This window comes from Georgenia sp. Z2081, from assembly GCF_055326445.1.
In genome coordinates, this window is record NZ_JBUZNK010000016.1 from 1 (window position 1) to 43,059 (window position 43,059).

Below are 43,059 nucleotides of genomic sequence, written 5' to 3' on the forward strand. Positions count from 1 at the left end.
TACATCCGAACCGCGCGCTCTCGGAACTCCTCGTCGTACTTCCGTGGTGCTGACACAAGAACCAGTCTCCCCTTGCTAGATCAGCACCCTCCAGGAGACCCAGGGCGGTTCAAGTGCCGGCGTCGGGCTGTGTGTCGTCGTCGAGTGTGGATCCGTCGTCGTCGGTGTCTGTGCCCGTGCCGTAGGCCGTGTACTTCGCGTTCGAGCCACGGGCGAGGTGCGCCGGGTACCTGGCCGCGTTCGTCACCATCTTCGCCTCCCACGCGGCACCGAGGTCGAGGCCCAGGCTGTCCGCGGTCTGCACGAGGTAGGACAGGACGTCGGCGAGCTCGTCACCCAGGTCCCGAGCGCCGTCGGGCGTCCGTGCCAGGTCGCGCAGCTCGTCGTCCGTGCGCCACTGGGTGAGCTCGGCCAGCTCGCCGACCTCGCCGACGAGGGCGAGCAGGAGGTTGCGCGGCTCGTGGAACTGGCCCCAGTCGCGCTCGGCGGCGAAGGTCCGCAGGTCGTCGCGCACGCGGTCGAGATCCATGGTCCCGTTCTACCGGCTCACGGGTGCACGGGCGAGGAGGGGCCGAGGATGCTCGGGCGCGGGGCGAGAAGCGGGCGAGGATGCTCGGTGTCCTGGCCGAGCGTGGCCGTGGCATCGCAGGCACGGACCACCGTGATGCCCCGCTCCGGACAGCGCCCGGACACCCGGGCGTGGTTCGATGATCGACGTGAACGAGCCCGACGAGCGTCCCCCCGCCGAGCGTGCCGTGCTCTTCGACGTCGGCGGCACCCTTGCCTCCAACGGTCCCGTCGTCTCGATCGCGGCCCGCCTCCTCGGCCTGCCAACCACGGGTCCCCAGGTCGACGCCCTCGCCGAGGCCGTCATGGCCCGCCGCGAGGAGTACGACCGCACCGGCGACGACACCGCCTACTGGCAGCAGGTCTCCGACGACGCCGACGGGCCGGAGCTCTCCGCCGAGGTCGTCGAGCAGCTCGTGGCGGCGGACGTGCAGCGCTGGGCACGCCTCACGCCCGCGGTGCTCGCGCTGCTGCGCGACCTCGACCGGGCCGGCGTCCGCCTGGGGGTGCTGTCGAACGCCCCGACGGCGCTCGCGCGGACCTTCGACAACCAGCCGTGGTCGGAGCTCATCGCGGTCCAGCGCTTCTCCTGCTTCACGCAGCTGAGCAAGCCGGACCGCCGGGCGTACGAGGACGCCGTCGAGCACATGGACGTGCCCGCCGGTCGGGTGATCTTCCTCGACGACCGGCAGGTCAACGTCGACGCCGCCGTGGCGGCCGGCCTGGACGCACACCTCTGGCAGGGCGCGGACGCCGCGCGGGAGCTGCTGGAGCGGCGCGGGCTGATCGCCCCCGACTGATCCGGCGCGTGCTGGTGGCGCCCGACTGACCGGGCGCGGCTACTCGAGCCCGACTGACCGGGCCCGGCTACTCGAGCCCCCGGGCCCGGCGGTCCATGTACTCCCGGATCCCGCGCAGATGGCGGTCGACCATGCGCTCGATGCGGTCGTGGAGGTCGGACATGCCGGGCATCGCCGCGGGATGGGCGACGAACGCCAGGTACATCGCGGTGCCCTCGACCGACGCGATGAGGTCGGTGGCGTCCTCCTCGGTCGGCGTGTGCACACCTTCTGCCTTCTCCAGGAGCGTCGCCGTGAGCTCGCGGATGCTCGCCCCGATCGTCTCCTGCCAGATCGTGTCGAAGACCTCGGGGTAGATGCGCGCCTCGATGTTGAGGCGGTACAGCGCAGGCCCGTAGGTCCCGCCGTACTGCGTGATGCGGCGGTTGGCGGCGAAGATCAGCAACTCGCGCACCCCGGGGCCGTCGTCCTGGCCGGCGTCCGGCGCCACGACCGTCACGTCCACGTGCTTGAGCGCGTCGATGAGCAGCGCCTGCTTGTCCGTCCAGCGCAGATAGATGGACGACTTGCCCAGGCCGGCCTCCGCGGCGACGGCGTCGAGGGAGAGGCCCGCCCAGCCGCGCTGGCCGAACAGCTCGAGAACCGCGGCGAACGCCTTGCGCTCCGCGTCCGCGTTCCTCGGGCGCCCGGGACCACGCCTGGTGGCCATGACGGGGGCCCGACGTGACATGCGGGTGCGGCCCGCGCGGACCTCGCTCGGGTCGAAGCGGTACCCGCCCGGCGGGGGGAGGCGGTCGCCGGCCGCGAGCCAGGGCTCGAACGGTCGGCCGGAGACCGTGGGGCGGCGTCGTGAGGGCCGGTTGTCCTCCGGGTGCGGGTCGAGGTCCGGTGCGGGATCAGGGAGGGCGCTCGCGGCGGCGGCAGCACCCGGGGCGCTGCCGGGCGTGCGCCCCTGCTCGCTGCCCGGCGTGCGGATCCGGTCGCTGCCCGACCCCGTGGGCTCCGAGTCGATCGGTGCCCGTGGCGGGTCGACCGGTGTGGTCGTGCGGACCCAGGGCAGCGGTCGGCGCCCGGGCTGCGAGCTCTCGTCGTCCATCGGGTTCCTCGTTCTGGGAGGTCGGGCCCTCGTCGGCCCGGTCGTGGGGTCGGTCAGGAGTGTGCCGCCGCCAGGGCGAGCGTGAGTGCGAGGGTGAAACGTGTCTCGCGGTCCTCGGGCGACATGTCGCCCGAGTGGTCGAGGAGGTGGTCGGAGATCGTGAGGACGGCGAGGGCCTCCCGGCCGTACTCCGCCGCGACGCCGTACAGGCCGGCGGCCTCCATCTCGACGGCGAGCGTGCCGTAGGAGGCCAGAGCCTCGTTGAGATCGGCCGCGTTGCCGTAGAAGTGGTCCCGCGACACGATCGGTGCGACGTGCACAGGCGTGTCTCCCGCGTGCTCCTTCGCCGCCGCGACCGCCGCCGCCACGAGCCCATAGCTGGCGATCGCCGAGAAGTGCAGGCCGGGGAGCCGGGGCACGTTGATCGCGGAGTCGGTGTGTGCGCCCAGCGCGACGACGACGTCGCCGACCCGCACGTGCCGCGCCAGGCCGCCGGCGGTGCCGACCCGGACGATGCGCTGCACGCCGAAGTGCTCGAACAGCTCGTTGGCGTACAGGACCGTCGAGGCCATGCCCATGCCCGAGGCCATGACGGACAGCGGCTTGCCGTCGACCTCGCCCGTGAAGACCTTGTTCGCGCGGACGTCGGAGACCACGCGGGCGTCGGGCATGAGGAGCTCGGCGATGCGTGCTGCGCGCCGGGGGTCACCGGGCAGGAGGACGGCCGGGGCGATGTCGCCGGGCTCGGCGGCGATGTGAGGGGTAGCCATGACAATGATCCTGACGTCGACAAAGGCGCCGCAGGTGACGGCGTCGTGTGAATGATTCCACGGATGGGACGTGGCGTGGGTCCGTCCGTTGCGATGCCGGTCCGGACGAACCGCCCGGCCGGCCACTCTCTCGACGAGTGAGCGCGGTTCGGTCCGTTCCGTGTGGCGAGTGAGCGGACTTCTGCCGGCTCCGTGTCGCGAGTGAGCGGGGTTCGGTCCGTTGGAGAGCGAGTTGCGGTGTCGCGTCGTTGCGTCGTCACCGAGTCAATCAGGTATCCATCGAGACATGCCCCCCGGTCGACTGACTCGGCGATTACCCCACTGCCTCACCGAACTGACCGAGCCGATGCCGGGCGGGACCATGTCGAGCTGGTGCAGGGAATGACGACGAGGGGCGGGCACCGCACCCCATCAGGGTGCGGGGCCCGCCCGACAGTTGAGCGCCGCCCGGACCGAGATCCGGGCGGCGCCTATCCGTGGAGCAGAACTCCGCTCACTCGTGGAGCAGAGCAGAGGTCCGCTCACTCGCCGATGATCGGCATCAGGTTCTGGTCAGCGGCGGACTCCGAGGGTGTCGGAGCCGTCGCCGTCCCAGTCACCGACGTACACCTCGTCGCCGGCCCGGCCGTACCGGACCTCGGTGTCGGCCACCGTGGAGGTCAGCGAGTTCGACACCAGGTAGAGGTTCCCGCGGCGCACGGCGAAGGTGTCGACCGCGTCGCCGTCCCAGTCACCGACCAGGACGTCGTCCGACGCCCGGCCGTAGTCCAGCTCGACGTCCGCCCAGCCCGTGCTGAGCGAGTTCGAGACGAAGTAGGTGTTGCCGCGGCGGACGGTGAAGGTGTCGACGGCGTCGCCGTCGTAGTCCCCGACCAGCACGGTGTCGTCGGCGCGGCCGTAGTCCAGCACCGCATCCGCGTTCCCACCGGTCAGGGAGTTCGACAGGAAGTAGCTGTTCCCACGACGCACCGCGAAGCTGTCCGCACCGTTGCCGTCCCAGTCACCTACCAGCACCGCGTCGTCCGCGCGGCCGTAGGTCAGCTCGACCTCGGCCGCCCCGCCATACAGCGAGTTGGACAGGTAGTAGGCGTTACCCCGACGCACAGCCAGCGTGTCGGAACCGTCGCCGTCCCAGTCACCCACGAGCACCTCGTCACCCGGACGACCGAAGCTGAACTCGTGATCGGCCCAGATCCCCCACCCGTCGTTCAGGTAGAACCCACGCCCCGGTGACGGCGGCACCGGCTCGGGGTCCGGCTCACCCGGGTCGTCCTGCTCGGCCCACAGCTCGTCGAGCATGACCTGTCCGATGTCGGCGTTGTCGAGGTAGCTCCCGCGGACCGGGTCCTCCGCGGTGGCGCGGGCGTGGAAGGCTTCGGAGCCGGCGCCGATGGCGAAGAAGGGCACGAGGTGGTTGGAGTGGGCCAGTCGGTGCCACTCGTGGTCCGGCAGCTCGCCCACGCCGTTGGACACCATGGGCGTCCACGCGGGATCGGAGTCCGGGCCGGTGATGTAGCCGGCCTCGTGGTCGGCGGTGACGACGACCATCGTCTCGTCCCAGCTGCTGTGGGTCTCGACCCAGTCGGAGATCGCCTCGACCGTCTCGTTGAGCGTGATGGTCTCCTCGATGGCCCGGGCCGGGGCATTGAGCTCGGAGGACCAGTCGATCGCGCCGCTCTCGACCGCGAGGAAGAAGCCCTCGTCGGAGGCGTTGTCCAGGACGTTGAGGGCGCCGAGCGTCATCTCGGACAGCTCGGGCACCGTCTCGATGAACGGGTCCTCGAACGGGACGTCGCTCTCGCCGTCGCCCCGGGCTTCCTGGGTGGTGGTCCACGCCTGCGCGAAGCCCATCACGTGCGTCGGCGGTGCCTCGGCTCCCGCGAGCGCCTGGAAGTCGGCCCGTTCCTCGATGAACTCGAACGGCGTGTCGCCGTTCTCCAGCCGCGTCCAGGTCTCCTCGCTCACGTAGTTGAAGTCCGGCTCGTCGTACCGGTCGCCGTTGTCGTCGTACCAGGGGTGGCCGGAGCCCATGACCACGTTGAGGCCGCTCTCGTCGACCAGCAGGTCGGAGACCGCGAGGTAGTCGAGGCGGCTCTCGTTGTGGATGGCGAAGGCGGCCGTCGTGGGGTGGGGGACCACGACGTTCGTGACGACGCCGGTGGCGCGGCCCTGCGCCTGCGCCCGCTCGACGACGTTCTCGATCGGCGCACCCTCGCGGTCGACGCCGACGGCCTGGTTGATCGTCTTCACCCCGGTGGCCATGGCGGTGGCCGCCGCGGCCGAGTCGGTCGGGGCGGCCAGCGTGGAGGCGGCGAAGTCGCCCCACATCACCTCGGGGTCGTAGGAGCCGCCGACCGAGAAAGTGCTCATGGCGTACTGGACGGGCCAGTGCTCGTAGACCTGGGTCGGGGTGTCCCCGTCGACGTCCTCGATCGTGCCGGCCTCCGGGTCGACGGCCACCTGGTAGCGGCTCTGGTCGGACTCGAACATGCTCGCCATGTCGATGTGGTTGTAGCCCATGCCGTCGCCGACGACGACGATGATGTTGTCCGGCCCGTCCTCGGAGCCGTTATCGGAGGTATTGGAAGCACCCGCGGAGGCGTTCGCGGCGTCGGTCGCGTCCCGTGCAGCGGGCTCGCCCTCGCTCGGCTCGTCGGCGGTCGCTGGAGCGGCAAGGGCCGAGAGGACGACCGCGCCGGCGGCCGCCAGCCCGAGTCCGATCGACCGGCGTCGGCCGGTCCTGTGCGTGCGCATGGGAGATCTCCTCTGCTCAGGGGGACGTGCGGTGTGAGGCCGTCCACATCACGGGGTCTGGCGAGGGGGTCGGACGGCGCGGCGACCGTACGGAGGGCAGTCGACCGCACGGCGATGTGCGTACCAACGGACGGTGGCCACTCCGTGAACGGGCAGGTCCCACATATGAGCGGACCGACCGCGCGCGCAGGAGTTTGCCGTGCCGTCGCGCGCCGGTCGCGCGCCGGACACGGGGCCTGCCTAGCGTCCGCCGCGTCCGAAACCGAGCCAGACGAAGGGGACGTCCCATGGCAGCCATCACCCACCGCACGCACCGGTCACGACTACATCCGCGCACTCTCGCCCTTTCGGCTCTCGCGCTCGCGACGACGGCGATGGGTGCCGCCGCCGTGCCGGCCGCGGCCGACGTGTCCGCCACCGCACCTCTCGCCGCGCCCGCCGGCCCCTCGCCGTCCGCCCCCGCACCCGCCCCGACCGCCGAGTCGGAGGACATCGAGATCGAGCGGACCGGCGTCGGCGAGCTCGCGGACGGCGTCCAGCACACGACCTACCGTGTGACCACGCCCGAGGGCGCCTCGACCGCCAACCTCCTCGCGGTCGACCTGCGCACGGCCGGCACCGACCTCATCACCGGGCCGACGATCACCACGCCGCAGCGCCTGGACGACATGGGCGAGGACGCCGGCGCCATCGCCGCCGTCAACGGCGACTTCTTCCAGAACACGGTCGACCCGACCCACGGGGAGATCGCCGCCACCTTCGCGGCCGCGGGCGTGGAGATCCGCGACGGCGAGATCCGCCAGTCCGCGGTGCCCTACGCCCAGCGGCACGGCGAGTCGCTCGACGCGGCCTGGAACGACGGCGACGAGGTCGTCGGCGTCACACGCTCGGGCCGCGGCGTGGTCACGGACGTCGAGCTCGACGCCTTCGCCGCCCCGCGCGGCCAGCGACCGATCGACATCGACGGCCTCAACCAGTACGGCATGGCGACCGACCAGATCACGCTCTTCGACGCCCGGTGGGGCGACACGTGGGGCGACGACACGCGGGCGCGAGCGGCCTGCGGCGACGAGACCGCCCGCGGCGCGGCGTGCACGGATGACGTGCTCGAGGTGCTGCTGGAGGACGGTCGCGTCGTCGACGTCGCCGAGACGGCCGGCGGCACCGGTGCGCTGGAGGAGGGGCAGCAGGTCCTCCTCGGCCGCGAGGACGGCGCGGACGAGCTGCGCGGGCTCGAGGTCGGCGACAGCGTGCGGACGCACGTGCGGTCGCGGTCGGACGGCGCCGGACGGCTCGACTGGGCCGTCGGCGGCGGGGTCGTCGTCCGCGACGGCGAGGTCGGCACCATCCCGGAGCGACCGCTCAACCCGCGCACGCTCGCCGGCGTGTCCGAGGACGGGCGCACGCTGTTCCTCCTCGTCGTCGACGGCCGGAACCCCGACAGCGTCGGCGCCTCCACCCGGGACGCGGCGGTCGTCATGGCCGAGCTCGGGTCCGACGACGCCGTCCTCCTCGACGGCGGCGGCTCGAGCACGATGCTCGGCCGGCCCGGCGTCGATGACGAGTTCTCGCTGCTGAGCCGCAGCCGCGAGGACGGCATCGAGGTCCTGCGCGAGGTCCCCAACGGCATCGGGGTCTTCGCCGGCTGATCCTGGCCGGCGGCAGGGGCGCCCGACCCGACCACATGCACGACGGCGGGGCTCACCGTGCAGGTGAGCTCCGCCGTCGTGCAGGGGGGCTGCGACGGGCCGGCCGGCCTGCGCTCAGGCCGCCGCCCCTCGCTCGGCCCGCGCTTCGCACTCGGGCCGGCCGGCCTGCGCTCAGGCCGCCGCGCCGCCCGCGAGGCGCCGGTCCGCGATCCGCGCGCCCTCGACCAGCGAGTCCAGCTTCGCCCACGCGATCTGCTCGTGGACACGTCCCCCGAGCCCGCAGTCGGTCGACGCCCACACGCGCTCCGGCCCGACGAGGCGCGCGAATCGCTCGATGCGGTCGGCGACGAGCTCGGGGTGCTCGAGGACGTTGGTGGCGTGCGAGACCACGCCGGGCACGAGCACCTTGTCGGCCGGCAGCGCGAGGTTCTCCCAGACCCGCCACTCGTGCTCGTGGCGCACGTTGGCGGCCTCGAAGGAGTAGGCGGCGGCGTTCACCGTGAGCATCGTCGGGGCGATGTCCGCCAGCGGCAGGTCGGTCGAGTGCGGGCCGTGCCACGAGCCCCAGCACAGGTGGAACCGCACGCGTTCCGTCGGCAGCCCGTCGAGCGCGCGGTTGAGGGCCGCGACGCGCTTCTCGGTGAACGCGACGTAGTCCGCCACCGCCGGCTCGGGCGTGATCTGGTCGAAGTTCTCCGCGACCGACGGGTCGTCGATCTGCAGCCACAGCCCGGCGTCGAGGATCGCCTTGTACTCCTCGCGCAGGACGCGCGCCCAGGCGTCGAGGTAGGCGTCCTCGTCGCCGTAGAACCGGTCGGTGATGCGGGTCGCCGAGCCGGGGGACAGGGCGGTGACGAAGCCGGCGGCCGGCTCCTTGCCGGCGGCCGCGAGGGCGGCGACGAGGTGGTCGACGTCGGACCGCACGGCGTCGGCGCCGGTGTAGGTGAGCTCGCCGGTGACGATCGGGAACGGGCGTGGCTTGTCGCCGCCGCTCCAGATGCCCGACGTCGGGTCGGCGTAGGCGTCCGCGAACAGCGCCCGGTCGCGGCGGTGGAGGAAGCCGGTCAGGCGCACGTCGCCGGGGGAGGAGACGTAGCTGTCCACGGCCCACGACTGGTCGTCCGGGTCGATGGTCAGGCCGCCCGTGCGCCCGAACGAGTAGGACCACCAGGCGCCGTAGTCGACGGACTCGCTCATGAGCTTGCCGTACTCGCCGTCGTTGACGTGGTCGAGGCCCGCCTCGGTCTGCCGCGCGACCACGCCCGCGACCTCGGACTCCAGCAGCGCGGTGAGCTCGGCCTGACCGATGCGGTCCTCGGCGCGCGCGGCGTTGGCGTCGATCAGCGCGGCGGTGCGGGGCAGCGAGCCGGCGTGCGTGGTGCGGACCTTCGACATGGTGACCTCTCGGATCGGGGACGGGCTGGCGTCGGGGCGCGGGAACGGCGTACGACGACGACGCGCGCCACGCCCGGGCGCCCACTGTGGCACCGCGCGGCCGGCCGCGCCGCGCCCACCGGGCCGGGTCCAGATGACGGGACGCGGTGTCCCGCGCCCGACGACCGCGCCGACGGTCGTGCCGGCCGTCGCTCCAGCCCGGCCACGGAGGGCGCGAGCCGTCATTACGCTGGCCGGGTGATCGACAAGCACCCCGACGGGCAGGCGGCGACGGCCGGGTACCGGCCCCTGTGGCACCAGCTGCGCGAGCGCCGCGGGTCGGACGCCGCCGCGCTCGTGCTGGACGACCCCGGCCTGCGCCGCCGCGTCACCTGGCGCGAGCTCGCCGACGACGTCGAGATGCTCGCCCTGGGCCTGAAGGACGCCGGGGTTCGGCCCGGCCAGCGGGTCGGCGTCTCGATCCCGCCCGGCGTGGAGCTCACGCTCAGCCTGTTCGCGGTCCTGCGCCTCGGCGGCGTCGCCGTGCTCGCCGACCCGCGCCTCGGGGCCCGGGGTCTCGACCGTGCGCTGCGGGGCGCCGAGCTCGACCACCTGCTGGGCACGCCGGTGGCCGCGCGGGCCGCACGCGTGCGCGGCTGGACGGCGAACCGATACCTCGTGCGGACCCCGTTCGACCGGGTGATCACCGCCAACGAACGCCGGCTGCTCGGGCTGCGCGGCGTGTTCCTCGAGATCCTCGACCACGGCCGGGAGCTCGTCGCCGGCGGGGTCGCTCTCCCGGAGGAGCCGCACCCCGACGACGACGCCCTCGTCGTCTTCCAGGCCGCCGGCTCGCTGCGACCCAACGGCGTGATCTACACGCACCGCACGCTCGCGGCGATGTGCGAGGCGACGACCCAGGTCGTCCCCATCGACGCCGACCACGGCCTGGTCGCCGGCTTCGCCCCGGCCGCCCTGCTCGCCCTCGCCGTCGGTGCGCCGGCGGTCATCCCGGGCACCGGGCGCCCGGGTGCGCTCACCGCCGCCCAGCTCGCCCGGGCGGCCCGCCGCGTCCCCTCACCGGCGCTCGCCGTGAGCCCGGCCGGGCTGGCCTCGGTCGTCGCGACGGCCGGCCGGCTCGCCCCCGACGAACGGGACGCGCTCGCCCGGCTGCGCCGCGTCGTCGTCAGCGGAGCGCCCGTCACCGCGGGCGAGCTCGCCCGCGCCGCGAGGCTGCTCGGCGACCCCGAGATGCACGCCCCCTACGGCATGGCCGGGCTGCTCCCGCTCACCGACCTCGCGCTGCCCGAGCTGCGGGCGGCGACCACGTCGAGGGTGTCCGGGGCGGGTGGCGGCACGTGCGTGGGCCGGCCCGTCCCGGGCGCTCGCGTCGGCATCGTCCCGCTCGACCACCTCGGCGCGCCGGTCGGGGACCCGGTGAGCTCGCCCGGCGTGACCGGCGAGGTCGTCGGCACCGCGCCCCACCTGCGCGACCGTTACCTCCTGCCGGCCGCCGAGCAGGCGCGCGCCCAGACGCTGGTCGGGTGGCACCGGACCGGGGACCTCGGCCACCTCGACGCCGAGGGCCGGCTCTGGCTCGAGGGCCGGGTCGGGCACGAGATCACCACCGAGAACGGCGTCGTCACCCCGATCGCGCTCGAGATCGCGCTCCGGGCGATCCCGGGCGTGACGGCGGCGTGCGTCGTCGGGGTAGGGCCGCGTGGGGCGCAGGACGTGGTGGCGGTCCTCGAGACCGACCCGCGGCGCCACCGGGGTGCCCGGGCGAAGGCGTCGATGGCCCCACGCGGCCTGGCCGCTGCGGCGCGCGCCGCGGTGGCGGCGGCCGGGGTGTCGCAGGCCGTGGTGGCGGAGGCCGGGGTGGCCGGCCCCGGTCCGGCTCCGGTCCGGCTCGGCGCCGTGCTGCGGATGCCGCGGATCCCCGTCGACGTCCGGTACGGCGCACAGGTCCAGCGGGCCGCCGTCGCGCACCGCGCCAGGGTCGTCCTCGGCCGAACTACCCTGGGCGAGTGACGAGCGAGCAGGCGGGCGGGATCGGGCGGGCGGACGACGCCGGGCAGAGGTCGGACGGCCCCGCTCCCGCCGAGCAGGTGGGCGGCACCGAGCGCCCGGGCCCCTCCGGCGCGACGCCCGACGACGCGGCCCCCGCCGGGCGGGTCGACGCGGTCCCCGCCGCGCCGCGCCCGCCGAGGTCCGCCCGGGTCCTGTTCCTCACGGCGATCCTCGCGCTCGAGGCGTTCGTCATGCTCTTCGCCACCCTGGTCGCGCACGGTCTGCGCGTGGCGCCGCTGCCGTGGGTGTGGGCGGTCGGGATGACGGCGCTCGTGGTGTGCGTCGTCGGGGCGGGACTCGTGCGGAAGTACCCGCGCGAGGTGGGCGTGCTCGGTTGGTTCGTCCAGATCGGGCTGGCCGCCGTCGCGCTCGTCGTGCCGATGGTGCTCAGCCTCGCGATCGTCTTCGCGCTGCTGTGGCTCATCGCGCTGCGCACCGGGGCAGACATCGACGCCGACCGCCGCGTCCGCTACGCCGCCGAGCTCGAGCACCACCGGCTGGCGACGGCCGAGGGGGCCTGACTGCCGCCGGCCGCGTACGGCCCTGCATGCGGCGGGCGCGCAGTTCCGGTGCTGCGCGCCACTAGGCTGCGGTCATGACTTCCCCGCTCGAGCGCACCCTCGTCCTCGTCAAGCCCGACGGCGTCGCCCGCCACCTCACCGGTGAGATCTTGCGCCGCATCGAGACCAAGGGCTACACGGTCACCGCGCTGCAGATGCTGCACCCGGACCGCGCGCTGCTCGAGCAGCACTACGCCGAGCACGCGGACCGCCCCTTCTTCGGCGGGCTCGTGGAGTTCATGGGCTCCGGCCCCGTGGTGGCGGCAGTCGTCGAGGGCCACCGCGTCATCGAGGGGATCCGCACCATCGTGGGCGTGACCGACCCGACCGTCGCGGCACCCGGCTCCGTGCGAGGCGACCTCGGGCACGAGGGCGGCGGCGCGGTCATCGAGAACCTCGTCCACGCCTCCGACGCCGTCGAGAGCGCCGAGCGCGAGATCGCCCTCTGGTTCGCCGCCTCCTGACGCACCGCCCTCCTGACGCAGAACCCCGCTCACTCGTCACAGGTGCTCGGGCGGGTTCCGCGGGATCACGGCCCTCCTGACCTAGGCTCGCGGGCGTGTATCTCAAGACGCTGACCATGCGGGGCTTCAAGTCCTTCGCGTCGGCGACGACCCTGCACCTCGAGCCCGGCATCACGTGCGTGGTCGGGCCGAACGGGTCGGGCAAGTCCAACGTCGTCGACGCCCTGAGCTGGGTGATGGGCGAGCAGGGCGCGAAGTCCCTGCGCGGCGGCTCGATGCAGGACGTGATCTTCGCCGGCACCACGGGCCGCGCCCCGCTCGGCCGCGCCGAGGTCTCCCTGACGATCGACAACACCGACGGCGTGCTCCCCATCGAGTACACCGAGGTGACGATCACCCGCACGCTGTTCCGCTCCGGCGGCTCCGAGTACCAGATCAACGGCGAGTCGTGCCGCCTGCTCGACATCCAGGAGCTCCTGTCCGACACGGGCATGGGCAAGGAGATGCACGTCATCGTCGGGCAGGGGCGCCTCGACTCCGTCCTCCAGGCCACCGCCGAGGACCGCCGCGGCTTCATCGAGGAGGCCGCCGGCGTCCTCAAGCACCGCCGCCGCAAGGAGAAGGCGCTGCGCAAGCTCGAGGCCACGGCCGCGAACCTCGCCCGCCTGAGCGACCTCACGGCCGAGATCCGCCGCCAGCTCGGCCCGCTCGCCCGCCAGGCCGACGTCGCGCGGCGCGCCCAGGTGGTCCAGACCGACCTGCGCGATGCCCGCGCCCGCCTCTTGGCCGACGACCTCGCTCAGCTCCGCGCAGCCGCCGACTCCGCGACCACCGACACCGCCGCGATCGCCGCCCGCCTCGAGCAGGCCGAGGGCGAGCAGGACGTCGCCCGACGCTCGCTGGCCGCCCTCGAGCAGGCCGCCGCCGACGCCGCGCCGCGACTCGGCGCCGCCACCGACACCTGGTACCGGCTCTCCGGCGTGCGCGAGAGGCTGCGCGCCCTCACCGACGTCGCCACCGAACGCGTCCGCCTCCTCGGCGGGACGGGCGAGGACCCCGGCGACGAACGGGCCGACCAGGACGGCGACCGCGAGGGTGCCGCCCGCCAGGAGGACGCCCGCGACCCCGACGTGCTCCAGGCCCGCGCCGAGCAGGCCCGCGCCGCGGAGGCCGAGCTCGGCGTCGAGCTCGACGCGGCCCGCGGCACGCTGACCGACGCCGAGGCCCGCCGCACGGAGGCGGAGACCGCCGAGCGCGCGGCCGAGCACGCGCTCGCCGCCGTCCACCGCGCCGTCGCCGACCGCCGCGAGGGGCTCGCCCGGCTCACGGGCCAGGTCGCCGAGCGCCGCTCCCGCCTCGAGGCAGCCCAGGCCGAGCTCGACCGCCTGCACGACGCCGAGGCCGCCGCCCGCACCCGCGCCGAGGAGGCCCAGCGCGAGTTCGACCGCCTGGAGCGGGACGTCGCGGGCGCCGAGTCCGGCGAGGAGGACCTCGACGACGCCTACGAGCGGGCCGCCGACCGGCTCGCCGCCGCCGAGGCCGAGACCGAGCGGCTCGACGAGGAGCTGCGCGCCGCCGAGGAGGCGCGCACCTCCGCCCAGTCCCGCGCCGAGGCCCTGGATCTCGGCCTGGCCGCCTCCGACGCCGCGCCGGCCGGGGACGTGGAGGGCCTGCTCGGCCCGCTGCCGGAACACCTCGAGGTCGAGGCCGAGTGGGCCGACGCCGTCGCCGCCGCCCTCGGGCCCCTCGCGGCCGCGCACGTGGTCGCCTCGCTCGACGCCGCCGTCACCGCCCTGCGCACCAGCCGCGAGGAGGGCAGCGGAAAGCTGCGCCTCGTCGTCGCGGCCGACCCCGGCGCCGACGCCCCGCCCACGGCCGGCGACCTGGCCGCCGGCGACCTCCCGGGCGGCGTCGTCGCGGCACCGTCGGTCGTCACGGCGCGCACCGACGTCGCCGTCACCCTCGCCCGGCTCCTCGACCGGGTGGTCCTCGCCGAGGACCTCACGGCCGCCCGGGCGGCTGTCGCGGCCCGCCCCGACCTCACGGCGGTGACGAAGGACGGCGACGTCGTCGGGGCCGCGGCCGTGTCCGGCGGCGGGGGCGAGGAGTCCTCGGTGCTCAGCCTGCACGCCGCCCACGAGCAGGCCCTCGCCGACGTCGACGACGCCGCGCGTCGCGCCGAGGCCACCCGGTTCGCTCTCGGCCCGGCCCGCGAGGAGGTCGAGGCCGCCCGCACGCAGGCTGCAGCCTCGCTGGACGCCCTGCACGCCTCGGACGCCGAGATGTCCGCCGTCACCGAGCGGCTCGGCCGCCTGCGCCAGACAATCCGGGACTCGGGCACGGAGGTCGAGCGGTCCGGCCCCGCCCGCGAGCAGGCGGAGACCGCGCTGGCCGAGCACCGCGAGGTCCTCGCCGAGCTGGGGGAGCGCCTCGAGCTCGCCGGCCGCGAGCCCGAGGAGGCCGAGGCCGATCTCGAGCGCGCCACCACCGAGCGGGACCAGGCGACCGCCGCTGCGCGGGAGGCCCGCTCCGCGGAGACCGACACCCGCCTCGCGCTGCGCACCGTCGAGGAGCGGGTGAGCGCGCTCGCCGGCCGCGCCGCCTCCCTCGAGGCCGCCGCCCGCACCGAGCGCGCGGCCCGCGCCGCCGCCGCTGACCGGGCCGCGCGACGCCGCCGACAGGCAGCGGTCGCCGCCGAGGTCCACGAGCGTGCCCAGGAGGGCGTGGCCGCCGCGGACCGCGCCGTGGGGGAGGCCGCCGCGCGCCGCGCCGAGGCCGAGGCCGAGCGGGAGGACCGGGAGAAGGCCACGACCTCGGTGCGCTCCCAGCTCGCCGAGATCGACAAGACCCTGCTCGGCCTGCGCGACGCCGCGCACCGCGAGGAGCTCGCCCGCACCGAGCACACGATGCGGGTGCGCCAGGCGGAGGAGCGGTCCGTCGAGGAGCTCGGCACCGACCCCGACGTCCTGCTCGAGGAGTACGGGCCCCACGTGCTCGTCCCCTCCACCGCGCCGGTCGCGGACGGCGAGGAGCCGCCCGAGCCCCGGCCCTTCGTCCGCGAGGAGCAGGTCAAGCGGCTCGCCCGGGCGGAGAAGGACCTCGCTCGCCTGGGCAAGGTCAACCCGCTCGCGCTCGAGGAGCACGCCGCCCTGGAGGAGCGCCACCAGTTCCTCACCGAGCAGCTGGCCGACCTCACGCGCTCGCGCGAGGACCTGCTCCAGATCGTCAAGGACATCGACGCCCGGGTCGAGGAGGTGTTCACCTCCGCGTTCCACGACACCGCGGCCCAGTTCGAGCGCGTGTTCCCCCGGCTGTTCCCCGGCGGCGAGGGCCGTCTCGTGCTCACCGACCCGGACGACATGCTCACCACCGGCATCGAGATCGAGGCGCGGCCCGCGGGCAAGAAGGTCAAGCGCCTCTCGCTGCTCTCGGGCGGGGAACGCTCGCTCACGGCCGTCGCCCTGCTCGTGGCGATCTTCACCGCCCGCCCGAGCCCGTTCTACGTGATGGACGAGGTCGAGGCCGCCCTCGACGACGTCAACCTCGGCCGCCTCATCGAGATCTTCGCCGAGCTGCGCGAGTCCTCCCAGCTCATCGTCATCACGCACCAGAAGCGCACGATGGAGGTCGCCGACGCGCTCTACGGCGTCACCATGCGCGGGGGGCTGTCGACCGTGATCTCCCAGCGCATCGAACGCGCCGACGCCTCGGCCTGACGGAGTCCCCGTTCCCGGGCTGCGCGCCGCCCCGCGCCCCGCCCGCCGCCTCTCGACCACCGGGGAGCGCGACGCCGGCCGTCCGCGTTCCTGAGAGACTGTGGCCGTGGATACCCCGTACATCATCCTGACCGTCGTCGGAGCCCTGCTCGTCGTCGGGCTGATCGCCGGACTCTGGCTCGTCCCCTCGCGCCGCAGGCGCGACGACACGCTTCCCCCGGGGGAGTCGAGCCCGTACCCCTCCGGTGAGGAGCCGGCGTCGGGCGCCTCCGCCGCGCCGACCGCCGTCATCGACGAGGACCGCGCGGGGACCGACGTCGCCGAACCGGGCGCCGCCGAGCCGGCGGCCCCGCCGACACCGACCCTCGAGCAGCCCGAGACCGTCACCTCGCGGCTCCAGCGCCTGCGTGCCCGCCTCGCCCGGTCCGGCTCGTTCGGCCAGGCCCTGCTCTCGATCCTCTCCCGCGACACGCTCACCGAGGAGGACTGGGAGGAGCTGGAGGACACGCTCCTGGTCGCCGACGTCGGCATCGGTCCCACCACCGAGCTCATCGACACCCTGCGCACCGAGGCCAGGGTCACCGGCGCGAGCGACCCCGGCGCCGTCAAGGACATCCTGCGTCGCGAGCTCCTCGAGTTCGTCGGCCCCGACGCGGACCGCACCCTCGACCTGACCCCCGTCGTCGCCGACGACGGCGCACCCCACCCCGCGACCGTGCTCGTCGTCGGCGTCAACGGCACGGGCAAGACGACGACGATCGGCAAGCTCGCGCGCGTGCTCGTCGCCGAGGGGCACTCGGTCGTCCTCGGCGCCGCCGACACCTTCCGCGCGGCCGCCGCCGAGCAGCTGACCACCTGGGGCGAGCGCGTCGGCGTGCCCGTCGTGCGGTCCGAGACCGAGGGCGCCGACCCGGCGTCGGTGGCGTTCGAGGCCGTGCGCAGCGGCCGGGAGCAGGATGCGGACGTCGTCGTCGTCGACACCGCCGGCCGACTCCAGAACAAGGCCGGCCTCATGGAGGAGCTGGGCAAGATCAAGCGCGTGATGTCGCGCCAGGCGCCCGTCCGGGAGGTCCTGCTCGTCCTCGACGCGACCACGGGTCAGAACGGCATGCAGCAGGCGAAGATCTTCTCCGAGGCCGTGTCCGTCACCGGCATCGTGCTCACCAAGCTCGACGGCACCGCGAAGGGCGGCATCGTCGTCACCGTGCAGCGCGAGCTCGGCGTGCCGGTGAAGTACGTCGGGCTCGGCGAGGGCCCCGACGACCTCGCGCCGTTCGTCCCCGAGGACTTCGTGGACTCGTTGCTCGGCTGACGCCTACCGCACCGTCTCCCGGCGCCGTCACGTGATCGTCACGTGGCGGCGCTGCCGGTTACACGGGTGAAACCTGGGCCGCGCCGCGGCGAAACACGCTCGAAGGAGAGTGCCTCCCAGACCGGCCGACGGTGCCGGCGAGGAGGAGACATGACCCCACTCATCACGACGTCGGCAGCGCCGACCCTCGACACCGGCGCCACGGCCTGGATGCTGATGTCCGCCACGCTCGTGCTCATGATGACCGTGCCGGCCCTGGCCCTGTTCTACGGCGGCATGACCCGCAGCCGCGGGGTGCTCAACATGATGATGATGAGCTTCGGCGTCATCGCCGTCGTCGGCGTCATCTACCCGCTGTGGGGGTGGTCGATGAGCTACGGCGACTCGCTCGGAGGCATCCTCGGCAACCCGTTCGACGGCTTCGCCCTCGACGGCCAGGTGATCGACGCGGACGGCGCCCACATCATCGACGACCTCGGTGTGCCCGCCTACGTGGGAGTGGCCTTCCAGTCGACCTTCGCCATCATCACCACCGCACTGGTCTCCGGGGCGATCGCCGAACGCGTGAAGTACGCGTCCTGGCTCGTTTTCGCCGCCCTGTGGGTGACGCTGTCCTACTTCCCGATGGCCCACATGGTCTGGGGTGGCGGCATCCTCTCCGGCGACGGGTGGTTCGGCTCGATCGCCGAGCCGATCGACTTCGCCGGCGGCACGGTCGTCCACATCAACGCGGGCATCGCCGGCCTCGTCCTCGCCCTGGTCATCGGTCGGCGCAAGGGCTTCGGCAAGGTGCCGATGCGGCCGCACAACCTGCCGCTCGTGATGATCGGCGCCGCCCTGCTGTGGGTCGGCTGGTTCGGCTTCAACGCCGGCTCCGCCTTCACGGCCGACGGCACCGCCGGTCTCGCGTGGGTCAACACGACGTCGGCCACGGCGGCCGCCATCCTCGGCTGGCTCGTCGTCGAGCGCCTGCGTGACGGGCACATGACGTCGCTCGGCGCCGCCTCGGGCACCGTCGCCGGTCTCGTCGCCATCACCCCGGCGGCCGGGGCGCTCAACCCCGTCACCTCGATCGTCCTCGGCGCGGTCGCGGGCGTGCTCTGCGCGCTCGCGGTGAGTCTGAAGTACCGGTGGCGGTTCGACGACTCGCTCGACGTCGTCGGCGTCCACCTGGTCGGCGGACTGGTCGGCACGATCGTCGTCGGCCTGCTCGCTGACGAGGGCGGTCTTTTCATGGGCGACGGCGCGGACCAGCTGATCGTCCAGGCCCTCATCGCGGTCGTGGCCGTGGTCTACTCGGGGCTCGTCACCCTCGTGATCGCGCTCGTCCTCAAGGCCACCATGGGCTGGCGCGTGAGCGATGATGACGAGGCCAGCGGGATCGACACCGCACAGCACGCGGAGAGTGCCTACGAGGGCATCGGCTCCGGGCGACTGCTCACCGGATCGGAGAAGTGAGGACCGACATGAAGCTCATCACCGCCATCATCCAGCCGTTCCGGCTCGAGGACGTTAAGGCGGCCCTCGAGGCCGCGGGTGTCACCGGTATGACCGTCTCGGAGGCCAACGGCTTCGGCCGCCAGCACGGCCACACCGAGGTCTACCGCGGTGCCGAGTACGAGGTCCGCCTCGTGCCCAAGGTCCGCATCGAGGTCCTCGTCGACGACGCGGAGGCCGATCAGGTGCTCGACGCCGTGGTCGGCGCCGCCCACACGGGCCGCATCGGTGACGGCAAGGTCTGGGTCTCCGACGTGGGGCAGGTCGTCCGCGTCCGGACCGGCGAACGGGGCTCCGAGGCCCTGTGAGCACCGGCGCGGCGGGCGGTCACCGGCTCCTCACCGAGCTGCGGGCCGCCCGCCGCGCCGTTCGCCCCCCGGCGCCCGCCGAGCTCGCCACCGGTGCCCTGGAGCACGGGCGGGCCTACCGCCGCGCGCTCGCCGACCTGACCGACGCCGCACTCGTCGAGCTCTGGGCGGACGCCGGGCGCCGGCTGGGCACCGATGTTCGACGAGGCGTGGCGCTCGCGTGCGTCGGCTCGCTCGGACGACGCGACGGCGGGCCGTGCGCCGACCTCGACCTCGTGCTCCTGCACGACGGCTCCCGCGACGACGTGACGCTCGCCGCTCTCTCGGACGCCGTGTGGTACCCGATCTGGGACGCGGGCCTCACGCTGGACCACTCCGTGCGGACGCTCGCGGACTGCCGGTCCGTGGCCTCCACCGATGTGCCCGCCGCCGTCGGCCTGCTGGGCATGCGGAACCTGGCGGGCGACGCCGACCTCGGCGCGGAGGCCGCCTCGGCGGTCCTGGCCGACTGGCGCGGGGCGGCCCGGGTCCGCCTCGAGGACCTCGCCGGCGCGGTCGCTGCGCGCGGGCGGCGGACCGGGGACCTCGCCCACCTCAGCGAGCCCGACCTCAAGGAGTGTCGTGGCGGGCTGCGGGACGCCCGCATCGTCTCCGCCCTCGCAGCGTCCTGGCTCACGGACCGGCCGCACGGGGAGATCGACGACGCCGTCTCGCACCTGTGCGACGTGCGCGACGCGCTGCACGTGGTCACCGGCCGGGCGGCCTCCCGGCTCACCATGCACGACCAGGACGCCGTGGCGTCCGCCATGGGGCTCGGCGACCGTGCCCCGCGCACGCGGGCGGAGCTCGACGAGCTGCGCGGGGCGGTGCCGTCCCCCGGGGCCTCGCCCGGCCGCACCGAGGCCGGTGCGGACCCCGCCGACGAGCTCCTTGCAGGGGTGAGCGCGGCCGGCCGCACGATCCGGCATGCGCTCGACACGACGCTGCGCTCGGCCCGCCGGGCCGCCACCCGTCCGCGGGGCCGACTCATCACCGCCGCCCTGCGGGCCGGGCGTCCGCCGCGGCTCACCACGCTCGCGCCCGGCCTGGTCGCCCACGACGGCGAGGTCGTCCTCGCCGCGGGTGCGGACCCCGCCGGCGACCCTCGCCTCTCGCTACGGGCCGCCCGCGCCGCCATCGAGCACGGCCTCCCACTCTCGCCGGTGACGACGACAGCTCTGGCCCGTTGCCCGGACCCGGCGGGCGACCACGGGCGATGGCCCCCCGAGGCGCTCGCCGACCTCCTCGCAGTCCTCGCCGCGGGGACGCGGGCGCTGGACGTCCTCGACGCGCTCGACCTCGTCGGCGTGCTCGCCGTCTGGCTCCCCGACTGGGCCCCGATCCGCAACCGGCCCCAGCGCACCGCCGTCCACACCCGCACGGTCGACCGTCACCTCCTGCTGACGGTGGCCGGACTCGCGGAGCTCCCCGGGACGCCGGGTCTCACGGCGGCGGGCGGGGCGAGCGACCCGCGGCTGCTGCTCGCCGCGCTCCTCCACGACCTCGGCAAGCTCCCGGGCGAGAGGGACCACTCCGCGCGAGGTGCGCGTATCGCCGACCCGCTCCTGGTGCGCCTCGGTGTCCGCGCCGCCGACCGTGCCGACATCGTTCATCTGGTGGCCGAGCACCTCCTGCTCGCGGAGACCGCGACCGGCCGCGACGTCTCGGACCCGGCCGTGGTCGACGAGGTCGCCGGCCGGGTCGGTTCGCGCGAGCGTCTCCATCTGCTCCGGGCGCTGACCGAGGCCGACGCCCGTGCCGCGGGTCCCCGCGCATGGACCCGGTGGCGCGCCGAGCTCGTCGACAGGCTCACGGCCGCGGTGGACGCCACGTTCGCTTAGCGGCGTCCACCACCCCGGCGCCACCGGACCCGTTGTTACCCTTGTGGGCAACGACCTGACTGCGCGCGGCGACCCGTGCCGAGCTGCCCGGCACCGCCGCAGCGCCCCGACCGACGAAGGACCCACGTGTTCGCCAGCCTCTCCGACCGGATCACCGGCGCCTTCAAGGGCCTGCGCGGGAAGGGGCGCCTGTCCGAGGAGGACGTCGCCGGGACGGTCCGGGAGATCCGGCGCGCCCTGCTCGAGGCCGACGTCGCGCTGCCGGTCGTCCGGGAGTTCACCGCCGCGATCCGTGAGCGCGCCACGGGCGCCGACCTGTCCAAGGCACTCAACCCGGGTCAGCAGGTCATCAAGATCGTCCACGAGGAGCTCGTCGAGGTCCTCGGCGGCGAGTCGCGCGACCTGCACATCGCCAAGCACCCGCCGACGGTCATCATGCTCGCCGGCCTCCAGGGCGCGGGCAAGACTACGCTGGCCGGGAAGCTGGGCAAGTGGCTGCGCGACCAGGGGCACACCCCGCTGCTCGTCGCCTCGGACCTCCAGCGGCCCAACGCCGTCACCCAGCTCCAGATCGTCGGCGAGCGCGCCGGCGTGGCGGTGTGGGCGCCGGAGCCGGGCAACGGCGTCGGGGACCCGGTCGAGGTCGCGCGCACCGGGCTCGAGCGCGCACGGCAGGCCATGCACTCCGTCGTCATCGTCGACACCGCGGGCCGCCTCGGCGTCGACGAGGAGATGATGCGGCAGGCCGCGAACATCCGCGACGCCGTCCAGCCGCACGAGACCCTGTTCGTCCTCGACGCGATGATCGGCCAGGACGCGGTGACCACCGCCAACGCCTTCGCCGAGGGCGTGGGCTTCACCGGCGTCGTCCTGTCCAAGCTCGACGGCGACGCCCGCGGCGGCGCCGCGCTGTCCGTCCGCGGCGTCACCGGCGTGCCGGTCCTGTTCGCCTCCACGGGTGAGAAGCTCGAGGACTTCGAGCGCTTCCACGCCGACCGCATGGCGTCGCGCATCCTCGACATGGGTGACGTGCTCACCCTCATCGAGCAGGCCGAGCGGACCTACGACGCCGAGGAGGCGGAGAAACTCGCCGAGAAGCTCTCCGGCGACGACTTCACGCTCGGCGACTTCCTCGGGCAGCTCCAGCAGATCAAGAAGATGGGCTCGATGAAGAAGATGCTCGGGATGCTCCCGGGCATGGGCCAGATGCGCGAGCAGCTGGACAACTTCGACGAGCGCGAGGTCGACCGGGTCGAGGCGATCGTGCGGTCGATGACGCCGGCCGAGCGCGACAATGTGAAGATCCTCAACGGCTCCCGGCGCTCGCGCATCGCCAAGGGTGCCGGCACCACCGTCCAGCAGGTCAACTCCCTGCTCGAGCGGTTCGAGCAGGCGCGCGTGATGATGCGCAAGATGGGCAGCGGTGGCGGGGGGATGCCCGGGATGCCGGGTATGCCCGGTGGCCCCGGGATGGGTGGCGGCAAGAAGTCGAAGGGCCGCCAGGCGCCGCAGGTCAAGAAGAAGAAGGGCAAGAGCGGCAACCCCGCGAAGCGCGCGCAGCAGGAGCGCGAGCTCGCCGCGAAGGCATCCGCACCCAAGGGCGCCTCGTTCGGCGGTGGCGGGAGCGGCCCGGTCCAGCCCTCGCCTGAGGACCTCGACATCTCCGAGCTGCAGAAGTACCTGCGCTGACGATTCTCGTCGGCGAGTGAGCACTTCTCGGTCCTCGTGTGCCGGACAGAATCGCGCTCACTCGTGAGGCAGAACCCCGCTCACTGGTGAGGCAGAACCGCGCTCACTCGCGGAAGAATCCCCTCACTCGCCGGAGTGGGGGCGGTAGGTGGTGCCGCGGAGGACAATCGCCGTCGGCCGCTGCGTGACGCTCACGTCCGCCCGGGGGTCGCTCGGGTAGACGACGAGGTCCGCGCTCGCCCCGTCGGTGATCCCGTCCACGCCGAGGTAGTCCCGCCCGCGCCAGCTCGCCGCCGCGAGCACGTCGGCGTGCGGGAGTTCTAGCTCGGCGCACGCCACCAGCTCGGCCGGCAGCGTCCCGTGGTCGAGCGTGCCCCCGGCGTCCGATCCCATGAGGAGCGGCACGCCCGCCGCCACGACCTCGCCCCAGAAGTCCCGCCGCCGCTCGTGCATCGCCCGCATCCGGGCGGCGTAGATCGGGTACTTCGCCACCGCCTGGTCGGCGAAGTCGCCGAACTGGGACGTCTGCCGGGCCGTCACCGTCACCGGGACGCCGCGAGCGGCGAGCTCGGCCATGTGGTCGGTCGTCATCCCGGTCCCGTGCTCGAGGCAGTCGACGCCGGCCGCCAGGCAGTCCTCGACCGTCTCGGTGGCGAACGTATGGATCGTCACCCGGGCACCGTTCTCGTGCGCCGCCGCGACGGCGTCACGGAGCACCTCGCGCGGCCACAGCGGCGTGAGGTCGGCGTCGGCCCCCATCGACCGGTCGATCCAGTCCCCGACGAGCTTGACCCACCCGTCCCCGCGCCGCGCCTCCTCGGCCACGACCTCGGGCAGCAGCGCGACGTCGTCGAGCTCGCGGGCGAAGCTGCGGATGTACCGCTTGGGCCGGGCGATGTGCCGGCCGGCGCGGATCAGCCGGGGCAGGTCGTCCCGGTCGTCGACCCAGCGGGTGTCCGCGGGCGAGCCCGCGTCGCGGACGAGCAGCACGCCGGAGTCGCGATCCGCGACCGCCTGCGCCTCGGCCGTCGCCTCGTCCACGGCCCCCTCGGCGCCGAGGCCGATGTGGGCGTGCACGTCCACCAGGCCCGGCACGACGACGCCGCGCACCTGCTCGAACGAGTACGCCCCGGGCGGGGGAGAGAGGTGGATCCGTCCGTCCGCCACCCAGATCTCGGACAGGACGGTGGTGTCGTCGACGACGACGGTGCCGGTCAGGTGCAGCGGGCGTGACGGGTCGCTCATAGGAGGAGGGTGGCACGCGTTGACGGTTCATCGGTTCTGTGGTTCATTAGTCGAGTAATGAACCGATGGGGAGGTGGTGGCATGTTCGACGGACCGGAGCCGATCTATCTCCAGATCGCCGAGCACCTTCGCCGCCAGATCCTCACGAGCAACCTCCGGGAGGAGGAGCAGGTCATGTCGACCACCCAGTTCTCGACCACGTACCGGATCAACCCGGCCACCGCCGCAAAAGCGTTTGCGCTGCTGGTGGACGAGGGCATCCTGTACAAGCAGCGCGGCGTCGGCATGTTCGTCGCCCCCGGGTCGCACGCCGCCCTGCTGAGGAGCAGGCGTCAGGCGTTCTTCGCCGAGCACCTCGACCCGGTGCTCGCCGAGGCAGAGGCCCTGGGCATCGGCGCCGACGACCTCATCGCGCACATCAAGGGAGCGACGTCATGACCGGCTACCGGGTCGAGCTCGACGAGCTCGGCGTCCGTCTCGGCCGCACGCAGGCGCTCGACGGAGTCACGGCGACGATCGAGCCCGGTGCCATCACCGGCCTGCTCGGACGCAACGGTGCCGGCAAGTCCACGCTGCTCGGCGTCGCCGCCGCCCTGCGCCGGCCCACAACGGGGCGCGTGCGCGTCGAGGGCGCCGACCCCTTCGAGAACGAGACCCTCATGGAGGGCACCTGTCTCGTCCGCGAGGCCGGCGACCTCCTCACGACCGAGAAGGTCCGCACCAACGTGAAGTTCCTGCGCGAGACCCGCCCCCGGTGGGACCAGGCGTTCGCGGACGAGCTGCTCGACGCGTTCGAGGTCGACCCCAAGAAGTCGGTCGACGCCCTGTCCCGAGGGCAGCGCTCCGCCGTGGCTGCCACGGTCGGGCTCGCCTCGCGGGCGCCGCTGACGATGTTCGACGAGGTCTACCTCGGGATGGACGCGCCCTCGCGCCAGCTGTTCTACGAGCGGCTGCTCGCGGACTACGCCGAGCACCCGCGCACGATCGTCCTGTCCAGCCACCTCATCAACGAGATCGAGCAGCTGGTCGAGCACGTGATCATCCTCGACCGCGGCGGGCTGCGGATGGCCGGCGAGGCCGACGAGCTCACCGCCGGTGGCGTCACCATCACGGGCCCCGCCGACGCGGTCGACCGCGCCGTCGCCGACCTCGAGGTCCTCGCCGAGCGCACCCTCGGCGGCACGAAGGAGGCCGCGGTCTACGGCCGGCTCGACCGGGTCGCCGCCCGCGAGCTCGAGGACCAGGGGCTCGCCGTCGGCCGCCTCGGTCTGCAGGAGCTCGTCATCCACCTCACGGAGCGCACGACATGACCTCCACCGACCCCACCCTCACCACGCCGACCACCGTGTCCACCGTCGGTCGACGCGCCCGCCCGCAGTGGGTGCGCGCGGCCGCGTCGATGCTCTCCGTGCACGGCGTCGTCGGGGCGTGGTTCTGGGTCGGGGCCGTCGTCCTGGTCGCCCTCGCCACCCTCGTCGTCGACCACTTCACCACCGTGCGGGTCTCGATCCTGCAGTACGCCTCCTACGCGATGCTGTGGTTCCCGTTCTCGATCGCCGTGGTCGTCGCGGCCGTCCTGACGGTCTACGTGGCCAACGGGATGACGCGCCGCTCGTTCATCCGCGGGGCGCTCGCCTCCTCGGTCGTCGTGGCGCTCGGGTACGGGTTGGTCATGGCCCTGCTCCTGCTCGTCGAGGGCTGGATCTACGGCGCGCTCGGCTGGGCGCACGGCGCCATGGGTACCGACGACGACGGGATCGTCGAGGGCATCTGGGAGTCCGGGCTGCTCGCGCCGTGGGGAGTCGCGACGCTCATGGTGCTCGCCGGTCTCGTCTCCGGGCTCGCGGTCGGCGCCGGCTACTACCGGTTCGGCGGACTGCGCGGCACCGCCCTGCTCCCGTTCGCGCTCCTGCCCGTCCTCGGCGCGCAGGTGCTCATCGACCTCGGCCGGCCCGACTCGGTCGGCCACCTCGCCGGCCTGGGGGACTGGGTCTACCCGATCGTCGGCGCCGCGACCCTCGTCCTCGCGGCCTTCGTCGTCGCCGTGCTCCGGCGTGCCCCGATCGGCGGCGTCGAGGCCTGAGCGCCCGCGACCGCCCACCGGTACGTGCCGCCGCCCGGCACCTACCAGCACGTACCGCCCACCAGTACCTACCGCCCACCAGCTCCGCACCTATCGCACCCCGAAGGAGGGGACCCCAGTGTCATCCGCCATCGAGATCACCAACCTGCGCAAGACCTTTGGCCAGAAGGTGGCCGTCGCCGACGTCAGCCTGAGCGTCGAGCCCGGCGAGATCGTCGGCATCCTCGGCCCGAACGGCGCCGGCAAGACCACCACCGTCGAGATCCTCGCCGGCCTCCAGCGGCCCGACTCCGGCACGGTCCGGGTCCTCGGGATCGACCCGCAGGCCGACCCCGTCGCGGTCCGACAGGTCCTCGGCGTCCAGCTCCAGGAGTCCAAGCTCCCGGCCAAGATCCGGGTCGAGGAGGCGCTGCACCTGTACGCGGCGTTCTACCCCGAGCCCGCCGACGTCGACGAGCTCATCGCCATGCTCGGCCTGACCGGCTCCCGGCGCACCGCCTTCGACGACCTCTCCGGGGGACTCCAGCAGCGCCTGTCGATCGCGCTCGCCCTCGTGGGCAGCCCGAGCGTCGTCATCCTCGACGAGCTGACCACGGGACTCGACCCGGTCGGCCGTCGGGAGACCTGGAAGCTCGTGGAGAAGGTCCGCGACTCCGGGGTCACCGTCCTGCTCGTCACGCACTTCATGGACGAGGCAGAGCAGCTCGCCGACCGGATCGTCGTCATCGACGCCGGCCGCGTCGTGGCCACGGGCACGCCCGAGGAGCTCACCGCGGCCGGCGGCGCGGAGACCGAGCTCACGCTCGGCCTGGCCGGGTTCCTCGACGAGGTGACTCCCGGCGACGAGACGCGCGACGCCGAGCCTACCGGTGTCACCACCACCGCCGGCGTCACCGGCACCCGCACCGACCCGGTCCGGGCGCTGCGCGAGCTCGACGGCGTCACCGGCGTCACGCGCAGCGGCAGCACGCTGCGCGTCACCGGCGGCCCGCGCGTCCTCCCGGACGTCGTCGCCGCCCTCGACGGCATGGGCATCGTCCCGGCCGCGCTCAACACCCGCACCCGGACGCTCGAGGACGTCTTCGTCGACGTCACCGGGCGCGAGCCCGAGGAGGTTCCCGCATGACCGCCATCGTCCACGACCCGCCCATGACCAGGCCCGCGCCCCGTCGCGGCGCCCCACGCGGCCTGGCCGCCCTGGTCCGCTCCGAGCTCGTCCTGTTCTCCCGGGACCCCGGCTCGGTCTTCTTCGCCCTGCTGTTCCCGACGGTCCTCGCCGTGGGGCTCGGCTTCGCCCTGCCCGGCATGCGCGACCCGATCGAGTCCCCGGGCAGCGTCTACGACGGCGCACTCGTCATCGCGATGTTCATGCCCGTCATCATGGCGACCGCGATCGCGGCGCCCGCCCTGACCACCCTGCCGTCGTACGTGGCCGGATACCGGGAGCGCGGCGTCCTGCGTCGGCTGGCCGCGACCCCGATGCGACCGCACGGCATCCTCATCGCCCAGGTCGTCGTCAACGTCATCGCGTTCGTCGCGGCCGCGGCCCTCGCGCTGGGTCTCTCGGCGATCGTCTTCGACCTCGAGCCCGTCCGGCAGCCGCTCCTCCTCGTCGCGGCGTTCCTGCTCGGGGCCGCCGCCACGTTCGGCATCGGACTGCTCATCGCCGCCCTCGCCGCCAAGGCGTCCACGGCGAACGGGCTGGGGATGCTCGCCTACTTCCCGCTGCTGTTCTTCGCCGGCCTGTGGACGCCGGGGCCGATCATGCCCGACATCGTCGAGTCGGTCGCCCGGTTCACCCCGCTCGGCGCCGCAAGCCAGGCGATGACCGAGGCCTGGTTCGGCGCCGACGTGCCGTGGCTGCAGCTCGGCGTCATGGTCGCCTACGTCGCCGTGCTCTACCCGCTGGCCTCGCGTCTGTTCCGCTGGTCCTGACCCGGCGGTCGGGTCGGGAGCGGCGCTCCCGCTGGTCCTGACCCGACCGCCAGACCCGACCGGCCTACCCGACCGCCCCACCCGACCCGACAAGGAGTCCTCATGACCGCCCACCCGCCGATCGGCGCACGGCTCCAGGACGTCGGCGTGCGCTACGGCGCAACCGCCGCCCTGGACGGCGCCACGTTCGACGTGCGGCCCGGCGTCATCACCGGGCTGCTCGGCCGCAACGGATCGGGCAAGACCACCGCGCTGTCGCTGCTGGCCTCGTACCGCCGCCCGAGCTCCGGCCGGGTGATGGTCGGGGGCCGGGACCCCTTCGAGCACGCGCCGACGCACGCCGCGGTGTGCCTCATCCGTGAGTCCGGCGACTTCGACACCGACGACAAGGTCAAGGACGTCCTCGAGCTGTGGTCGTCCTTCCGCCCGGCCTGGGACCAGCGCTGGGCGGAGGAGCTGCTCGACCGGTTCGAGGTCTCGACCACGCGCGGCCTCGGCAAGCTCTCGCGCGGGAAGCGGTCGGTGGTCGGGGCGGTCGTGGGGCTGGCCTCGCGGGCGCCGCTGACAATGTTCGACGAGGTGCACCTGGGGATGGATGCGCCCACCCGGGTGGCGTTCTACGACCTGCTCGTCGCCGACTACGCGGCCCACCCCCGCACGATCGTCGTCTCGAGCCACCTCATCTCCGAGATCGAGCACATCCTCGAGCGCGTGGTCGTCCTCGACGCCGGACGCGTCGTCGCCGACACGACGACGGACGAGCTGCGGTCCATGGGGGCCCGCCTCACCGGCCGCGCCGACGTGGTCCGCGCGGCCGCCGCCGACCACCGCGTCCTCGCCGAGCGCGAGCTCGGGCCCACCGCCGAGCTCACCGTGGTCGGCCTCGACGACGCCGCGCGCACCGACCTGGCCGCCCGCGGCATCGGCGTCGAGCCGGTCGGCCTTCAGGACATCGTCATCCACCTCACCGGGAGCCCCGCATGATCCCCGACGACGACGACGAGACTCCGGGCGCGAGCCCGCACCGCGCCCGGAGCGCCACCCCGGTCGAGACGCCCGGCACCACCCCGGTCGAGACGCCCGGCACCACCCCGGCCGCGACGCCGGCACGGGTGCCCGCCCCGTGGCGGGCGGCGACGACGAACCTGGGTGCCGTCCACCTGATCTTCGCGCTGGGCGTGGTGGCGGCCGCGGCGCTCGTGCTCTCGGTGGTGGTGCTCATCGTGCACCTCGCCGGAACGCCCGGGCAGTCCTATCTCCAGTACGGCTTCCAGCTCCAGGTGTGGTTCGCCATCGGCATGCCGGTGTGGGCCGTGTTCGCCGGGCTGGACACCCTCGTGCCCGCCGGGTCGACCCGCAGGGCGGTGTGGATCGGCACGCTGGTCGGCGCCTGCGTGAGCGTCGTGCTCGCCGGCGCCCTCAGCACGGTCGTCCTGTGGCTGGAGTCGCTCGTGTACGACGCCGCCGGCTGGGCCCACGTCGCCCGGGTCGAGGACGGCGTGGCCGAGCCGGGCGTCTGGTCGGACGGCTGGCTCGCCCTCGGCCTCGAGCGCTGCGCCGTGCTGCTCGGAGCGACCTTCACGGGCACCCTGCTCGGCGCCGCCTTCTACGGCCTGGGCTACCTCGGCGCCGCGCTCGCCCTCCCGCTCTCGCTCGTGCCCGTCGTCGCCGTGGGGCTGGTCACCGGGAGCGACTCGCTCCCGCTCGTCTCGCGGCTCGACCTGCCCGGATGGGCGGACGGGACGCCGGCGGTGCCCCTCGGGGTGCTCCTCGCCGTCGGTGCCCTGGCCGCCCTCGGCTCGTGGCTGCTCATGCGCGCGGTGCCGGTGCGGATGCGCCCGCTGTGACCGCCGCCGGACCCGACCGAGAAAGGCCCCTCATGGACCTGCCCCGACCCGTCGGAGCCGCGCTTGACGGCGTCGGTGTGCGGCTCGGCCGCACCACCGCCCTCGACGGCGCCACCTTCGACGTCCGACCCGGGACGATCACCGGTCTGCTCGGCCGCAACGGCTCGGGCAAGACGACCGCCCTGTCGCTGCTGGCCGCGTTCCGCCGCCCGAGCTCCGGCCGGGTGACGATCGACGGCCGCGACCCGTTCGACGACGCCGCGCTCATGCCCGCCGTGTGCCTCGTGCGCGAGTCCGGCGACGTCATCCCGGACCAGTCGATCAGCGACACGTTCTCGCTCGTGGGGATGCTCCGTCCGACCTGGGACCAGCGATGGGCGGAGGAGCTCCTCGAGCACTTCGGGATCGGGCTCGACGAGCACCCGAACCAGCTCTCGCGCGGCAAGCGGTCGGTGGTCGGTGCGGTCGTGGGGCTGGCCTCGCGGGCGCCGCTGACGATGTTCGACGAGGTGCACCTGGGGATGGACGCGCCGACGCGGGTGGAGTTCTACGACCTGCTCGTGGCCGACTATGCCGAGCACCCCCGCACGATCGTCATCTCGAGCCACCTCATCTCCGAGATCGAGAACGTCCTCGAGGACGTGGTGCTCCTGGACGTGGGCCGGGTCCTGCACTCCGGCGGCTCCGAGGAGCTGCGGGCACGCGGCGCGACCCTCACCGGCCGCACCGAGGTCGTGCGCGAGGCGAGTGCCGACCTCACCGTGCTGTCCGAGAGGACACTGGGACCGACCACCGAGCTCACCGTGCTCGGCACGATCGACCACGCGCGTCGCGCCGAGCTGGCCGTCCGCGGGGTCGGCGTGTCCCACGTCAGCCTGCAGGACATCGTCATCCACCTCACCGGGAGCCCGTCATGACCACGCTCGTCGCCCAGCCCCGGATCGCCGGGCCGCGCCGGCCGCAGTGGCTCGTCGTCACCGGCTGGACGGCCACCGCGCACGCCTCCATCGGCCTGATCTCGCTCGGCGCCGGCGTCCTGCTCTCGGCGCTCGTCCTCACCGTGATGTCGGTGTGGTTCAGCGTCGACCGGTCCTTCGTCGTCACGCTGTCCTCGATCTTCATCGGCATCCCGTTCGTCGTCGCGCTCTCGGTGGCCCGGCAGCACGTGGCCGCGTTCGTCCCTCAGGGGGCCACGCGGCCGGCCGTCGTCCTCGGCAACCTCGCCGCCGCGCCCCTGGCCGGCCTCGTCTGGGCGGGCGTCGGTACGGCCCTGGTCGCGGCCGAGGCGCTCGCCTTCCGTGTCGCCGGCTGGGAGCACGCCTTCCGCGACGCCGACGGCGCCGCGCCCTGGGAACGGGGCTGGTGGTTCCTCGCGCTGATCTGCCTGGTCAACGTGTTCGGCACCGCGCTGTCCGGATCGCTCGTCGGCGTGTTGTTCTACCGGTTCCACGGCGGAGGGGTGCTGGTCGCGATCCTGCTGCTCGTGCCGTGCATGGTGCCCGTGGCGGCGACCGTCGCGCTCGTCTCCGGCTACGACCTGGGCGGCCCCGCCTTCGACGCACTCCTCACGTTCGACCGCTCGCCGGGGCTGCGTGCGGGCGTGCTCGCGGCGGTCGTGGCGGGGTCCGCGGTGGGTCTCGGCCTCCTGCTGCGCAACGTCCCGGTGCGCAGCACCGGCTGAGGGCCCCGGGGTCCCGCGGGACGTGGCCGACGGCACGCCTGCCCGGCGAGCTCGGCCGGTGCCCGCGGGGGAGATGTCTGGCACAATGATCGGCTGTACACCGATGTGCGCGGGCCCCTCTCTCCCGCGCGGGTCGTGTCCCGGGCAGCAACCACGGTCGTGTTCCCACCGGCCGCGCGCGCACGCCCATCTGAACCCCAGAACCAGGAGCACCCACACCCGTGGCAGTCAAGATCCGACTCAAGCGTCTCGGCAAGATCCACTCCCCGCACTACCGCGTGGTCGTCATGGACTCGCGGACCCGCCGTGACGGCAGGGCCATCGAGGAGATCGGCCTCTACAACCCGATGGAGGAGCCCTCGCTCATCCAGATCGACTCCGAGCGCGCGCAGTACTGGCTCGGCGTCGGCGCCCAGCCGACCGAGCAGGTCGCGGCCCTCCTCAAGGTCACCGGCGACTGGCAGCAGTTCAAGGGCCTTGACGGCGCCGAGGGCACGCTGCGGACGAAGGACGCCTCCGAGGAGACTGTCGCCGCCGCCCGCGCCGAGGCCGTCAAGGCTGCCGAGGACGCCGCCGAGAAGCGCAAGGCCGACGCGTCGGCCAAGAAGTCCGCCGACGAGGCCGCGGCCGCCGCCGAGGCGAGCACCGAGGAGTCCGCCGACGCGGGCGAGGCCGACCAGACCCCGGCCGAGGACGCCGCCGAGGCCGAGGCTCCGGCCGAGGAGGCCTGACGTGCTCGCCGACGCCCTCGAGCACCTCGTGCGCGGGATCGTCGACAACCCCGACGACGTCCGGGTCGCCGAGCGCTCGCTGCGCCGCGGCGACCTGCTCGAGGTCCGGGTGAACCCCGCCGACCTCGGCCGCGTCATCGGCCGCCAGGGTCGCACCGCCAAGGCGCTGCGCACCGTGGTCGGCGCGCTGTCGACCTCGGGTCCCGTGCGGATCGACGTCGTCGACACCGACCGCCGCTGACCGACCGACGCCGGACCCGGCCCGCCAGGCGGGCCGGGTCCGGCGTCGTTCCAGCACCGAGGCCGTCCCACCACCGAGGCCGTCCCACCACCGAGAAGGAGTCGCCGTGCAGCTCACCGTCGCCGTCGTCGGCGCCCCCCACGCGCTCGGGGGCGAGGTCCGGCTCGACGTCCGCACCGACGACCCCGATCGCCGCCTCGTCGTCGGTGCCACCCTCGAGACCGACCCCGCCGACGCCGGACCGCTCGAGATCACGAGCGTGCGCGTCGATCGCGGGTCCCGCTACGTCCGGTTCGCCGGCGCCGAGGACCGCACCGCCGCCGAGTCCCTGCGCGGCGTCCGCCTGGTCGTCGAGACCGACGAGGAGGACGACGAGGAGGACGCCTGGTACCCGCACGAGCTGCGCGGCCTGCGCGTCGAGCACCCGGACGGGCGTCACGTCGGCGAGGTCGCCGACCTTCGGCCCGCGCCCGGGCACGACCTGCTGCTCGTCCGCGAGGCCGGCGGCCCCACCACCCCGGTGCCGTTCGTGCGCGCCCTCGTCCCGGTCGTCGACGTCGCCGCGGGCAGGGTCGTCATCGACCCGCCGCGCGGCCTGCTCGCCGGCGACCCCCTGCCCGACGACTCAGCCTTGCCCGCCGACGGCGCCGCGGACACGGGCCGAGGCGCCGCCCCGGGGACGACGGGCGACTGACGTGCGCATCGACGTCGTGACGATCTTTCCCGACTACCTCGCACCGCTCGACCTCAGCCTCATCGGGAGGGCCCGCCGTGACGGGCTCGTCGACCTCCGGGTCCACGACCTGCGCGACGTCACCACCGACCGCCACCGCACCGTCGACGACACGCCCGCCGGCGGGGGAGCGGGGATGGTCATGCGCGCCGACGTCTGGGGCGACGCGCTGGACCCGCTGCTCGCCGGCGGCGGCGTGCTCGCGATCCCGGCGCCCGCGGGCACCCCGCTCACGCAGGCCACCCTCGAGGAGCTGGCCGCCGCCGGCGAGCCGCTGGTGATCGCGTGCGGCCGGTACGAGGGCATCGACGGCCGGGTCGCCGAGCACTACCGGGAGCGCCCGGACGTGCGCGTGCTCGAGTACTCCCTCGGCGACTACGTCCTCAACGGCGGGGAGGTGGCCGCGCTCGCGCTCGTCGAGGGCGTCGTGCGGCTGTTGCCCGGCGTCGTCGGGAACCCCGGGTCGCTGACCGAGGAGTCCCACGCCGGCGACGGCACGCTCGAGTACCCCGTCTACACGCGGCCCACGAGCTGGCGCGGCCTTCAGATCCCTGGCGTCCTCACGTCCGGCGACCACGGGGCCGCGGCGGCATGGCGGCGGGAACGCTCGCTCGAGCGGACCGCCGAGCGCCGTCCCGAGCTGATCGACGCGCTCGACGCCGGCGGCCTCACCCGCGCCGACCGCCGCACGCTCGCGGGGCTCGGCCGGGTGGTCCCGGACGGCGCCGCCCACCCCGTGCCCGTCACCGTCCGTGCCGCCACCACGGACGACGCCGAGGCGGTCGCCACCCTCGCCGCCGACACCTTCGCGCTCGCCTGCCCGCCGGGCACCGCGCAGGCCGACATCGACGCCTTCGTCGCCGAGCACCTCACGGCCGAGCGCATGCGGGACCACGCCGCCTCTGCCACCGCGATCCTCCAGGTCGCCGCGACGGGCGGTGAGGGCGCCGGCACGGTGGTCGGCTACACGCTCACCCACCTGCCCGCCCGGGCCGAGGACCCGCCGTACGCGGACGACGTCGCGGGCCTCGTCACCGCGCGCCCGGCCGCCGAGCTGTCGAAGATCTACGTCGCGGCCGAGATGCTGGGCTCCGGCCTGGGCCGCATCCTGCTGGAGGCAGCGGCGTCCGCCGCCGCGGCCTCGGAGGTCGACGGCTCTCCGGTGCGTGCGCTGTGGCTCGGCACGAATGCGCGCAACCGCCGTGCCCGGAAGGCCTACGAGCGCGCGGGGTTCGTCGTCGTCGGCCCGCGACGGTTCCGGGTCGGCGACCAGGTGCACGACGACGTCGTCATGGTGCGCGACCTCACGTGAGCGGGTGCGGCGCCCGCCCTGGGGGTGGGCGCCGGGTTGTGGCAGGATAGAGCGGCTTGCGCGGCACAGCCGCGGCCACCGACCTGCCGCAGGGGGTCCTGGCCCGAGCAGGCACCCGAACCGACACGGCGCGACGCGCCGACCAGCCGGCCGTGACCTGCGCGCACGGGCGAAGGAGAGAAGCTCATGCAGACCCTGGACTTCATCGACAACGCGTCGATCCGCACCGACATCCCCGAGTTCCGGGCGGGCGACACCGTCAAGGTCAACGTCAAGGTCGTCGAGGGCACCCGGTCCCGCGTCCAGGTCTTCCAGGGCGCAGTCATCGCCCGCCAGGGCCAGGGCGTCCGCGAGACCTTCACGGTCCGCAAGGTGAGCTTCGGCGTCGGCGTCGAGCGCACGTTCCCCGTGCACGCCCCGTCGATCGACTCCATCGAGCGCGTCTCCCGCGGTGACGTCCGCCGCGCCAAGCTGTACTACCTGCGCGAGCTGCGCGGCAAGGCCGCCAAGATCCGCGAGAAGCGCGACAACACCTGAGTCCGCGTCGGCCCCCGGAGTACCCGGCGGGACGATCCGGAGCGACGCCCGGCGGACGGAATGTCCGCCGGGCGTCGCTGCGCGCGGGATAACGTGAGGATCGACGGCGGCGGGACCGCCCAGCGTGCGGGCATCCCGGCCGGCCGTACCGAGGAGGACGCATGACCGAGTCGCTCACGCCCCCGAGCGCACCGACCCCCTCGGAGACCGACGGGCCGACGACCGACGGGCCGACGACCGACGGGCCGACGGGCGACGGGCCGGTGGACGACGGGCCGGTGGACGACGAGGCCCCGCGCAGGCGCGGCACCGGCAGGTCGGCCCGGCGGGGCGGCGTCGGTGCGTGGCTGCGGGAGACGGCCATCGTCGTCGTATGTGCGCTCGTGCTGTCCGTCCTCATCAAGACGTTCCTCGTGCAGGCCTTCTACATCCCGTCGGGATCGATGGAGGAGACCCTCGAGGTCGGCGACCGGGTGATGGTGAGCAAGCTGACCCCCGGGCCGTTCGATCTCGAGCGCGGCGACATCGTCGTGTTCCTCGACCCGGGCGGCTGGCTCGAGGAGGAGCCGGAGCAGTCCACCAACCCGGTCCGGCGGGCGGTCACCGATTCGCTGACGTTCGTCGGGATCCTGCCGCAGGACGCGGGGCAGCACCTCATCAAGCGGGCCGTCGGGCTGCCGGGCGACACCGTGACCTGCTGCGACGCCGACGGCCGTCTCATGGTCAACGGCGAGCCCGTCGACGAGCCGTACCTCGCGCCGGGGGCGAACCCGTCCAGCCTCGAGTTCGAGGTCGTCGTGCCCGAGGGGCACTTGTGGGTGATGGGCGACAACCGGGACAACTCGGCGGACTCCCGCGCTCACATGGGCGGCCCCGGGGGCGGGTTCATCCCGATCGACAACGTGGTGGGCACCGCCTTCGCCACCGTGTGGCCGCTGAGCAACGTCACCTGGCACTCCGACCCGGAGGAGACGTTCGAGGACGTCCCCGCACCGTGAGCACGTCCCCGAGCGCAGCAGACGGGCCCGGTCCGGCGTCCCGTTCCGCCCGGACCGGCGGGTCGTCCCGTACCGCGCAGCCCGGCGGGTCGTCCCGTTCCGCCCGGCCCGGCGGGACGTCCCGTTCCGCCCGGCCCGGCCCGGATCTGAGCCGCGAGCGCGAGCTTCTCGCCGACCTGCCCGACGACGCGGTGGTGCTCGGCGTCGACGAGGTGGGTCGCGGTGCGCTGGCCGGTCCAGTGACGATCGGCGTCTGCGCCGTCGGGCGGGCGGTCGGCGAGATGCCCGTCGGGCTCACCGACTCCAAGATGCTGCGCCCCGCCGCGCGGGAGGCCCTCGTGGAGCCGGTGCGGCAGTGGTCGGCAGCCTGGGCCGTGGGCCACGCGTCGCCCGCCGAGATCGACTCGCTCGGCATCCTGGCCGCTCAGCGGTTGGCCGCCCGTCGGGCGCTGGCCGTCGTGCGGAGCGAGCTCGCCGCCGCCGGTCTCGTCGCCGGGGCGACGATCCTCGACGGCGCGCACGACTGGCTCGCCGAGCCGGTGGCGGACCTGCTCGCCCTGGTGAGCGACGACGTCGTGCCGCCGCCCGGTGACTCCCCGCGGGCCTGGGACGTCCCCGTGCTCTGCGAGGTCAAGGGTGATATGCGGTGCGCGTCGGTGTCCGGGGCGAGCGTGCTGGCCAAGGTCGAGCGCGACGCGCTCATGGTCGAGGCGGCGCTCCGGCCGGAGCTCGAGGTCTTCGGGCTGGCCGGCAACAAGGGTTACGGCTCCGCCCGTCACCTCGCGGCGCTCGCCGACGTCGGCCCCAGCGACTGGCACCGGCGCTCGTGGCGGCTTCCCACCCGTCGGGGTGCATGATGGGGCGGTGAGTGCCGAGGACCTGGAGAACTACGAGACCGAGCTCGAGCTCGGCCTGTACCGCGAGTACCGCGACGTCGTGAACCTCTTCACGTACGTCGTCGAGACGGAGCGCCGCTTCTACCTGTGCAACAGCGTCGACGTCCAGGTGCGCAACGCCGGCGGCGACGTGTTCTTCGAGCTCAACCTCGCCGACGCGTGGGTCTGGGACGTCTACCGGTCGGCACGTTTCGTCAAGAACGTGCGCGTGGTGACGTTCAAGGACGTCAACGTCGAGGAGCTCAACCAGGCGGACATCAAGCTCCCGTAGTGGTGGGCGCCGCGATGCCGGTGTCCGTCGCGATCGGCCGGGGCATCGCCGCCCCGCTGCCGCGCTGCCAGGAGCTCCACGCGGTCCCCACAGGGCACCCTGTGGCAGGTCCATCCACAGCCCCGACGACGACGTGCCCCGCCTGACCGTCGTCTCGCCTTGGGTGGGTACCGGAGGTGGTCGGGATGCCGAACGGCACGAGCACGACGCAGCACGGGGACTCGCGGACGGCCGGGGCAGATGCGCGCACATCGCCGGGGGCGGTGCCGCCGTCCGCCGCCGGGCGGCTGGCGCTCGGCACCTGGGGGGAGCGGGTCGCGGAACAGCACCTGGAGTCGCTCGGCATCGCCGTGGTGGAGCGCAACTGGCGGGTGCGCGACGGCGAGCTCGACCTCGTGGCGTGGGACGACGAGGAGGGATCCTGGGTCGCCGTCGAGGTCAAGACCCGGCGCAGCAGGGCGTTCGGCGACCCCGTCGAGGCTGTGACGCACGTCAAGGCGGCACGACTGCGCCGCCTGGCGCGTGCGTGGGTCGTGGCCCGTGCGGTCGGCGATCGCCCGTGGGACCGCGACGCGGGACCCGCGGCCGTCCGGAGCGCGCGCATCCGCATCGATGTGGTGGGCGTCCTCGTCGTGCGCGACGGCTCACCCGCCGTCACCCACCTCAGGTCGGTCGCCTGATGGGCGCCGCCCTCGGGCGTGCGCGAGCGGTCGCGCTGATCGGGACGACGGGCCACGTCGTCGACGTCGAGGCACACATCGCCGACGGTCTGCCCGCCTTCACGATCGTCGGTCTGCCGGACACGGCCGTCTCGGAGGCGCGCGAGCGCGTCCGGGCGGCGCTGTCCTCCTGCGGCCGACCGTGGCGGCCGTCGCGGACGACCGTCAACCTCGCCCCGGCCTCCCTCCACAAGCACGGGACCGGGCTGGACCTGGCGCTCGCGGTCAGCGTGCTCGCGGCGTCGGGCGACATCGAGGACCGGCGTCCGCGCATGTTCCTGGGCGAGCTGGGCCTTGACGGACGCGTCCAACCCGTCCGCGGCGTCCTGCCCGCCGTCCTCGCCGCACGGGACAGCGGCCTCACCGAGGTCGTCGTCCCCGCCGGGAACGCCCCGGAGGCGCGCCTGGTGAGCGGTATGACGGTGCGGGCGGTCGAGCACCTGGCCGACGTCGTCGTCGCCCTGGGTGGCGAGGCACGCCGCCCCGCGCTCCCGGCCGGCGCGGGGGCTGGCGTCGGTGCCGGGCGGAAGGCCGACGCGGCCGTAGATGCGGCGAGACCCGAGCCGGATCTCGTCGACGTGCTGGGTCAGTCCGCCGCGCGGCGGGCGCTCGAGGTTGCAGCGGCAGGTGGGCACCATCTCCTGCTCCTCGGGCCACCGGGCGCCGGCAAGTCGATGCTCGCCGCCCGGCTGCCCGGACTGCTGCCCGACCTCGACGACGACGCGGCTCTCGAGGTGACGACCGTGCACTCCGTGGCGGGCACGTACTCCGGCGACTCGCTCGTGCGCCGGCCGCCGTTCGAGGAGCCGCACCACACGGCCACCGCGGTCGCCGTCGTCGGGGGCGGTTCCGGTCTGCCGCGGCCGGGTGCCGCGTCTCGCGCCCATCGCGGGGTGCTCCTGCTCGACGAGAGCCCGGAGTTCCCCACCCGCGTGCTCGACACGCTGCGCCAGCCCCTGGAGTCCGGGGAGATCGTGCTGCACCGGGCGGCGGGATCCGCGCGGTTCCCTGCGCGCTTCCAGCTCGTGCTCACCGCCAACCCGTGCCCGTGCGGGTACGCCGACCGGGACGGCGCGCTCTGCACCTGCTCGAGCGCCGTACGGTCCCGTTACCTCGCGCGGCTCTCCGGCCCGCTGCTCGACCGGGTGGACCTGCAGGTCAGGGTCAAGAGCGTGTCCCGCGCTGCCGCCGCGGTGCAGGACCCGAGCGAGCCGACCGCGGTCGTCGCCGCCCGTGTCGCCTCCGCCCGGGCTGCGGCCGCCGAGCGACTCGCGGGCACGCGCTGGTCGACGAACGCCGAGGTGCCGGGTTCCTGGCTGCGCGAGCGCACGGGACGCAGCGCCGTGGCGACGGTCGCCCACGCCGTCGACACGGGAAAGCTGACGATGCGCGGGATGGATCGGGTGCTGCGCGTCGCGTGGTCGATCGCGGACCTGGCCGGGAGCACGTCCCCGACCGGTCTGCACGTCGGGGAGGCCACGATGATGAGGACGGAGGGGGTCGGTCGTGGGTGAACGCGGAGGTAAGGGTGCGCCTGGGCGCTCGGAGGAGCTGGTGGCCGCGGCGGCGTGGACGCGGCTCGTGGAGGGGGCCGATCCGCAGGCCCACCGGCTGATCACCGCGCTCGGGGCGGCCGAGGCTCTTGCCTGGGTGCGGCGCGCGGTCGCGGGCACCGTCCTGCCCGCCGTTCCCGCGGGCGCCGAGGTCGGTCGGGGCACCCTCGCGACATCGGTCTCGAGGTGGGCGCCGCGGGTCGAGCATCTCGCTCCCGAGCGTGATCTGGACGCGATCGAGCATCTCGGCGGCTGGTTCGCCGTCCCGGGTGGCCCGGGTTGGGCGGCCGGCCTCGGCGACCTCGGGGAGGACGCACCGCCGGGGCTGTGGGGGCGTGGCCGCCGGGATGCGCTCGGCGCCCGCGCCGTGTCGGTGGTCGGTTCACGTGCGTCGACGCCGTACGGGATGACGGTAGGCGCCGAGCTGTCCGCGGGGGCGGCGGAGGCGGGGCTCGTCGTGGTGTCGGGAGGTGCGTACGGCATCGACACCGCCGCGCACCGCGGGGCGCTCGTCGTCGGCGGTCGGTCCGTCGGCGTGATGGCGGGCGGGGCCGATCGCTTCTACCCGCAGGGGAGCGCGGAGATGCTCGGGCGGCTGCTCGAGGACGGCGCGGTGGTCGCCGAGGCCCCACCCGGCTCGAACCCGGCGCGGCACCGGTTCTTGTCCCGCAACCGACTCATCGCGGCGATGTCCGGGGCGACGCTCGTGGTCGAGGCCGCGCTGAGGTCGGGCGCGTTGTCCACGGCACGGCATGCGGCAGCGATGGGTCGGCCGCTGGGCGCGGTGCCGGGGCCGGTGACGTCGATGGCGTCGGCCGGGTGCCACCGACTCATGCGCGATCAGGGTGCGATGTGCGTGACGACCGCCGAGGAGCTCGTCGAGCTCGCCCTGCCCATCGGGGCGAGCATCGAGCGCGGCGGTGGCGGTGGTGCGGCCGTGACCCGACCCGAGTCGGTCGGTGGACGTGGGCGGAGCGGTGCCGAGGGTGGTGCGGATGACGGTGGCGACGCAGGGCCCGGCGGTGGCGGCCTGCTCGACGGGCTCGACCCGGTGTGCGCGCGGGTGCTCGACGCCCTGCCGGCGGTCCGTGCCGCGCAGGAGGCGTCGATCATGCGCAACGCCGGGCTCGATGCGAGGTCCGTGCGCTCAGCACTGGGCCTGCTCGAGCTCACTGGACGCGTCGAGCACGTGGGGGAGCGGTGGCGCAGGGTCGAGGTTCGGCGGGCGTCCTGAGGGGCGGCCTGTCCGGCAGGTCGCCGGTCTGGGTGGCGGCGGTGGAGGGTCGAGGTTCGACGGGCGTCCCGAGGGGTGCTCCGGCCTGCCGGTCGCCGGTCGAGGAGCCGGTGCGGAACTCCGGCGGCACGCGTAGCCTGCGTGCCATGACCGGGACGAACGCGGGTGCGGACTGCGTCGGTACATCTGCACCGGGCGTGACTCGGGCGGAGCTCCTGGCGGGCTTCGAACGTCACCTCGGTCGTGAGCGTGGGCTGTCCGCGCACACCGTGCGCGCCTACCTCGGTGACGTCACCACGCTTCTCGCACACCTCGGGCACTCCGACGACGATTCCGACGTCGATGTCTCGGCGCTCAGCCTGGCGGGGCTCCGGTCGTGGCTCGCCCAGCAGAGCTCCGAGGGACTCGCCCGATCGACGCTCGCCCGGCGTGCCGCGGCCGTGCGGTCCTTCGGAGCGTGGCTCGCCCGCTCCGGGCGGGTCGAGGTGGATCCGGCCCAGCGACTGCGCTCGCCCCGGCCGGATCAGCACCTGCCGACGGTGCTGGGGGTGGACGCCGTCGAGCGTCTCCTGAGCTCGGCCGAGGAGCGTGCCGCCGACGGCGACGCCACACACCTGCGCGACCATGCGGCCCTCGAGCTGCTGTACGCCACGGGTCTGCGGGTCGGCGAGCTCGTGTCTCTGGACGTGCGCGACGTCGACCTGGCCGAGCACACGGTTCGCGTGATCGGCAAGGGGGACAAGGAGCGAGTGGTCCCGCTGGGGGTGCCGGCGGCGGAGGCGATTCAACGGTGGTTGGGGGACGGCAGGCCGGCCCTACCGGTGCGAGCCGGCGAGCGAGCACTTCTCGTCGGTGTCCGTGGCGGCAGGATCGATGCCCGCACGGTCCGCGGGATGCTTCACCGGGCGACGGCGCTCGCCGGCGTGGCGGACCTCGCCCCGCACGGCCTTCGGCACTCGGCCGCCACGCATCTGCTTGCCGGTGGTTCGGACCTGCGGTCCGTGCAGGAGATCCTCGGGCACTCCTCGCTCGCCACGACGCAGCGGTACACCCATGTGAGCCCGGAGCGGCTCCGGTCGGTCTTCTCCCAGGCTCACCCGCGCGCGTAGCTACCGATCCACGAGTAGGTGTGGATCCACCAGGGGGGGCGAGCAGCTCGCGCGCGAGCACTCGCGACCGACGCGCCAGAGGTGCCGGGGGCCGACGTCGGTGCTCGCTTTGCTTCCTCGCAGCCTCGCAGCCTCGCAGCCTCGCAGCCTCGCAGCCTCGCAGCCTCGCAGCCTCGCAGCCTTCCAGCCCGTCGGTCCGGACCGCGTGCCCTGCACCCATGTCCGGGCTGGTGTCGTGGGCGGACAACTGCGTAGACGGCGGCGAGCCTTTATTCGCGTTGGTGCGGCTCGTCGCGGCCGGTGGGTGTCCGGCTGGTGATGGGGCGGCCGTGTTGGTCGTGGAAGTGCCAGTGGCCGGTGCGGCGGGTGATGGTGATGTTGCGTGCGTGGATGAGGTCGTGGTGGTGCCAGCACAGCAGGATGCCGTGCTCGATGCTGGTGGGGCCGTGGTCCTTGTACCAGTGCAGGGAGTGGTGGATCTCGCCGAATCCGGGTGGTTCGTCGCAGTCGGGGTATTGGCAGTGTTGGTCGCGGGCGTGGATGGCCCGGGTCATGTTCGCGGGGAAGATCCGTTTCTCTCGTCCGACGTCGAGGACTGTGGATTCCGGGCCGAAGATGACGCGCATCAGTGCGCTGTCGCAGGCCAGACGGGCGAGCATCGCGTGCGGGATGGGGGTCCCGTCCTCGAAGGTGGCGGGTTGGATGCCGTCCATCACGCGGGGGTCGATCGCGGCCGAGATCACGTGATCCTCACCGGGCTGCCAGTCGGTCAGCCACTGCCGTGCCGTCTCGGACAGGTCGAAGATCCCCGACCCGCCCTCGCTCGCCGACCCGTCGGGGGTGCTGCCACGCTCGTCCACCAGCCCGAAGGTGGCGTCGATACCGAACGCTGCACCGGCGTGGGTGCGGGTGGTGGTGTGGGGGCGGGTGGTGGTGTGGGTGCGGGTGGTGGTGTGGGGGTCGCGGGGTCCGCCGGGGGCGGTCAGGGTCTGCTCGGCGGTGATCGGGGCGACGATCTGCCCGGCGGGTAGTCCCGCATGGGCCTGGCCGTGGTTGGGGGTGAGGTCGTGGGTGGCCAGCCAGCCGGCGGTCGCCGAGGCGGGTGGGATCACGGACCCGGTCGCTTTGGTGAGGGCGGTGAGGGTGTCCAGGGTGGCGGTGATCGTCACGTGCGGACGGACCCGCGCGTTGGCCTGCTGCTCACCTCGGTCGAGGGACTCGTGGGCCAGGGCGACCAGTGCGCCGGCGCGGCGTTGGGCCGGGGTGCGGTCGTCCTCGGCGCCCTTGCGGCCGGCGTGAGCGGTCAGGGCGGTGGTCACGACCTGCCCGGACAGCTCGTCGAGCCACCCCGTGAGGTGATACCCACCCGTGGTCGGGGCGATGGTCAGTTCTTCGCGGGCATCGTCCTGCCGCCAGGCCTTGTCAGCT

Annotated in this window: 39 protein-coding genes; 32 read left to right on the top strand and 7 right to left on the bottom strand. The window is 74.0% G+C overall.

The genetic code is table 11. The features are described from left to right. Window positions 1–109: 109 nt before the first annotated feature. The gene (locus tag ACZLKG_RS15765; RefSeq protein WP_425710007.1) at window positions 110–529 is read right to left on the bottom strand and encodes a nucleotide pyrophosphohydrolase; all 420 of its coding nucleotides are present in this window, start codon (window positions 527–529) and stop codon (window positions 110–112) included. A 178-nt stretch (window positions 530–707) separates the two neighbouring features. On the opposite strand from ACZLKG_RS15765, the gene ACZLKG_RS15770 reads away from it, so the two are divergent. Further along, window positions 708–1,367, top strand: coding sequence for an HAD-IA family hydrolase (locus ACZLKG_RS15770; protein WP_425710008.1), 660 nt, complete (start codon window positions 708–710; stop codon window positions 1,365–1,367). 67 nt (window positions 1,368–1,434) lie between these two features. Here ACZLKG_RS15770 and ACZLKG_RS15775 read toward each other — a convergent pair whose 3' ends face one another. The 3 genes from ACZLKG_RS15775 to ACZLKG_RS15785 form a co-directional block, all read right to left on the bottom strand. Then, entirely contained in the window at window positions 1,435–2,463 is a 1,029-nt protein-coding gene (locus ACZLKG_RS15775; RefSeq protein WP_463648207.1) for a TetR/AcrR family transcriptional regulator, read from the bottom strand. Window positions 2,464–2,516: 53 nt separating this feature from the next. Then, a complete protein-coding gene (locus tag ACZLKG_RS15780) occupies window positions 2,517–3,233 on the bottom strand; it encodes a purine-nucleoside phosphorylase (protein WP_425710010.1) in 717 nt (238 codons plus the stop codon). 552 nt (window positions 3,234–3,785) lie between these two features. Next, window positions 3,786–5,987 carry an alkaline phosphatase gene (locus ACZLKG_RS15785; protein ID WP_463649267.1) on the bottom strand — a complete coding sequence of 734 codons (2,202 nt, stop codon included), beginning with the start codon at window positions 5,985–5,987 and terminating at the stop codon, window positions 3,786–3,788. Window positions 5,988–6,274: 287 nt separating this feature from the next. On the opposite strand from ACZLKG_RS15785, the gene ACZLKG_RS15790 reads away from it, so the two are divergent. Further along, complete coding sequence (locus ACZLKG_RS15790; RefSeq protein ID WP_463649268.1) at window positions 6,275–7,636, top strand: phosphodiester glycosidase family protein; 1,362 nt, start codon at window positions 6,275–6,277, stop codon at window positions 7,634–7,636. 171 nt (window positions 7,637–7,807) lie between these two features. Here ACZLKG_RS15790 and ACZLKG_RS15795 read toward each other — a convergent pair whose 3' ends face one another. After that, a complete protein-coding gene (locus ACZLKG_RS15795; RefSeq protein ID WP_463649269.1) occupies window positions 7,808–9,031 on the bottom strand; it encodes a cobalamin-independent methionine synthase II family protein in 1,224 nt (407 codons plus the stop codon). Between the two features lie 237 nt (window positions 9,032–9,268). On the opposite strand from ACZLKG_RS15795, the gene ACZLKG_RS15800 reads away from it, so the two are divergent. The 9 genes from ACZLKG_RS15800 to ffh all read left to right on the top strand — a co-directional run bounded on the left by ACZLKG_RS15800 (window position 9,269) and on the right by ffh (window position 22,506). Further along, a complete protein-coding gene (locus ACZLKG_RS15800) occupies window positions 9,269–11,041 on the top strand; it encodes an AMP-binding protein (protein ID WP_463649270.1) in 1,773 nt (590 codons plus the stop codon). Then, window positions 11,038–11,601 (top strand): DUF4233 domain-containing protein, encoded by a 564-nt coding sequence (locus ACZLKG_RS15805; RefSeq protein ID WP_463649271.1) that lies wholly within the window; start codon window positions 11,038–11,040, stop codon window positions 11,599–11,601. Before ACZLKG_RS15800 ends, ACZLKG_RS15805 begins: the two co-directional genes overlap by 4 nt. A 74-nt stretch (window positions 11,602–11,675) precedes the next feature. Continuing rightward, window positions 11,676–12,104, top strand: a complete 429-nt coding sequence (gene ndk, locus ACZLKG_RS15810; RefSeq protein WP_463649272.1) for a nucleoside-diphosphate kinase — start codon at window positions 11,676–11,678, stop codon at window positions 12,102–12,104. 95 nt (window positions 12,105–12,199) lie between these two features. Beyond that, entirely contained in the window at window positions 12,200–15,820 is a 3,621-nt protein-coding gene (gene smc / locus ACZLKG_RS15815) for a chromosome segregation protein SMC (protein WP_463649273.1), read from the top strand. A 106-nt stretch (window positions 15,821–15,926) separates the two neighbouring features. Continuing rightward, on the top strand, window positions 15,927–17,132 hold the full coding sequence (ftsY, locus tag ACZLKG_RS15820; RefSeq protein WP_463649274.1) for a signal recognition particle-docking protein FtsY: 1,206 nt from the start codon (window positions 15,927–15,929) through the stop codon (window positions 17,130–17,132). Between the two features lie 150 nt (window positions 17,133–17,282). Then, window positions 17,283–18,590: an ammonium transporter gene (locus ACZLKG_RS15825; RefSeq protein ID WP_463649275.1), complete on the top strand. Its 1,308-nt coding sequence runs from the start codon at window positions 17,283–17,285 to the stop codon at window positions 18,588–18,590. A gap of 8 nt (window positions 18,591–18,598) precedes the next feature. Beyond that, window positions 18,599–18,937, top strand: coding sequence for a P-II family nitrogen regulator (locus tag ACZLKG_RS15830; protein WP_425710020.1), 339 nt, complete (start codon window positions 18,599–18,601; stop codon window positions 18,935–18,937). After that, on the top strand, window positions 18,934–20,817 hold the full coding sequence (locus ACZLKG_RS15835; protein WP_463649276.1) for a [protein-PII] uridylyltransferase family protein: 1,884 nt from the start codon (window positions 18,934–18,936) through the stop codon (window positions 20,815–20,817). The genes ACZLKG_RS15830 and ACZLKG_RS15835 overlap by 4 nt, the downstream gene beginning before the upstream one ends. A gap of 126 nt (window positions 20,818–20,943) precedes the next feature. Then, window positions 20,944–22,506 (top strand): signal recognition particle protein, encoded by a 1,563-nt coding sequence (gene ffh, locus ACZLKG_RS15840; RefSeq protein ID WP_463649277.1) that lies wholly within the window; start codon window positions 20,944–20,946, stop codon window positions 22,504–22,506. Window positions 22,507–22,629: 123 nt separating this feature from the next. On the opposite strand, the gene ACZLKG_RS15845 is transcribed toward ffh, so the two are convergent. Beyond that, on the bottom strand, window positions 22,630–23,751 hold the full coding sequence (locus ACZLKG_RS15845) for an amidohydrolase family protein (RefSeq protein WP_463649278.1): 1,122 nt from the start codon (window positions 23,749–23,751) through the stop codon (window positions 22,630–22,632). An 81-nt stretch (window positions 23,752–23,832) separates the two neighbouring features. Between ACZLKG_RS15845 and ACZLKG_RS15850 the strand changes: the two genes are divergently transcribed. The 21 genes from ACZLKG_RS15850 to ACZLKG_RS15950 all read left to right on the top strand — a co-directional run bounded on the left by ACZLKG_RS15850 (window position 23,833) and on the right by ACZLKG_RS15950 (window position 41,631). Further along, window positions 23,833–24,189 carry a GntR family transcriptional regulator gene (locus tag ACZLKG_RS15850; protein WP_425710024.1) on the top strand — a complete coding sequence of 119 codons (357 nt, stop codon included), beginning with the start codon at window positions 23,833–23,835 and terminating at the stop codon, window positions 24,187–24,189. Further along, entirely contained in the window at window positions 24,186–25,061 is an 876-nt protein-coding gene (locus ACZLKG_RS15855) for an ATP-binding cassette domain-containing protein (protein ID WP_425710025.1), read from the top strand. The genes ACZLKG_RS15850 and ACZLKG_RS15855 overlap by 4 nt, the downstream gene beginning before the upstream one ends. Beyond that, window positions 25,058–25,834 (top strand): hypothetical protein, encoded by a 777-nt coding sequence (locus ACZLKG_RS15860; protein WP_463649279.1) that lies wholly within the window; start codon window positions 25,058–25,060, stop codon window positions 25,832–25,834. Before ACZLKG_RS15855 ends, ACZLKG_RS15860 begins: the two co-directional genes overlap by 4 nt. Window positions 25,835–25,952: 118 nt before the next feature. Next, window positions 25,953–26,960, top strand: a complete 1,008-nt coding sequence (locus tag ACZLKG_RS15865; protein ID WP_463649280.1) for an ABC transporter ATP-binding protein — start codon at window positions 25,953–25,955, stop codon at window positions 26,958–26,960. Further along, entirely contained in the window at window positions 26,957–27,769 is an 813-nt protein-coding gene (locus ACZLKG_RS15870; RefSeq protein ID WP_463649281.1) for an ABC transporter permease, read from the top strand. Before ACZLKG_RS15865 ends, ACZLKG_RS15870 begins: the two co-directional genes overlap by 4 nt. A gap of 102 nt (window positions 27,770–27,871) precedes the next feature. Then, a complete protein-coding gene (locus ACZLKG_RS15875; RefSeq protein WP_425710029.1) occupies window positions 27,872–28,753 on the top strand; it encodes an ATP-binding cassette domain-containing protein in 882 nt (293 codons plus the stop codon). Then, complete coding sequence (locus ACZLKG_RS15880; protein ID WP_425710030.1) at window positions 28,750–29,616, top strand: hypothetical protein; 867 nt, start codon at window positions 28,750–28,752, stop codon at window positions 29,614–29,616. The genes ACZLKG_RS15875 and ACZLKG_RS15880 overlap by 4 nt, the downstream gene beginning before the upstream one ends. A gap of 32 nt (window positions 29,617–29,648) precedes the next feature. Beyond that, a complete protein-coding gene (locus ACZLKG_RS15885) occupies window positions 29,649–30,533 on the top strand; it encodes an ATP-binding cassette domain-containing protein (protein WP_425710031.1) in 885 nt (294 codons plus the stop codon). Further along, entirely contained in the window at window positions 30,530–31,297 is a 768-nt protein-coding gene (locus tag ACZLKG_RS15890; RefSeq protein ID WP_463649282.1) for a hypothetical protein, read from the top strand. The genes ACZLKG_RS15885 and ACZLKG_RS15890 overlap by 4 nt, the downstream gene beginning before the upstream one ends. 221 nt (window positions 31,298–31,518) lie before the next feature. Continuing rightward, window positions 31,519–32,028, top strand: a complete 510-nt coding sequence (gene rpsP, locus ACZLKG_RS15895) for a 30S ribosomal protein S16 (RefSeq protein WP_425710033.1) — start codon at window positions 31,519–31,521, stop codon at window positions 32,026–32,028. A 1-nt stretch (window position 32,029) separates the two neighbouring features. Then, complete coding sequence (locus ACZLKG_RS15900; protein ID WP_425710034.1) at window positions 32,030–32,269, top strand: RNA-binding protein; 240 nt, start codon at window positions 32,030–32,032, stop codon at window positions 32,267–32,269. 106 nt (window positions 32,270–32,375) lie between these two features. After that, window positions 32,376–32,963: a ribosome maturation factor RimM gene (gene rimM / locus ACZLKG_RS15905; RefSeq protein WP_463649283.1), complete on the top strand. Its 588-nt coding sequence runs from the start codon at window positions 32,376–32,378 to the stop codon at window positions 32,961–32,963. 1 nt (window position 32,964) lies between these two features. Next, entirely contained in the window at window positions 32,965–34,314 is a 1,350-nt protein-coding gene (gene trmD / locus ACZLKG_RS15910) for a tRNA (guanosine(37)-N1)-methyltransferase TrmD (protein WP_425710036.1), read from the top strand. A gap of 186 nt (window positions 34,315–34,500) precedes the next feature. Continuing rightward, complete coding sequence (gene rplS / locus ACZLKG_RS15915) at window positions 34,501–34,851, top strand: 50S ribosomal protein L19 (RefSeq protein ID WP_425710037.1); 351 nt, start codon at window positions 34,501–34,503, stop codon at window positions 34,849–34,851. A gap of 161 nt (window positions 34,852–35,012) precedes the next feature. Beyond that, complete coding sequence (lepB, locus tag ACZLKG_RS15920) at window positions 35,013–35,849, top strand: signal peptidase I (protein ID WP_463649284.1); 837 nt, start codon at window positions 35,013–35,015, stop codon at window positions 35,847–35,849. Then, window positions 35,846–36,706 (top strand): ribonuclease HII, encoded by an 861-nt coding sequence (locus tag ACZLKG_RS15925; protein WP_425710039.1) that lies wholly within the window; start codon window positions 35,846–35,848, stop codon window positions 36,704–36,706. Before lepB ends, ACZLKG_RS15925 begins: the two co-directional genes overlap by 4 nt. 7 nt (window positions 36,707–36,713) lie before the next feature. After that, window positions 36,714–37,016, top strand: coding sequence for a DUF2469 domain-containing protein (locus tag ACZLKG_RS15930; protein WP_425710040.1), 303 nt, complete (start codon window positions 36,714–36,716; stop codon window positions 37,014–37,016). A 185-nt stretch (window positions 37,017–37,201) separates the two neighbouring features. Beyond that, window positions 37,202–37,696 (top strand): YraN family protein, encoded by a 495-nt coding sequence (locus ACZLKG_RS15935; RefSeq protein WP_463649285.1) that lies wholly within the window; start codon window positions 37,202–37,204, stop codon window positions 37,694–37,696. Further along, window positions 37,696–39,249: a YifB family Mg chelatase-like AAA ATPase gene (locus tag ACZLKG_RS15940; RefSeq protein ID WP_463649286.1), complete on the top strand. Its 1,554-nt coding sequence runs from the start codon at window positions 37,696–37,698 to the stop codon at window positions 39,247–39,249. The genes ACZLKG_RS15935 and ACZLKG_RS15940 overlap by 1 nt, the downstream gene beginning before the upstream one ends. A gap of 40 nt (window positions 39,250–39,289) precedes the next feature. Next, the gene (locus ACZLKG_RS15945; protein WP_463649287.1) at window positions 39,290–40,522 is read left to right on the top strand and encodes a DNA-processing protein DprA; all 1,233 of its coding nucleotides are present in this window, start codon (window positions 39,290–39,292) and stop codon (window positions 40,520–40,522) included. A gap of 146 nt (window positions 40,523–40,668) precedes the next feature. Next, complete coding sequence (locus ACZLKG_RS15950; protein ID WP_463649288.1) at window positions 40,669–41,631, top strand: tyrosine recombinase XerC; 963 nt, start codon at window positions 40,669–40,671, stop codon at window positions 41,629–41,631. A 269-nt stretch (window positions 41,632–41,900) separates the two neighbouring features. Here the strand turns inward: ACZLKG_RS15950 and ACZLKG_RS15955 are convergent. After that, the coding region (locus tag ACZLKG_RS15955; RefSeq protein ID WP_463649289.1) for an HNH endonuclease signature motif containing protein at window positions 41,901–43,059 on the bottom strand (1,159 nt) is incomplete at its 5' end.

What these genes read in the sequence shown, in the direction of transcription:
- ACZLKG_RS15765 (WP_425710007.1), bottom strand. Translation starts at nt 529, where the DNA reads ATGGATCTCGACCGCGTGCGCGACGACCTGCGGACCTTCGCCGCCGAG.
- ACZLKG_RS15780 (WP_425710010.1), bottom strand. Translation starts at nt 3,233, where the DNA reads ATGGCTACCCCTCACATCGCCGCCGAGCCCGGCGACATCGCCCCGGCC.
- ACZLKG_RS15890 (WP_463649282.1), top strand. Translation starts at nt 30,530, where the DNA reads ATGACCACGCTCGTCGCCCAGCCCCGGATCGCCGGGCCGCGCCGGCCG.
- ACZLKG_RS15875 (WP_425710029.1), top strand. Translation starts at nt 27,872, where the DNA reads ATGACCGCCCACCCGCCGATCGGCGCACGGCTCCAGGACGTCGGCGTG.
- ACZLKG_RS15795 (WP_463649269.1), bottom strand. Translation starts at nt 9,031, where the DNA reads ATGTCGAAGGTCCGCACCACGCACGCCGGCTCGCTGCCCCGCACCGCC.
- ACZLKG_RS15770 (WP_425710008.1), top strand. Translation starts at nt 708, where the DNA reads ATGATCGACGTGAACGAGCCCGACGAGCGTCCCCCCGCCGAGCGTGCC.
- rplS (WP_425710037.1), top strand. Translation starts at nt 34,501, where the DNA reads ATGCAGACCCTGGACTTCATCGACAACGCGTCGATCCGCACCGACATC.
- ACZLKG_RS15940 (WP_463649286.1), top strand. Translation starts at nt 37,696, where the DNA reads ATGGGCGCCGCCCTCGGGCGTGCGCGAGCGGTCGCGCTGATCGGGACG.
- lepB (WP_463649284.1), top strand. Translation starts at nt 35,013, where the DNA reads ATGACCGAGTCGCTCACGCCCCCGAGCGCACCGACCCCCTCGGAGACC.
- ACZLKG_RS15855 (WP_425710025.1), top strand. Translation starts at nt 24,186, where the DNA reads ATGACCGGCTACCGGGTCGAGCTCGACGAGCTCGGCGTCCGTCTCGGC.
- ACZLKG_RS15830 (WP_425710020.1), top strand. Translation starts at nt 18,599, where the DNA reads ATGAAGCTCATCACCGCCATCATCCAGCCGTTCCGGCTCGAGGACGTT.
- ACZLKG_RS15785 (WP_463649267.1), bottom strand. Translation starts at nt 5,987, where the DNA reads ATGCGCACGCACAGGACCGGCCGACGCCGGTCGATCGGACTCGGGCTG.
- ACZLKG_RS15850 (WP_425710024.1), top strand. Translation starts at nt 23,833, where the DNA reads ATGTTCGACGGACCGGAGCCGATCTATCTCCAGATCGCCGAGCACCTT.
- ACZLKG_RS15935 (WP_463649285.1), top strand. Translation starts at nt 37,202, where the DNA reads ATGCCGAACGGCACGAGCACGACGCAGCACGGGGACTCGCGGACGGCC.
- ACZLKG_RS15885 (WP_425710031.1), top strand. Translation starts at nt 29,649, where the DNA reads ATGGACCTGCCCCGACCCGTCGGAGCCGCGCTTGACGGCGTCGGTGTG.
- ACZLKG_RS15825 (WP_463649275.1), top strand. Translation starts at nt 17,283, where the DNA reads ATGACCCCACTCATCACGACGTCGGCAGCGCCGACCCTCGACACCGGC.
- ACZLKG_RS15860 (WP_463649279.1), top strand. Translation starts at nt 25,058, where the DNA reads ATGACCTCCACCGACCCCACCCTCACCACGCCGACCACCGTGTCCACC.
- ndk (WP_463649272.1), top strand. Translation starts at nt 11,676, where the DNA reads ATGACTTCCCCGCTCGAGCGCACCCTCGTCCTCGTCAAGCCCGACGGC.
- ACZLKG_RS15870 (WP_463649281.1), top strand. Translation starts at nt 26,957, where the DNA reads ATGACCGCCATCGTCCACGACCCGCCCATGACCAGGCCCGCGCCCCGT.
- ACZLKG_RS15880 (WP_425710030.1), top strand. Translation starts at nt 28,750, where the DNA reads ATGATCCCCGACGACGACGACGAGACTCCGGGCGCGAGCCCGCACCGC.
- ACZLKG_RS15790 (WP_463649268.1), top strand. Translation starts at nt 6,275, where the DNA reads ATGGCAGCCATCACCCACCGCACGCACCGGTCACGACTACATCCGCGC.
- ACZLKG_RS15775 (WP_463648207.1), bottom strand. Translation starts at nt 2,463, where the DNA reads ATGGACGACGAGAGCTCGCAGCCCGGGCGCCGACCGCTGCCCTGGGTC.
- ACZLKG_RS15950 (WP_463649288.1), top strand. Translation starts at nt 40,669, where the DNA reads ATGACCGGGACGAACGCGGGTGCGGACTGCGTCGGTACATCTGCACCG.
- ACZLKG_RS15845 (WP_463649278.1), bottom strand. Translation starts at nt 23,751, where the DNA reads ATGAGCGACCCGTCACGCCCGCTGCACCTGACCGGCACCGTCGTCGTC.